General features: G+C 30.7%; 52 protein-coding genes, 2 tRNA genes, 1 pseudogene and 2 riboswitches (1 of these 57 running past the window's edge). Of the genes and pseudogenes, 14 read left to right on the top strand and 41 right to left on the bottom strand.

The window, feature by feature from the left end:
- The 5 genes from CD121_RS06500 to CD121_RS06480 all read right to left on the bottom strand — a co-directional run.
- On the bottom strand, positions 1 to 413 hold the 5' end (the start) of the coding sequence (locus CD121_RS06500; protein ID WP_126567665.1) for a DNA translocase FtsK. Its footprint begins 3514 nt before the window's first position; 413 of the gene's 3927 nt are visible here — the first part of the coding sequence; the start codon lies at positions 411 to 413; its stop codon lies off the left edge, out of view.
- 20 nt (positions 414 to 433) lie between these two features.
- The gene (ytpR, locus tag CD121_RS06495; protein ID WP_017638261.1) at positions 434 to 1033 is read right to left on the bottom strand and encodes a YtpR family tRNA-binding protein; all 600 of its coding nucleotides are present in this window, start codon (positions 1031 to 1033) and stop codon (positions 434 to 436) included.
- Between the two features lie 22 nt (positions 1034 to 1055).
- Positions 1056 to 1916: a DUF1444 domain-containing protein gene (locus tag CD121_RS06490; RefSeq protein ID WP_046466822.1), complete on the bottom strand. Its 861-nt coding sequence runs from the start codon at positions 1914 to 1916 to the stop codon at positions 1056 to 1058.
- A 99-nt stretch (positions 1917 to 2015) separates the two neighbouring features.
- Positions 2016 to 2327, bottom strand: coding sequence for a thioredoxin family protein (locus tag CD121_RS06485; protein ID WP_246456629.1), 312 nt, complete (start codon positions 2325 to 2327; stop codon positions 2016 to 2018).
- 16 nt (positions 2328 to 2343) lie between these two features.
- The gene (locus tag CD121_RS06480; protein ID WP_046466824.1) at positions 2344 to 3420 is read right to left on the bottom strand and encodes a M42 family metallopeptidase; all 1077 of its coding nucleotides are present in this window, start codon (positions 3418 to 3420) and stop codon (positions 2344 to 2346) included.
- An 85-nt stretch (positions 3421 to 3505) separates the two neighbouring features.
- Here CD121_RS06480 and CD121_RS06475 point away from each other — a divergent pair, with 85 nt between their 5' ends.
- Entirely contained in the window at positions 3506 to 3820 is a 315-nt protein-coding gene (locus tag CD121_RS06475) for a PepSY domain-containing protein (protein WP_017638265.1), read from the top strand.
- A gap of 89 nt (positions 3821 to 3909) precedes the next feature.
- On the opposite strand, the gene CD121_RS06470 is transcribed toward CD121_RS06475, so the two are convergent.
- The 10 genes from CD121_RS06470 to CD121_RS06425 all read right to left on the bottom strand — a co-directional run bounded on the left by CD121_RS06470 (position 3910) and on the right by CD121_RS06425 (position 13901).
- The gene (locus CD121_RS06470; RefSeq protein WP_126567663.1) at positions 3910 to 4746 is read right to left on the bottom strand and encodes a YtnP family quorum-quenching lactonase; all 837 of its coding nucleotides are present in this window, start codon (positions 4744 to 4746) and stop codon (positions 3910 to 3912) included.
- A gap of 402 nt (positions 4747 to 5148) precedes the next feature.
- On the bottom strand, positions 5149 to 5925 hold the full coding sequence (locus tag CD121_RS06465) for a class I SAM-dependent methyltransferase (protein WP_126567662.1): 777 nt from the start codon (positions 5923 to 5925) through the stop codon (positions 5149 to 5151).
- Between the two features lie 3 nt (positions 5926 to 5928).
- On the bottom strand, positions 5929 to 6594 hold the full coding sequence (gene scdA, locus CD121_RS06460; RefSeq protein ID WP_126567661.1) for an iron-sulfur cluster repair di-iron protein ScdA: 666 nt from the start codon (positions 6592 to 6594) through the stop codon (positions 5929 to 5931).
- A 247-nt stretch (positions 6595 to 6841) separates the two neighbouring features.
- Complete coding sequence (gene trmB, locus CD121_RS06455) at positions 6842 to 7507, bottom strand: tRNA (guanosine(46)-N7)-methyltransferase TrmB (RefSeq protein WP_126567660.1); 666 nt, start codon at positions 7505 to 7507, stop codon at positions 6842 to 6844.
- A 12-nt stretch (positions 7508 to 7519) separates the two neighbouring features.
- Entirely contained in the window at positions 7520 to 8311 is a 792-nt protein-coding gene (locus tag CD121_RS06450) for a phosphotransferase family protein (protein ID WP_017638270.1), read from the bottom strand.
- A 359-nt stretch (positions 8312 to 8670) separates the two neighbouring features.
- A complete protein-coding gene (dat, locus tag CD121_RS06445) occupies positions 8671 to 9519 on the bottom strand; it encodes a D-amino-acid transaminase (RefSeq protein WP_126567659.1) in 849 nt (282 codons plus the stop codon).
- A gap of 3 nt (positions 9520 to 9522) precedes the next feature.
- Positions 9523 to 10932, bottom strand: a complete 1410-nt coding sequence (gene pepV, locus CD121_RS06440; RefSeq protein ID WP_017638272.1) for a dipeptidase PepV — start codon at positions 10930 to 10932, stop codon at positions 9523 to 9525.
- A gap of 172 nt (positions 10933 to 11104) precedes the next feature.
- Positions 11105 to 11530, bottom strand: coding sequence for a YtxH domain-containing protein (locus tag CD121_RS06435; protein ID WP_017638273.1), 426 nt, complete (start codon positions 11528 to 11530; stop codon positions 11105 to 11107).
- A gap of 20 nt (positions 11531 to 11550) precedes the next feature.
- Complete coding sequence (locus CD121_RS06430) at positions 11551 to 12243, bottom strand: pseudouridine synthase (RefSeq protein ID WP_126567658.1); 693 nt, start codon at positions 12241 to 12243, stop codon at positions 11551 to 11553.
- Complete coding sequence (locus tag CD121_RS06425; protein WP_017638275.1) at positions 12240 to 13901, bottom strand: putative polysaccharide biosynthesis protein; 1662 nt, start codon at positions 13899 to 13901, stop codon at positions 12240 to 12242. Before CD121_RS06425 ends, CD121_RS06430 begins: the two co-directional genes overlap by 4 nt.
- A 320-nt stretch (positions 13902 to 14221) precedes the next feature.
- Between CD121_RS06425 and CD121_RS06420 the strand changes: the two genes are divergently transcribed.
- Complete coding sequence (locus CD121_RS06420; protein WP_070454005.1) at positions 14222 to 15484, top strand: BaiN/RdsA family NAD(P)/FAD-dependent oxidoreductase; 1263 nt, start codon at positions 14222 to 14224, stop codon at positions 15482 to 15484.
- A 90-nt stretch (positions 15485 to 15574) separates the two neighbouring features.
- On the opposite strand, the gene CD121_RS06415 is transcribed toward CD121_RS06420, so the two are convergent.
- The 6 genes and pseudogenes from CD121_RS06415 to CD121_RS06395 all read right to left on the bottom strand — a co-directional run bounded on the left by CD121_RS06415 (position 15575) and on the right by CD121_RS06395 (position 31709).
- Positions 15575 to 20569, bottom strand: a complete 4995-nt coding sequence (locus CD121_RS06415) for a DUF1542 domain-containing protein (protein WP_371683222.1) — start codon at positions 20567 to 20569, stop codon at positions 15575 to 15577.
- A gap of 491 nt (positions 20570 to 21060) precedes the next feature.
- Positions 21061 to 21148 (bottom strand): annotated as a pseudogene (locus CD121_RS12545) (YSIRK-type signal peptide-containing protein); the annotation flags it as partial.
- 246 nt (positions 21149 to 21394) lie between these two features.
- Positions 21395 to 27169, bottom strand: a complete 5775-nt coding sequence (locus CD121_RS06410; protein ID WP_126567656.1) for a SasC/FmtB family protein — start codon at positions 27167 to 27169, stop codon at positions 21395 to 21397.
- A gap of 318 nt (positions 27170 to 27487) precedes the next feature.
- Complete coding sequence (locus CD121_RS06405) at positions 27488 to 27799, bottom strand: rhodanese-like domain-containing protein (protein ID WP_046466833.1); 312 nt, start codon at positions 27797 to 27799, stop codon at positions 27488 to 27490.
- Between the two features lie 24 nt (positions 27800 to 27823).
- Positions 27824 to 30238 carry a leucine--tRNA ligase gene (leuS, locus tag CD121_RS06400; protein ID WP_046466834.1) on the bottom strand — a complete coding sequence of 805 codons (2415 nt, stop codon included), beginning with the start codon at positions 30236 to 30238 and terminating at the stop codon, positions 27824 to 27826.
- A 289-nt stretch (positions 30239 to 30527) separates the two neighbouring features.
- Positions 30528 to 31709, bottom strand: coding sequence for an MDR family MFS transporter (locus CD121_RS06395; RefSeq protein ID WP_117238945.1), 1182 nt, complete (start codon positions 31707 to 31709; stop codon positions 30528 to 30530).
- Positions 31710 to 31814: 105 nt separating this feature from the next.
- Between CD121_RS06395 and mnmL the strand changes: the two genes are divergently transcribed.
- Together mnmL and mnmM are read left to right on the top strand one after the other, a co-directional pair.
- Positions 31815 to 32768 carry a tRNA modification radical SAM protein MnmL/YtqA gene (mnmL, locus tag CD121_RS06390; RefSeq protein ID WP_126567655.1) on the top strand — a complete coding sequence of 318 codons (954 nt, stop codon included), beginning with the start codon at positions 31815 to 31817 and terminating at the stop codon, positions 32766 to 32768.
- On the top strand, positions 32765 to 33334 hold the full coding sequence (mnmM, locus tag CD121_RS06385; RefSeq protein ID WP_070454011.1) for a tRNA 5-(aminomethyl)-2-thiouridylate-methyltransferase MnmM: 570 nt from the start codon (positions 32765 to 32767) through the stop codon (positions 33332 to 33334). The genes mnmL and mnmM overlap by 4 nt, the downstream gene beginning before the upstream one ends.
- Positions 33335 to 33385: 51 nt before the next feature.
- On the opposite strand, the gene CD121_RS06380 is transcribed toward mnmM, so the two are convergent.
- Positions 33386 to 33787: a transcriptional regulator, SarA/Rot family gene (locus tag CD121_RS06380; protein ID WP_017638284.1), complete on the bottom strand. Its 402-nt coding sequence runs from the start codon at positions 33785 to 33787 to the stop codon at positions 33386 to 33388.
- Positions 33788 to 34149: 362 nt separating this feature from the next.
- Positions 34150 to 34977 carry an alpha/beta fold hydrolase gene (locus CD121_RS06375; protein ID WP_126567654.1) on the bottom strand — a complete coding sequence of 276 codons (828 nt, stop codon included), beginning with the start codon at positions 34975 to 34977 and terminating at the stop codon, positions 34150 to 34152.
- 232 nt (positions 34978 to 35209) lie between these two features.
- On the opposite strand from CD121_RS06375, the gene CD121_RS06370 reads away from it, so the two are divergent.
- On the top strand, positions 35210 to 36211 hold the full coding sequence (locus tag CD121_RS06370) for a proline dehydrogenase family protein (RefSeq protein WP_126567653.1): 1002 nt from the start codon (positions 35210 to 35212) through the stop codon (positions 36209 to 36211).
- Between the two features lie 39 nt (positions 36212 to 36250).
- On the opposite strand, the gene ribH is transcribed toward CD121_RS06370, so the two are convergent.
- The 7 genes from ribH to CD121_RS06335 all read right to left on the bottom strand — a co-directional run bounded on the left by ribH (position 36251) and on the right by CD121_RS06335 (position 43327).
- Entirely contained in the window at positions 36251 to 36709 is a 459-nt protein-coding gene (gene ribH, locus CD121_RS06365) for a 6,7-dimethyl-8-ribityllumazine synthase (protein WP_070454014.1), read from the bottom strand.
- 12 nt (positions 36710 to 36721) lie between these two features.
- Complete coding sequence (ribB, locus tag CD121_RS06360) at positions 36722 to 37903, bottom strand: 3,4-dihydroxy-2-butanone-4-phosphate synthase (protein ID WP_126567652.1); 1182 nt, start codon at positions 37901 to 37903, stop codon at positions 36722 to 36724.
- 16 nt (positions 37904 to 37919) lie between these two features.
- Positions 37920 to 38552 carry a riboflavin synthase gene (ribE, locus tag CD121_RS06355; protein WP_070454018.1) on the bottom strand — a complete coding sequence of 211 codons (633 nt, stop codon included), beginning with the start codon at positions 38550 to 38552 and terminating at the stop codon, positions 37920 to 37922.
- A 6-nt stretch (positions 38553 to 38558) separates the two neighbouring features.
- A complete protein-coding gene (gene ribD / locus CD121_RS06350) occupies positions 38559 to 39602 on the bottom strand; it encodes a bifunctional diaminohydroxyphosphoribosylaminopyrimidine deaminase/5-amino-6-(5-phosphoribosylamino)uracil reductase RibD (protein ID WP_017638290.1) in 1044 nt (347 codons plus the stop codon).
- Between the two features lie 158 nt (positions 39603 to 39760).
- Positions 39761 to 39890: riboswitch (FMN riboswitch) on the bottom strand.
- Positions 39891 to 40088: 198 nt separating this feature from the next.
- Positions 40089 to 41588, bottom strand: a complete 1500-nt coding sequence (locus CD121_RS06345) for an FAD/NAD(P)-binding protein (protein WP_017638291.1) — start codon at positions 41586 to 41588, stop codon at positions 40089 to 40091.
- Between the two features lie 371 nt (positions 41589 to 41959).
- Positions 41960 to 42820, bottom strand: coding sequence for a peptidoglycan release complex glucosaminidase SagB (sagB, locus tag CD121_RS06340; RefSeq protein ID WP_017638292.1), 861 nt, complete (start codon positions 42818 to 42820; stop codon positions 41960 to 41962).
- A 282-nt stretch (positions 42821 to 43102) separates the two neighbouring features.
- On the bottom strand, positions 43103 to 43327 hold the full coding sequence (locus tag CD121_RS06335) for a hypothetical protein (RefSeq protein ID WP_029055630.1): 225 nt from the start codon (positions 43325 to 43327) through the stop codon (positions 43103 to 43105).
- Positions 43328 to 43523: 196 nt separating this feature from the next.
- On the opposite strand from CD121_RS06335, the gene CD121_RS06330 reads away from it, so the two are divergent.
- Both CD121_RS06330 and CD121_RS06325 read left to right on the top strand, forming a co-directional pair.
- Positions 43524 to 44012: a sigma-70 family RNA polymerase sigma factor gene (locus CD121_RS06330; protein WP_126567651.1), complete on the top strand. Its 489-nt coding sequence runs from the start codon at positions 43524 to 43526 to the stop codon at positions 44010 to 44012.
- A gap of 4 nt (positions 44013 to 44016) precedes the next feature.
- Positions 44017 to 44463, top strand: coding sequence for a competence protein ComK (locus CD121_RS06325; RefSeq protein WP_017638163.1), 447 nt, complete (start codon positions 44017 to 44019; stop codon positions 44461 to 44463).
- Here CD121_RS06325 and CD121_RS06320 read toward each other — a convergent pair.
- Together CD121_RS06320 and CD121_RS06315 are read right to left on the bottom strand one after the other, a co-directional pair.
- On the bottom strand, positions 44438 to 44893 hold the full coding sequence (locus CD121_RS06320; protein WP_107999784.1) for a hypothetical protein: 456 nt from the start codon (positions 44891 to 44893) through the stop codon (positions 44438 to 44440). The two genes, CD121_RS06325 and CD121_RS06320, sit on opposite strands and share 26 nt — an antisense overlap.
- Before the next feature lie 189 nt (positions 44894 to 45082).
- Positions 45083 to 45796 carry a transaldolase gene (locus CD121_RS06315; RefSeq protein ID WP_017638161.1) on the bottom strand — a complete coding sequence of 238 codons (714 nt, stop codon included), beginning with the start codon at positions 45794 to 45796 and terminating at the stop codon, positions 45083 to 45085.
- Positions 45797 to 46061: 265 nt separating this feature from the next.
- Here CD121_RS06315 and CD121_RS06310 point away from each other — a divergent pair, with 265 nt between their 5' ends.
- From CD121_RS06310 to CD121_RS06300, 3 genes are all read left to right on the top strand, one after another.
- Positions 46062 to 46367 (top strand): hypothetical protein, encoded by a 306-nt coding sequence (locus tag CD121_RS06310; protein WP_017638160.1) that lies wholly within the window; start codon positions 46062 to 46064, stop codon positions 46365 to 46367.
- Between the two features lie 91 nt (positions 46368 to 46458).
- On the top strand, positions 46459 to 46821 hold the full coding sequence (gene crcB, locus CD121_RS06305; RefSeq protein ID WP_117238940.1) for a fluoride efflux transporter CrcB: 363 nt from the start codon (positions 46459 to 46461) through the stop codon (positions 46819 to 46821).
- A complete protein-coding gene (locus CD121_RS06300; RefSeq protein WP_117238939.1) occupies positions 46818 to 47174 on the top strand; it encodes a fluoride efflux transporter FluC in 357 nt (118 codons plus the stop codon). Before crcB ends, CD121_RS06300 begins: the two co-directional genes overlap by 4 nt.
- A 63-nt stretch (positions 47175 to 47237) precedes the next feature.
- Here the strand turns inward: CD121_RS06300 and CD121_RS06295 are convergent, their stop codons facing one another.
- The 3 genes from CD121_RS06295 to metK all read right to left on the bottom strand — a co-directional run bounded on the left by CD121_RS06295 (position 47238) and on the right by metK (position 50423).
- Entirely contained in the window at positions 47238 to 48074 is an 837-nt protein-coding gene (locus CD121_RS06295) for an aldo/keto reductase (RefSeq protein ID WP_029055626.1), read from the bottom strand.
- 119 nt (positions 48075 to 48193) lie between these two features.
- Complete coding sequence (locus CD121_RS06290; RefSeq protein ID WP_017637315.1) at positions 48194 to 49102, bottom strand: nuclease-related domain-containing protein; 909 nt, start codon at positions 49100 to 49102, stop codon at positions 48194 to 48196.
- A 121-nt stretch (positions 49103 to 49223) separates the two neighbouring features.
- On the bottom strand, positions 49224 to 50423 hold the full coding sequence (gene metK / locus CD121_RS06285) for a methionine adenosyltransferase (RefSeq protein ID WP_017637316.1): 1200 nt from the start codon (positions 50421 to 50423) through the stop codon (positions 49224 to 49226).
- A gap of 113 nt (positions 50424 to 50536) precedes the next feature.
- Positions 50537 to 50652, bottom strand: a riboswitch (SAM riboswitch).
- 153 nt (positions 50653 to 50805) lie between these two features.
- On the opposite strand from metK, the gene pckA reads away from it, so the two are divergent.
- Positions 50806 to 52398 (top strand): phosphoenolpyruvate carboxykinase (ATP), encoded by a 1593-nt coding sequence (gene pckA / locus CD121_RS06280; protein WP_126567650.1) that lies wholly within the window; start codon positions 50806 to 50808, stop codon positions 52396 to 52398.
- A gap of 22 nt (positions 52399 to 52420) precedes the next feature.
- Here the strand turns inward: pckA and CD121_RS06275 are convergent, their stop codons facing one another.
- Both CD121_RS06275 and ytkD read right to left on the bottom strand, forming a co-directional pair.
- Positions 52421 to 53212, bottom strand: coding sequence for an alpha/beta hydrolase family protein (locus tag CD121_RS06275; protein WP_126567649.1), 792 nt, complete (start codon positions 53210 to 53212; stop codon positions 52421 to 52423).
- On the bottom strand, positions 53199 to 53666 hold the full coding sequence (gene ytkD / locus CD121_RS06270) for an RNA deprotection pyrophosphohydrolase (RefSeq protein ID WP_126567648.1): 468 nt from the start codon (positions 53664 to 53666) through the stop codon (positions 53199 to 53201). Before ytkD ends, CD121_RS06275 begins: the two co-directional genes overlap by 14 nt.
- Positions 53667 to 53732: 66 nt before the next feature.
- On the opposite strand from ytkD, the gene yidD reads away from it, so the two are divergent.
- Entirely contained in the window at positions 53733 to 53990 is a 258-nt protein-coding gene (gene yidD, locus CD121_RS06265; RefSeq protein ID WP_017637320.1) for a membrane protein insertion efficiency factor YidD, read from the top strand.
- Here the strand turns inward: yidD and menC are convergent.
- Positions 53971 to 54987 (bottom strand): o-succinylbenzoate synthase, encoded by a 1017-nt coding sequence (menC, locus tag CD121_RS06260; RefSeq protein WP_126567647.1) that lies wholly within the window; start codon positions 54985 to 54987, stop codon positions 53971 to 53973. The genes yidD and menC overlap by 20 nt on opposite strands.
- The gene (gene menE, locus CD121_RS06255) at positions 54977 to 56386 is read right to left on the bottom strand and encodes an o-succinylbenzoate--CoA ligase (RefSeq protein ID WP_126567646.1); all 1410 of its coding nucleotides are present in this window, start codon (positions 56384 to 56386) and stop codon (positions 54977 to 54979) included. The genes menC and menE overlap by 11 nt, the downstream gene beginning before the upstream one ends.
- A 452-nt stretch (positions 56387 to 56838) precedes the next feature.
- On the opposite strand from menE, the gene CD121_RS06250 reads away from it, so the two are divergent.
- Both CD121_RS06250 and CD121_RS06245 read left to right on the top strand, forming a co-directional pair.
- The gene (locus CD121_RS06250; RefSeq protein WP_126567645.1) at positions 56839 to 57078 is read left to right on the top strand and encodes a hypothetical protein; all 240 of its coding nucleotides are present in this window, start codon (positions 56839 to 56841) and stop codon (positions 57076 to 57078) included.
- Positions 57062 to 57277 carry a site-specific integrase gene (locus tag CD121_RS06245; RefSeq protein WP_371683221.1) on the top strand — a complete coding sequence of 72 codons (216 nt, stop codon included), beginning with the start codon at positions 57062 to 57064 and terminating at the stop codon, positions 57275 to 57277. The genes CD121_RS06250 and CD121_RS06245 overlap by 17 nt, the downstream gene beginning before the upstream one ends.
- A gap of 172 nt (positions 57278 to 57449) precedes the next feature.
- On the opposite strand, the gene CD121_RS06240 is transcribed toward CD121_RS06245, so the two are convergent.
- Both CD121_RS06240 and CD121_RS06235 read right to left on the bottom strand, forming a co-directional pair.
- A tRNA-Ser gene (locus tag CD121_RS06240) sits at positions 57450 to 57538 on the bottom strand.
- A 56-nt stretch (positions 57539 to 57594) separates the two neighbouring features.
- Positions 57595 to 57666: transfer RNA gene (locus tag CD121_RS06235), tRNA-Glu, on the bottom strand.
- Positions 57667 to 57671 lie beyond the last annotated feature (5 nt).

Raw genomic sequence — 57671 nt, 5'->3', positions numbered from 1 at the left:
TGGCGGTGAGTTGATTTAGTGACATAAGGATTTGTTACTTGTTTTCTTCTAGTTTTATTTGAATTAGATTGTCGAGACGAGTTCACATACTCATCGTCATTGGCATGATTCCTTCTACGACGATGTCTCTTACTTTCTTGAGAAGTTAAAGTTTCATTATCATCATTTTTCACATAAGATTGTTCCCCATCATTCACAGATGTATATTCAGACTCCACATTTTCTGATTCAAAACCATTAATAGGAAATCGGAATTTACCTTTTGGTCGATGATAGATATCATTATTTTGTGGCAGTAATGAGTCATGATTAGAATCATTCGATTGAGTTGCCTGGCGTCTTTTATTTTTATTTCTTAATATATCTTCATTTGAATCATTATCTTCGCCAAATAATTTATCAAACCAGCTCATACTTTCACGACCTTCCTTTGTTATTCAAAAAATGCTTGTCCAATATCATAGCTATCATCTAGCACCATAATACCTTTTTCTTTAGGAGCATTTGGTAAATCTAATTCTTTCATTGAACAAATCATACCGCTAGATGCAACGCCTCTAAGTTCTGCATCTTTGATTACCATACCACTTGGCATTACTGCGCCCACTTTTGCTACAACTACTTTTTGTCCTTGTTCGACATTTGGTGCGCCACAAACAATTTGCAATGTATCATTACCTACATTGACATTAAGTACACTTAATTTATCAGCGTCAGGGTGTTTTTCTTTTGTTTCTACATAACCTACAACAAATTTTGGAGATAAATCAGCATTCAATTCATATGTGAAACCATTATTTTTAATCATTTGTTGTAATTGATTAACGATTTCTTCAGTTAATTTAATGTGTCCATTACCTTCTAATTGTATATGAGTAGATATATTAAAGAAATTATACCCAACTACTTCGTTATCTTCGTTAGTTATTTCTACTACGTCGTTATTCTTTTTATAATTGAATTCGCCTTCTGTAGGGTCGATTTGTAAGAATGCAACATCTCCTACACCATTTGGATTAAAGAATAAATTCATTGTATATATATCTCCTTTATCATTATTTATTTTTATCATTAAATTTTTTACGATTAGCTTCTAATCTTTGTATGACGTTAGGGTCTCTTTTTTGTTTATTGTTTTTCCCTAATATGAATATTGGTTCAAGATGACCTTTGTCGTATCCAAAAGATAAAGAAGTAATAGGGACAAGTCCTTTTGTGAAAAACTCCATAGTTAAATGAGCCATCACATCATAGCCTGTTTTGTTGCGTATATCAGCAATGACTAAAACATCTTGATGAGGCACTGCTACTAACATTTCGCCTTCACATTGATCTTGTATATCATTTAAAAATGATGTATTAAGTATGCGACTTGCATCATAACCATCATTAGAATTAATAAAATAGAATATATTACCTTTCACTTCATCGGTACTATATTTATTGTCAAGCTTTCTTACATTAAAAAGTGACATTTCTTTAATCTGTTGTTCTGTCATTTTCAATGTTTCTAACATACTTGCATCAATAAGTCTATATGACTTTCCTAAATCTAATGCGTAATAGATATTAGTTTCAGCAGTATGATTTTCATAAATGAATGCATGGCCTTCTTTAGTCTTTTTATCAAAACTTGTAGCACGAATCACCGGCATAATTTTAATTTCATCAAGTTGTTCTATACCTTGATCAGCCATTTGAGCAATTGCTTCATCTATATAATATATAATTTCATCTACAATTTTTTCTTCTTTTTCTTCATATTTTGCGACAATAGCGTTTAATTTAATTGTGACACCTTTATGATTGTCTTTTCTATAAATTCTTAATGTTTCGTCTTCACGATTGAATTTATAATTTACATCTAAATGATTCAAACGCTGTTTAATTTTATCTCTCATTTGAAAGACATTCATTCATATCACTCCTATTTCGCACCTTTTAATAGTTTACAATAAATCAAAGGATAGTAACAGAAAAAAACAAGTTTTTAAATATATTTTTCAACTATTCAATTAAATATATTGTGCTAAAAATTGATCTATTTGTTCAATGGATTTTCTTTCTTTACCAATATAACTTCCTAGTAATTCTCCGTCTCTATAAACTAAGAAACTTGGGATACCCATAATACCATTTTCTATACAAATATCTAAAAATTGGTCTCTATCTACTGATACAAATTTAAAAGATTGATATTTCTCTTCTAATTGTGGCAATTCTGGTTCGACTACCTTACAATCGGGGCACCATCCTGCTGTAAATTCAAAAACTGTATTTCCTTGCTTTAATTCTTCAAATTGTTGTTCTGTTTCAAGTTGTATCATGTTTTTCACTCCTATATTACTGATATTGTAATCGTTGTATTTGTTCTTCATTTAAATTCGTAATTGATGCTTTTAATAATTGACGAGCGGCATAATAATCACGGATATCAAAAACAGCATCTGTACTATGAATATAACGTGCACATACTCCTATTACTGCTGTAGGAATACCATCATTTGCTTTATGGATTTCACCGCCATCTGTTCCTCCTGGTGACATATAATATTGATGCGGAATATCATATTGTTTTACTAAATTTAATAAATAATCTCTAAAAGTAGGTCTGAGTATCATCGTACCATCTTTGATACGAATTAATGTCCCCTCCCCTAACGCACCAGATAATTGTTGCTTACCTTTTATATCATTTGCAGGAGAACAGTCTGCTACAAATGCAATATCCGGTTGAATTAATTCTGCTGATGCTTTAGCGCCTCTTAAGCCTACTTCTTCTTGTACATTGGCACCAACATATAAATCAACTTCTAATTCTGTATCTTTCAGTAATTCTAATATTTCAATAGCAATGAGACAACCATATCGATTATCCCACGCTTTTGCACTATATCTATATTCTGATAACTGAGTAAATGGCGTAGCAGGTACAATTGTGTCGCCAATTTCAATACCTTTTTGTCTAACTTCTTCACTCGAACTTGCACCTATATCTAACATTAAATCTTTAATTTGAGGTGCTGCTTCATTACCAGTTCTAAAATGTTTTGGAATATTGGCAACGACACCAATGATTTCTTCGTTTTTTCTATTTTTTACTTTTAATCTTTGTCCCTGCCATATATCATTTGCTACACCGCCTAAATTAGTAAATTGGATCATACCATTATCTGTGATATGCGTAATCATAAATCCAATCTCATCCATATGGGCTGCTATCATTACACGTTTAGCATTAGCTTTAGGTGATTTTTTCACACCATAAAACCCACCCATTTTATTATCTACAAAATGATCTACATAAGGTGTCATTTGTTCTTTCATATATGTTTTAACATCATCTTCAAATCCTGGTGCACCATGTAATTCTGTCAGATGTTCCATGCGTTCTAATGTTTTACTCTCTTCAATAGTCATTTGATGTTTCACTCCTTATAATTTATTATATCATCTTCATTATGGTAAACTAATAATATGAATCATGGAAAAGGGAGATACATTAATGAAATGTTTAAATTGTAAAAATATATTAATTGTAGGTGCTTGTACGGTAGTCATTTTATCAGCTGGCGTAATTGTTTACCTAAATAAGAAAAAATTTTATAATCCCGATAAGTTATTAGAAGAAGTCAAAACATACTTTATGGATGTCAAAGGTTCATATATTGTACAACAACCTCTTAACGATCCTAATATTAATGCTAATAAACCTATTTATCTTGGCGGTATCTCCGCAACTAAAAATGGTAAATTAGTAGATTATGATTTTTATGCTGATGCATATACTGGTGAAGTTTTAAATATTATCGAATTATAAAATTAAAATTTACATAAAAATGATAGGTTATAGTTAGTTCATTATAGTATCACTTTTCTTAATGAACTAAACTATAACCTTTTTTCAACTTAATACTGACGATATGAACGTTTGATAGATGATGTAATTGAATGATCCTTGTGATTATATTTAACTGCGAAATAGTTTTCGTCATGATAATAGAGGAACCAGTAATCATTTAAAACATAATAAGGTATGAGTCTTTCTTTTTCACGAATTGAAGTCATTGGGTAATCATCGTACGCGGTAACCCATAATGGATTTTGGTGTGCTACTGTTGGGAAGATGTCAGCCATATGCACAGCTTTTTCTCCTTCACTTTCAATTGTAACTATAGAGTGACCAAAGCTATGACCACCAGTGTGTATCATTTTAATTCCTGATACCGGTTCAATCTCTTTATCAAATAAAATAATATTGTCCTGATAATCACCTTGATTCTTTTCCCAATACGTCGCTTTACTACGTATATTAGGCGCTAAGAATTCATGCCATTCATCTTGTTGAATATAATGAGTAGCATTTTTGAATCGTGCATTTCCATTTGAATCAGTTAGTCCAGCAGCATGATCATAGTGTAAATGTGTCATTAACACAATATCAATATCATCAAGCGTTAAACCAAAATATTGTAATTCTTCTTTTATAAAGCCTTCTTGAGTTACGCCATAATTTCTTTTTTGTTTGTCAGTTAATTTACCATTACCTACACCTGCATCGATTAAAATATTATATTGAGGATGTTGAATAAGAATTGGATGTGTTGGTGTATGAACTTGATTCTTATCATTCACACTATACTTTCTAGTGCATAATGGTTTAGGTACAACGCCAAATATGGCACCTCCATCAATATGAGTATTACCCCCATTAATATCGTTAATAGTTAATTCTCCTAATTTCATAAAAAGACACCTTCCCACTCATTTACTAAATTTACTCTTATTAACAAATTTAATACAATAACGTATATATAGCAATTAATGTTAAAGTTCTTATTGCGCATTTTAAAGCAATTAAATATATGGAGGACAATAATGCAATATAAACATAATAAGATTATTCTGTTGTTTACGACAATTTTTATTATTATTGAACTCATTCTTATTTATTCAACGTCAATTGTTTCATCAAATTTAGGTTATAACATCATCATCTTGTCCAATTTAATACCATTCATAAGTATGATGTTCTTAAAAAGTAAAAAATAAGACAAGACCCTTTTGATGGGTTTTGTCTTATTTTAAATGATTTCTTTAACCTTACATCTTTATCTATGTTAAGGTTATCAATCGTTTTAATTTTAACTATTTTTTAATAGCATGAACAATATAATTCATATTTGATTTATGTTTGCGCATTGTTTTAAACATAGTTATAAACATATGACGGTTTTCTTTTTTAAATGCATTTTTTAAAATTTTTAAAGTTCCTAGTAAACCCTCATCTCTTAACATGCCAACTGGTAACATCAATGATAATGGTCCTATTTTTGATTCAACTTGTGAAAATCCTGCATCTTTAAATAAACTATACCAAATTTCTGGCGTTAAAGGCGTCACTTTCATATTGATTGCTTTACTCAATTCATTAACTATAACGTCCTCATTATCTCGATTTATAATAGCAATATCGTGTGTAAGTACAATTCCATTAGGTTTAAGTACACGATAATATTCTTTTAATACTTTTTCTTTAACCTTATAAGGTAACATTGTTAGCATTGCTTCGTTTAAAATAATATCGAAACTTTCATCTTCAAAAGGTAAATCCATCGCATTTGCTTGTGTTAGATGAATATAGTCATTTAAATCGTTTTTATCTACGTTTTGTTGGCCAACTTGTAATGCTGCTTTATTTAAGTCAACTGCTTCAATTTGGCATTGGTATTTTTGAGCTAATTCAATAGACGTTGTACACATATTACATGCAACTTCTAAAACACGTTTATCATTTGAAAAACAACCTTTATCAATTAACCAATTGGTAGCTAAAATTCCACCTGGACGTAAACGTTTTTTCCCGAGTTGAGCTAAAAATGTGTGACCTGCAACTTTTTTACCATATATTAAACACCCTTTCATTAATTAAAATTTATTAAATAAGACATGGTTTTCAAGATGAACATGTTCATGTGTTTCACGCTCTAAATTTTCAAGACGATTATATACGAGTCTCCAAGTTTGGCACGCTTCACTAGGTGCTTGATATTGATTAGTTAGTTCTCTCATATCCTCTAATAATTGTCCAGTTTGTGTATGGTCATTAACTAGGCTTTCTATAATTTTCGAAGCATCATCAACGTGTTCCCCTCGTGAAATTTTGATTAATGCTGGAAAGTCGTGATTATCTTCTTCATCCATATGCTCAAGCATTCCATCTCTATATTGACGATATAAATTTTGCAATTCAATTAAAAATGGATGGTTAGGTCCATGTACCTTAGCTACTTTTGTAACGTATGGAGATAGATTTTTAAATTCCTCACGCATCGTTTCATGATAACGAGACTGTATATATTGAATTAATGATGGCACATCAAGATATTTAACATTGATATTACCTTGTGATTCATTAGGTAACTGGTTAATTTCATCTAAGATAGTTTGTAAATCAACTTTTTTATTTTCAACGGCTTGCTCAATTGAAATATTGCCTCCACAACAAAAATCAATACCATATTTTCTGAAAATATCGGAACTTAATGGCATGTCGGTTACGACGTCAGCAACAATTGTATCTTTATTAATCATTTTTATTCCTCCCTTGATCACTTTTAATTATACTAAATAATATTCATTATCAATTACGTTTGTGAAATTATTCACTTATTTGTCGAAAAGATATTACAAAATTTTGAAAGTCAATTTTTTTAAAAAGTTAAAATAATATTAATGAAATTAATCCTAATAACTAAAATAATGTCGCTAGTTTTAATTTAAATCATTAAACTTGGACAAAATAAAACCTGAGACATCAATAAATGTCTCAGGCTTATAATCATATATTATCAGTATTTGGCTGAATATTATTATGAAATTTTGCTTCCATTCGATATATTCTAGAACCCTTATCCGAAAACTTCTGTTCGTATTCGGTAAGGATATTATCCTCATCGTCTTCTTCGTGAAGGTTTAAATTCATCTTTGTAAAATACATTCCGAATTGAGACATACTTTCTAAACTAAAGGCAAAAAGACCTCTATTATCAGTTTTAAAGTGAATTTCACCATCATCAATTAAAATTTGTTTATAAAGCGCTAGATATGTATGATAAGTCAATCTACGTTTAGCATGACGTTTTTTTGGCCAAGGATCAGAAAAGTTTAGATATATTCTAGAAACTTCCCCATCTTTAAAATATTCATTAAGTTCTATCGCATCATTACAAATCATTTTGAGATTTGTTAAGTTTTGCTCTTTTACTTTATCAAGCACTTTATACATAACACTCTTTTCACGTTCCATTGAAATAAAGTTAATCTCTGGATGTTGTGCGGCAAGTGTAGTGATAAATTGTCCCATACCGGAGCCAATTTCTATATAAATAGGTTGCTTCTTATCAAACCATTCTTCTATATGTCCAGCATGTGAACCATCCATATCTACTAAATCTGGATGATCCTTTAAATAATCTTCCGCCCATGGTTTGTAGCGAACTCTCATAATCAAATCTCCTTAAATAAATAAGTTACTATTCATAACTTCATTTAAAAATTCAAGCCATGTATTCATATCTTTAAAACGTTTCTGTTCTTCATACCATTGAACCATACCAATTGATTGAATCACAGTGTACCATTTCATACGTTTATTCAAGTTCAAACTTTCTTGTACGCCGTAAGTTTCGAACCATTTAGACCACTTCTTCTCGGGAACGTAATTGTAAAGCAGCATTCCGATATCAATAGCTGGATCTGCAATCATTGCACCTTCCCAGTCCACTAAAAATAGTTCGTCTCTATCAGATAACAACCAATTATTATGATTAACATCACCATGTACGACAGTAAAGAAACGAGAATCTAAATTTGGTATATGCTCTTCTAAATATGTTAATGCTTTTCTAACAACATGATGTGTTAACACTTCTCTAGATAAAGAGGCATTAATTTTATTAAGCATAATCTCTGGCGTAATAGGTTCCATTTCCATTCTTTTTAACATTGTAAGTAATGGTTTAGAATTGTGGATTTTTTTTAATATTTTGGCTACTCTAGGTTGATGCATTTCGTTCGCACTTAATTCGCGACCGTTTTTCCAATGCTGCGCCGTAACTACTTCGCCGGTTTCTATTCTTTTTGTCCAAACAAGTTTAGGTACAATACCCTCTGCAGATAAAGCTGCAATAAAAGGATTCGTATTTCGTTTTAAAAACAACTTTTGTCCATCTTGTTCAGCCATATAGGCCTCTCCAGAAGCGCCTCCAGCTGAATCTAATGTCCACCCTAACTGATAAAACTGCTCCAACACGTTCACCTCACTTTCAATTAGAAAATGGCTCCAGAAATATGTTTTCAAGAGCCATATATTCTAATTTATATAAACCGTATAGTCGCTCTACACGCTTGTTAAAATTTATTTTACAGTTTTTGTGAGTTGGCTATTTCGTATATTTTTGTCCCTAAAAATACGCTTGAAAATTGCGTCCTCATTTAATATCACTCATAGAAGATTTTATAATTTTTACCATCATATTTCAACTAAAAATGAGAAACTAAAAGACACATTTTACTAGTCCGCTCATTAAATATTTATAAAACTACTTTGAATTAGATTATAACATATTTAGAGTGAGATAGTTGTGGAAATTTTGATAAATATTCAACTTATATACTATGTGTTTCTATATACTGATTGAATCCTTCTTGTAATTGTCGCGTAACAGTGCCTACTTTACCATCTCCGACATCTTCCCCATCAATTTTAACTACTGGCATAACTTCAGCAGACGTACTTGAAATAATAACGTCATCTGCATTTTTTAAGAAATCAACAGTAAACGTTTCTTCAATAAATGGAATATTTTTATCTTCAGAAATCCATTTAATGACTCTTCTCGTAATTCCGTTTAAAATAAAATTATTTATAGGATGTGTATATATTTTTCCATCTTTAATAGCATATACGTTACTTGAAGCCCCTTCTGTTACAGTTTCTCCACGATGTTGAATCGCTTCACTAGCATTGTATTTAACAGCAAATTCTTTAGCTAAAACATTACCTAATAGGTTTAAACTTTTAATATCACAACGTAACCAACGAATATCTTCTGTTGTCATAGTATAAATACCATTTTCTAAATCTTCATAAGGTCTATCATAACTTTTTGTAAATGCCATGATAACCGGTTTTACTGGTGGTGTTGGGAATGAATGTTCACGAGGTGCAACACCACGTGTAGCTTGAATATAAATACCGCCATTTTTAACATCATTTACTTCTAAGAGTTTACGAACTAATTCAATTAATTCATCAACTGTATAAGTAAGATCTAATCCAATTTCGTTAGCACTTCTTAAAAATCTCTCGAAATGTTCTTTTACAGTAAATAGTTTACCTTCGTAAGCACGAATATATTCGTAAATTCCGTCACCAAAAACATATCCTCTATCTTCGTATGATACTTTAGCTTCATCTTGATTTAAAAATTCACCATTAATAAAAACTTTTGTCATAAATTATCCCTCCACACATAATGAGTATAACGCTTCGAGGTAAATACTCGTTGCATTAAATAGTTGTTTTTTCGTGATGTATTCATTTTTCTGATGCATTAAGTCTTCTGAATCATTAAACATTGCCCCAAAAGCGACACCTTTGTCTAGGTTTCTGGCGTATGTGCCTCCACCTATTGTGTATGGCTCTGTCATATCTCCAGTTTGGTTTCTATATGCTGTTACTAATTTTTGAACAAAAGGATCATTTTTATCTACATAGTGTGGTTTTTGAACTTTACCCATTTCTACTCTAAATCCTAATGGTTTAATTTCATTAGTAAAACGTTCTATAGCTTCTTCAAATTCAAAACCTTGCGGATATCTTAAATTTATTCCAAATCGGCCAGCATTTTCATTATCATAATTGATAACACCTATATTAGTAGTAACTTCGCCCATAATATCAGTATGGAATTTCATACCCATTTTTTCACCAAAATGAGAAACATGTAAATATTGATTACTAAAGTTTACAAAGTCTTTAGCACTTTTATTTAAGTTTAATGTAGCTAAAAATTCTAATAGATATAAGCCAGCATTTACACCTAATGAAGGATCCATACCATGAACAGCTTTACCTTCAATAGTTAAAATAAGAATTCCACTGTCAACTGTGCTTTCACCTTGTAATTGATTTGATTCTATAAAATATTCAAAGTTTTGAATAACATCAGTCATGTTTTCTTTAACTAAAACTTTAGCTTCAGCATGATCTGGAACCATGTTATAACGTTGTCCAGAATTAAATGAAATTAATTCATAATCTGGTTCATCTACATCTTCAGCCATTTCATTTTGAACTAAATCAAATGTAGTGATACCTTTCTCACCATGAATAGCAGGAAATTCAGCATCTGGTGCAAATCCTAGTGCAGGCATTTCCTCCGTTTGGAAATAACGGTCTGTACATTTCCAATCTGATTCTTCATCAGTTCCAATAATAATATGAATTCGTTTCTTCCAGTCGACCTTCATATCATTTAAAATCTTAACTGCATAATAAGCTGCTATTGTAGGTCCTTTATCATCTAGTGTACCCCTTGCTATGATTGACTGGTCTGTAACAACTGGGTCAAATGGATTTGAATCCCAACCGTCACCAGCAGGTACTACGTCGACGTGGCAAAGAATACCTAAGAGATCGTCACCGTTACCCGCTTCTATACGTCCGGCAATATGCTCTACGTCATGAGTAGAAAATCCATCTCTTTCAGCCAATTTATACATATAGTCTAATGCTTCTCTAGGTCCAGGTCCTACAGGCGCATCATCACTAGCTTTACTGTCATCTCTTACACTTTCAATCGACAACAAACCTTTTAAATCTTCAATTATTTGGTTTTCGTATTCTTGAACTTTTTCTTTCCACATTCGAATTCGACTTCCTTTTTTATAAGTTATTTACTATTTTACATGAAGTTACAAGGAAACTACAGTAAGACGTCAGAAATATTACGAAATTTTCTAAATTTTTATAACTAAATAAAACCCTATGTACTATCTCTTATTGGAAATAGTACATAGGGTTTCAAGTTAACCAATATTATTTGTTATCATCTAACGCATTTTTATTATTTTTTAAGTCATCTTCTGAAACGACACGTAAATTATTATTTACTGTTGCGCCACCTTCATCATCAAACTTACCTTCGTCTAGGTCGTCTTCTTTTTTATCATCTAAGTTTGTGAATTTAGTTTTTTCTTCTTCTAAGAAAGCTTTAGGGTCATTTTTTAATCTTTCTGCATAACCTTTAGGATCGTTTTTCACGTCTTGAATTGTTTCATTAGCTTTCGTACTTAATTGATTAGCTAAATCTTTAGCATTTGCTTTGTATGATTCTGGATCTTCTTTATATTGATTATACTGTTCTTTTAATTTATCTCTACTTTCTTTACGAGATAATAATACTGCTGCTGCAGCGCCGCCTAAACCTAGAACTACTCTAAATAAATTTGTACCTTTTGCCATAAATTACACCTTCTCTTTCTTTAGTTTAACAATAATTTAAAATCATTTTCTGTTAATAAACGATATTCTCCTAATTCGAGTGTTTCATCTAACTCTAAATTAGCTATTTTAATACGTTTTAATTTTAATACCTCATTTTCTATCTCATGAAACATTCTTTTTACTTGGTGGTATTTACCTTCATATATGGTAACACGTGAGAGCTTGTTTTCAATTATTTCTAATTGAGCTGGCTTCACCTTTCCATCAGAAAGTTCTATACCTTTTTCGAATAATTTAATATCATTTTCCGATATGGAATTTTGAGACACAACTTCATAAGTTTTAGGAACGTGTTTATGAGGACTCATCAAATCATGATTAAATTGCCCATCATTAGTAATAAGCAATAAACCTTCTGTATCTTTATCTAATCTACCGACAGGGAAAATCCCCAAGTGTTGATACTCAGGGATTAAATCAATGACGGTTTTATCTTTGTCATCTTCAGTGACAGAAATGACACCACTTGGTTTATTTAACATAATATAAATTTTATCAATATATTTAATAACTTCCTCATTAACTTTAACTATATCTACTTCAGGATTGATATGGGTTTTTGGTGATTTAGTCACGCTATCATTAACTTTCACATGACCTTTTTTCAAGTTTTGTTTAACTTCGTTACGTGTGCCAATCCCCATATTAGCTAAAAATTTATCAATTCTCATCGTAAGAACCCAACTTTACGTCTAATTTTTTCAGGTATTTCTCCTAAAAATTCATCAGCAAATTTAGTTTTTATTGTAATTCCACCATAAATTGCAGCACCTACGATAACACCAGCAATAATAATAATTAGATATCCTACTTTACTTGGTGCTAAGAATAGCTTACCAATAAAGAAGACAAGTTCTACACCTATCATCATAATGAATGAATACAAGAATATTTTTCCAAAATGAATCCAACTATAGCTGAACTTAAATTTGGCATATTTCTTTAAGATAAAGAAGTTGCAACCAATTGCGAATAATAATGCAATTGACGTACTAAGTACTGCACCTGGTGTACGTAATAACATAATTAGAGGATAGTTTAATATCAACTTAATAGCCACTGCACCCAAGATCACATATACAGTTAACTTCTGTTTATCAATACCTTGTAACATTGAAGCCGTCACACTTAATAATGAAATTAAAATTGCTACTGGAGCATATATGAATAACAATCTACTACCATCAAAGTTAGGGTCATGACCTTGAACAACTGGATCGTAGCCATAGAAAACTGTAAATAATGGTTGAGCTAATGCCATAATTCCTATACTAGCAGGAACAGTAATAAACATAAGCACTCCAATAGATGTTCTTATCTGTCTATGCATTTCATGCAATCGACCTTCTTCGTATGTCTTAGTAATATAAGGTATTAAACTTACTGCAAAACCAGCACTTAAAGATGTAGGAATCATTACTATTTTATTTGTTGACATATTCAACATATTAAAGAAAATATCTTGTAATTGTGAAGATACGCCTACAATAGATAAAGCTCCGTTATGAGTAAATTGATCGACTAAATTAAATAACGGGAAGTTTAAACTCACAATTACAAATGGAATACTATATTTTATAATTTCTTTATACATATTTCCGTAAGATACATTTATATCTGTGTTATCTGATAAAACCATTTTATCAATATGTTTCTTACGTTTTCTCCAGTAATACCATAATGTGAAAATACCTGTTATCGCACCAATAGCTGCTGCAAACGTAGCTATACCATTAGCCATTAATACAGTGCCATTAAAGACATTTAACACTAAATAACTTCCAACTAAAATGAATATTACACGTGCAATTTGTTCTGTAACTTCTGATACTGCTGTTGGTCCCATAGATTTATAACCTTGGAATATACCTCTCCAAGTTGCTAGTACTGGTATAAATATAACAACCATACTTATAATTCTAATAATCCATGTAATATCAGCAACTGACCAACCATTTTTATCTGATGCATTACGTGATAGTGTTAATTCTGAAATATATGGTGCTAGGAAGTATAATAGTAAAAATCCTAGAATACCAGTTATACTCATCACTATAAAACTTGATTTATAAAACTTCTGACTTACTTTGTATGCACCTAAAGCATTGTATTTAGCAACATATTTTGAAGCTGCTAACGGTACGCCAGCTGTTGCTACAGCTATTGCAATATTATATGGCGCATAGGCATAAGTAAACGGTGCCATATTTTCTTGTCCACCAATTAAATGGTTAAACGGAATAATAAATAGAACACCTAGAACTTTCGTAATTAATATACTAAATGTAATTAAGAAGGTCCCACGAACCATTTCTTTACTTTCGCTCATTAACTATCTTCCTATCTTTAAAAGTTTATTAAAGTTATTTAACTTCATATCTTATTCATTATCATTAGCTTACATTAATATAAAATATATCACAAAAACTATTTGTGTTAATTGATTTTATCATATTTTTATTAGTAAACACGCTTTTGATAAAATAAAAAGCAATCTCAAATCTTAGCTAGTCGATTTTTATGTATGATACTTCAAGTTTCCTATTATAATTCTCATTTTATTCATTGTCATCTAATTATACAACTTCTATAGCATATATTTTTCTATTCAGATACAATAGTGATGAATATTTATTGGAGGCAGTTAAAATGTATCAAACAATCATCATCGGTGGTGGCCCCAGCGGACTAATGGCTGCTGTTGCCGCTAGCTCTAGTAGTAACCAAGTTCTCTTGTTAGAAAAAAAGAAAGGACTTGGTAGAAAATTAAAAATTTCAGGTGGTGGTCGTTGCAATGTAACCAATCGCTTACCTTATGAAGAAATTATTAAAAACATTCCTGGAAATGGAAAATTTTTATATAGTCCCTTCTCTGTTTTTGATAATGAATCTATTATTCATTTTTTTGAGAGTCGTGGCGTAAAACTCAAAGAAGAAGATCATGGGCGCATGTTCCCTGTATCAAATAAAGCGCAAGACGTCGTTGATACTTTAGTTGATACGATTAATAAACAAAATGTTACAGTTAAGGAAGAAACCACTGTTCTTAATGTATCACAAGATAATGAGGGTATTTTTTCAGTTGAAACTGCACAACAAACTTATAAATCTAAAAGTTTAATTATAGCAACTGGTGGTACGAGTGTACCCCAAACAGGTTCGACTGGTGACGGATATACTTTTGCAAAATCGCTAGGCCATTCTATTACAGAATTGTTCCCTACCGAAGTACCTATCACTTCTCCTGAACGTTTTATTAAAGATAAAACATTGAAAGGACTAAGTCTCAAAGATGTAGAATTATCCGTATTAAAAAAGAATGGCAAAAAAAGAATTAGTCATCAAATGGATATGATTTTTACACATTTTGGTGTCAGTGGACCAGCTGCATTAAGATGTAGTCAATTTGTTTATAAAGAACAAAAAAATCAAAAGAAACAAGATATAAAAATGGCACTTGATGTCTTTCCAACTATGAACGAAGATGAACTTTCACAACATATTAGAAAATTATTAAAAGATGAACCTGATAAATATATTAAAAACAGTCTACATGGGTTAATTGAAGAAAGATATTTGTTATTTATTTTAGAACAAGCTGAAATTGATAATGAAACAACATCACATCATCTTTCAAATCAACAATTAAATACAATAGTTAAGTTATTAAAAGGATTTTCATTTAATGTTAATGGAACTTTACCAATTGATAAGGCGTTCGTAACTGGTGGCGGTGTTTCTTTAAAAGAGATAGAACCTAAGACTATGATGTCGAAATTGTCTAAAGGCCTTTTCTTATGTGGTGAAGTGTTAGATATCCACGGTTATACTGGTGGATATAATATTACAAGTGCATTAGTTACTGGTCACGTAGCAGGTTTAAATGCTGGAAAATATGATAATTTATTATAAATATTTGTATATAAAAACAGAGTTTAGGATTAATACCTAAACTCTGTTTTATTTATGATTTTATTGGATCAAACTTACAGTTTAACTATTTTATTCTGATTTATCTTTCTTTTGACTTAGTCGTCTGCTAACTATAGCAGCACCAGCCGCAAAGGCAATTCCTGCCACTGGTATGTGACTATCGTTTTGTCCAGTTTCTGGTAATTGTTTAGCTTCTGATGTTGAGTTATTGTCGTTCTCTTCACTTTGTTCAACTGTTGATGAAGTAACTTGTTCATCGATGTTTTCTCCATTTTTTATAGGAGTATTATCTTCATCAGTTTTGCTTCCAGTGACTGTTGTTTGTTGAGTTGGAACATCATTATCATTATCTTTGTCTTTTTGAGGTGTTTTTACCGGTTCTTGGTTTGGATCTTTTTGAGGTGTTTTTTGAGTTACTTTTGGAACAATCGCTTCAATTTGTTTGATTGTTTCTTCTTTAACTTTTAACACATCTTCATTTGATTGGGCTTGATCTACTTGTTCACCAATTTTAGAAGTAAGCTGGCCTAATTGACTCAATGCTTTATCTTTTTGTTCTTGATTTGCTTGTGAATTATTAATCTTTTCTTTTTGTTCTGCAATCTTATCATCTAATGCTTTGATTGTTTCTTCTTTAATTATAGCTTTAACATTCACTGATCCTAATTTTAATTGAGCATTTTCAACCACTTCGTTAATGTCATTACTATTATTGGCATTTTTTATTGATGCTAATGATTCATCTTCAATTGCTTTCACTCTATTAATTGCGTCTTCTTTTTCGTCAGTAGTAGCTTTTGTTGAACTTTGAATTAATGCAACTTGGTTATTAACAAATTTCGTTACTTCTGATATAGCTCTAGGTTTAACAACTGTATCCACTTTGATAGCTTTAATTTGATCTATAAAGTTTGATTTTGCATTCGCTACTTCTTCATTAGTATTTTGTACATTTAATACAGCTAAACCTTTTTCTAAAATATTATTCAAATTTTCTTTAGCAGCTAATTTTTCACTTTCTACTGCATCTTCATTTGAATCAATTGTTTCTTTAACTTTATCCGCTTCTTCTCTTAATGCTTTTGCTGCATTAGAAATTTGTTCAACATTAATGACAACTTGATTTAAATCATTCATAGCATTCGCTTTGATTTGAGCTACATCAATGTCAGATGCTGCATTTTCAATTTCATTGTTAGCGTTATTAACAATAGTATCTACTTTTTGTGCAGCTTCTTCAGATTCATCAAGTGTAGCGCCTAATGTTTGTCCAAATGTTTCTTTTAATTGATCAGCAAGTTGATTAATAGATTCAATCGCATTTGGTTTAGTTACAACTTCTGGAGTGACCTGATCAATTTCTGCTTTACCGTTTGACACTGCATCATCAACTTGTTGATTTGTATCAGCGTTATTAATGTTAATAAATGCAATATTTGCTTGTTCTCTAGCACTATTTATAGCATTATCTTTTTCTTGAGAAGTTGCTTTGTTATTTTCATTAATAGAATTTTCTTTAGCTGATAAAGCATCACGAATTTCTGTAATGGCATCTGACTTTTTAGTAAATGTGAATTCAAAACTATTAATATCACTTAAAGCTTGGTCTTTGGCAGTTGTTAATTGTTGTACATTTGTAGCTTGGTTAATCGCTGTGTCATCTTGAGCTTTTATGTTATTTAAATTATTCAATGTAGCTGTAATTTCTTCTTGTGTACCATTCACAGCATCTTGTATTTCATTAACTTTATCATTGTAAACATCATTAACTTCTTTTAATGCATCTCGTCTTAATCCACCTATTGGTTGAACATTTTGTAATGCATTAATTCCATTAGCTTTAGCTTCATCAACTTGTTGATTAGTTTGTGCTTGGTTCACTTGTTCTTTAGCTTTAGATAAAATAGCTTGTACTGTTTGTTTAGCATCATCAATATCTTCTTGACTATTATTTTGAGATTTATCTAACTCAGCTTGTTTTAAATCTGCCGCATCTGTTAATTCTTCATTAGCATTTTCTTTCTTAACAATTGATGGTGTAAATTGATTGATTTCTGTTATTGCATTTGTTTTAGCTTGATCTACATCATTGTTAGTGTTTGCTTGATTAATATTATTGATAACTTTAGAAGCTAATTGATCTAATTTATCACCAGCTAATTGCTTTTCTTCAGCAGTAGCATTGGCATTTTGATAAATTGTATCTTTTTGTTGATTCAAGATGTTTAAAGCTTCTTTTTTAGCATTATCTTTGACTGTAGTTTCTGGTTGAATGGCTTGAATGGTTTCATCGTTAGTTTTAACTGCATTATTAACGTCTACAATACTTTGAGCGTTAGTAACATCAGTTAAACCTTGTTGTAATGCATTATCAACTTTTGTATTTGCTGCTTGTTTTTCTTCTTCAGTAGATAAAGGACTATTAGCAATTTCTTGCTTTTTAGCATTAGCTTGATTTTGTAAATCTTGTTTTACAGCAGTTTTAACACCTGTATCTGCAGTTATTTGATTGATATTGTCGATACCTTCATTCTTTTTAGTTTCAACATCTATAGCACTATCTACATCAGTAACAGATTGTTTCGCATTATTAAGAGCTCGATCGATTAATTGATTTGCCGCATCTTTTTCTTCAGTAGTTGCATCTTGATTTTGACCTAATAATGCTTTTTGATTTGTAGCAGCTTGATCTAATGCAGCTTTAGCATCACCTTTAGTCTGTGTTGCTGGAAGTGTGTTACTAATAGCTGTTATACCATTTTGTTCAGCTGTAGCCACTTGTGCATTTGTAGTAGCCGCATTAACTTCATTATTGGCGTTTGTAACTACTTGATTTAACTCTTGTAAAGCAATCGCTTTTTCCTCTGAAGTAGCATTTGGTTCGTTGTTTATAATATATGTTTGTTGTTCCTGTTTAGTTTGAATATTTGATAAAGCTGTCGTTTTAGCATTACTTTGTGGTACTACTAAATCTATATCTTGAATGGCTTGATTTTTAACTTGCGCTACCTGTGCATCAGTAGTAGCTTGGTTAATTTGTTCATTTGCTTTTGTAACAATTGCATCAACATTATTTGAAGCTTCTTGTTTTTCTTCATCAGTTGCATGAACATCATTAGGGAAAGTTTGTTTACGTTGATCAGCTACTTGGCTGATTGCGTCTCTCGCATCTTGTTTTACATTCACAAATGCTCTAACTTGGTTGATGTTAGTAATCGCATCATTTTTAGCATTATCAACGGATTGTTTACTCAAAGCTTGGTAAACATTATTAGTACCTTGACCTACTGCTCTATCTACTGAATCAACAGTATCATCACGTTCTTCTTTAGTCATATCAGGATTTTGAGTTAGTTCTACTTTGCGTTGTTCACCTAAATTTTCTATTTCAGCTATAGCATTATTTTTGTATTCTTGTGATGGTAAAATTGAAGCTATTTTAGCTATTTCTTCATTTTTAACATTTTCTACATCCGCATTTGACTGTGCTGCATCTATAGCTTGGTCAGCTTGAGTTTTAGCTGTTTGTAAGGCTTGAAGTGCTTCATTAATTTCTTCAGTAGTTGTACCTCGAGTTGCTTGTATAACCGTTTCTTGTTCAGTAACTTTTTGAGCAATTTCTGCTTTTGCAGCAGGTTTGACTTGAGCATCTTGTTGTATTTGGTTAATCTCTGTTTGGTTAGTTGCAACAGCATTATCTACATCATTATTAGTAGCTGCTTGGTCAATATCATTATTGGCTTTTGCAACTGCTTGATCTATCTTAGCGTTAGCTGCATCATGTTCTTCAGTAGTTGAATTAGTATCTTGATTGATAAGTTGCTTGTGATTATCTGCATCTTGAGCAATAGTTGTTTTTGCTTGTTGCTTTTTAACAGTTGCAGGTTCAATATTATTGAGTTCATTTAAACCATTTGTTACAGCAGTTGACACTTCATCATTAGTTGTAGCTTGATTGATATTATTATCAATTTCAGCTTTTTTCGGATCTAATTGATTAATTGCGTCAGCTTTTTCTTCTGTTGTTGATTGATTTGAATTATTAATCGCTTGTTTTTTATCACTTAGTGCTTGATTAATTTGGTCTCTTGCAGCTGGTTTCTTTGCAACAACAGTGCTAGCATTTTGTAAGGCTTGTACAGTATTATTTTTCACATTATTTACTTCGTCTTTTGTATTAGCAGCTGCAATGTCAGTATGTGCCTCATTGGCTAAACTATCTACTAAATTATTAGCTTCTTTTTTTTCTTCTGTCGTAGCATCTGCATAGTTATTATTATTATGTTCTTTTTGTTGTTGTGCTGCTTGATTAACTTCGTCATTCGCCGAATCTTTTACGGCCGTTTCTGGCGTAATTGCATTAATTTGATTTATACCTAATTCTTTAGCTTGATTAACTTCTTGATTTGAAGAAGAATGATTAATGTTATAAGTTGTAACCCCTGCTAATCCATTTACTTTTTCTTTTGCCTTCGCTTTTTCTTCTGTTGTAGCACCACTATTTCCATCAATAGTACTATTATGTTCAGTTGCAGCTTGATTAACTTCAGAAATAGCAGTTGGTTTCACAGTTGTAGTAGGTTCAACTTTTCCAATTGATGTAACATTTTGATTTTGAATATTATTTATTTCATCTTGTGTATTAGCACCATTGATGTTTTTTAAGGCCTGGTGTTCAACATTATGAACTTGGTTTACTGCTTCTGCTTTTTCTTCATTTGTAGCATTTTGGTTATTATTAATATTTAAGATTTGATCAGCTACCTTTTGAACAATCGCATTACGTGCAGCTTCTTTAGCATGTGTTTGTACAGTAATATTATCAATAGCAGTTAAACCATTATTTTTTGCTGTAGTAACATCGTTTTCAGATGCAGCTTGTTGAATATTATTATTAGCATTAAATTGTTGGTGCTCAACGTCTGTTAATGCAACTTGCTTTTCCTCTTGTGTGGCTTCTGCAGTAGTATTAATTGATTGGTTTTTCTCAGTAGCTTTTTGATTAATTTCATTAGTAGCGACTTGTTTAGCATTATTTAATGTTTGATTTTGAGCATTATCCACTTGGTTATTAGCTACTACATTATTATCGTTTGTACTATCTCCCACGTCACGTTTACTTCTTTTCTTAGGAGACTGATTTGTTTCTACTGTTGCGACAGGTTTGTTTAAACCTTCCGTTGGTACTTTACTATTTTGATTATCATTATTTAATTCAGTTGGTAATTTTGGTGTTTGTAAGTCATCTAACGAAACAGCAGGTTGTACAACTTCTACGGCTGGGGTATTAACTTCATCATTTGTAGTAGTATTATCTTGATTACTAACGCCTTCCCCACTATTCACAACAGGATTATTAATATTTTCAGTTGTTGCGTCTTGGTTATTATTCTCAGTAGTAGCTTGATTAACGTTAGGGTCAACTACTTGATTTGTGTCACTGAATTGGCTGTCTACATTATTAGTTTGCTCTTGATTAACGACAGCGTTATCGACTTGGTTATTAGCAACCCCATTCTCTACTTCTGATGCTTCAGCACTATTAGTATTTACGCCTAAAAATGCTACTGTAGCAATTAATGCTGAGAAAATACCAACATTAAATTTTCGAATACTAAACTTTTGTTGTTTAAATAAATTCATAATGATTGTCCTCCTAGGTGTAATTTCATGATGTAAAACATTAGAATTATATTTAGATTTCAAATAGGTTGCACACCTTTGTAATATGCACAACCTATTAAATTTAATAATTATTTTATCATCAACCTAATTATAAATCTAGTATAAAAATATACTTATTTAATAAGAATTAAATATTTATAGCATGAAGAATTAGGTATGTTTTATCTATCTTTATCAAAATTAATTGATGAAGTATCAAACTTTTTATTTTTTATAATCTCTTAGTTTTAAACTTCTTAAATATAACCAAATTCCAAAAGTAAATGTGAATCCAGCTAAAGGTAAATGATTTTGACTTAAGCCAGTTTCTGGTAATTCACTATTTAATTTAGAACCAGATGATGAAATCTGTTTTTCTATATAATTCTTACAATTAGTCATTGATCTAACCGTATCTATTTTGATATTAGATTTAAGTGGCGATATTTTAATTCCTTTTAATTTTTCTATCGTTTCAATAACAATTTGGCTAACTTCATCATTTGTTTTTGCTTGTTTGATTCTTATATCTGCTTCTTCTAATATTGACGCGATTTTTCTCATAGCATTATTTACAGCATTGGAATCAACATTTTTTAAAAGTTTAATTTGATTTTTAACTTCATCAGCTACTTGATTGATATCTTTATTTGCTTGAGGTTTAACTTCTATATTAGGTTTAATTGATTCAATGATCTTAGCTGCATCTATATAAACTTGATCCACTTCACTGTTTGACAATGCATTATTAATAAGTTCTTTAGCCTTTTCTAATTCTTTTAGCACTTTAGTAATAGCCAATTCTTTCTCTTCTTTTGTCGCTTCATTTATTTGGTTAATTAATTGTTCTTGATTATTCGCAACTTGTGAAAGAAGTTCATTTGCTTCTGGTTTTTTAACCACTTTAACTTGAACATCATTAATAGCTTGAACCCCTTGTTCTTTTGTTTTATTTACTTGTTGTGTCGTTATATCTTGGTTAATTTGACTTAATGCTTGTTCTAAAATTTTCTCGATTTCTGAAATTGCTGCTTCAATTTCATTGGTAGTGGCGTTTAACGTCTCTTTTATATTTTTAATCTTATTTTGACTAGTTTCATTTAATAATTGTCTTGCATTAGTTTTAACTGCAGTAGATGGCAATATTTGTTGGATCTTATTGATAGCTTCATCTTTTGCTACTTCTACTTGATTATTATTTCTTAGATTGTTGATGTCATTGATTGCCTGATTTGCCAAACGATTAACTTCATCATTAGCTTCATCTTTTTCTTCTTGCGTTGCATCTTGAACTTTTCTAATAACTTCATCTTGATTATTGATGGCTTGGTTAATTTGAGTTCTTGCTTCTTCTTTAACTACAATTTTAGGCAAAATAATAGAAATTGCAGATTCTCCATTATTTTGTGCCAGATTAACTTGACTATTCATTGTCGCAGTATTGATTTGGTTAATAATATTTTCAACAGTAGCTTTAAGTTTTTCTAAAGCATTATTTTTTTCTTCATTTGTAGCATCTTCACTATGATTAATTAATTCCGTTTGCTTTTCAGCAAATTCTTGTATTTTAATTCTTGCATCTTGTTTTACAGTTGGTTGAAAAACAGACTGCTCAATACTTACTAATCCATTATCTTTAGTATTTGCTACTTCTTGATTTGTAGTGTCTTTTGTAATTTGTTGATTCAAATCATTTAATAACGTATTCATTTTAGTCATAAATTGATTTTTTTCTTCTTGTGTAGCTTCTTGATTTTCAAGTACTGGTTTCTCTTTATCTTGAATGGCTTTAGATATAGTTTGTCTTGCATTAGTCTTAATAGCAGTAGATGGCGATATTTGTTGTATACTTTGTATGCCATTATTATATGCCGTTTCCACCTCTTGATTTGTATGAGCTTGATCTATATTTTTAATTGATTGTTCTTTGGCTTGATTCACCAATTCTTGTGCCTCATTTTTCTCTTCAACCGTGGATTCATCACTATTTTGAATGAGCTGATTTTGTTTATTAGATTGATTTTCTATATTATTTCTTGCATTAGTTTTCACTGTTGTCTCAGGTAATGTATTATGAATCATTTCAATTGATTGCTGAGTAGCATCTGTTACTTGTTGATTTGTTTGCGCCTGATTAATAGCATTATTTGCTTGATTGAATATTTGATTTAATTTTTGTAATGCTGTATTAATTTCTTCAACAGTTGCATCAGGTGTTGCATTAATCACTTGTTGTTGTGCATTTTTTGCAGACTCTAACGAATGTCTCGCATCTGGTTTCACCACTACATCAACTTGAACAGCATCTATGTTTTGAATAGCTTGTTCTTTGGCTTGATCTACATCGTTGTTAGTTTGTGCTTGATTTATAGCTTCTAGAGCCTGTTTCTTTTGCTCGTCTAGTAATTGAATTGCAGCTGCTTTCTCGTCAGTCGTTGCATCGGGTGTTTGATTAATTTGAGATAATTTATCATTATAATGTTGATTAATTTCATTACGAGCATCAGGTTTTTTAACGATTTGCTCTTGTATATTGTTAATCGCTGCCGTTCCATTTTGTTGTTCTTCATCTACTTGAGCGTTAGTGTCTGCTTGATCAATATGATTAAGTGCATCTGCTAGTTGTGTATCTACTTCATTAATTGCGGCTTCTTTTTCTTCAGTAGTTGCATTAATATTTTGATTTATGTCTTGTTTTTTATCAGTAGCTAATTGGTTTAATATCGCTATTGCTTCTTGCTTTTTAGTAACATGTGGTTGAATATTTCCTAAATCATTAATTGCTGCATCTCTTAAAGCTTCAACCATAGGTGTAGTACTTGATGTATTAATATCATTTATTACTCTATTTAATAGTGTGTTTACTTGTGCAATAGCTTCATCTCTTTCTTCCTTAGTAGCACCTGGTGTGGCGTTAATATTATTAATTACTTCTGTTGCTTTTTCATTAACTGCCGTTCTAGCATCTGATTTTACCTTTGTGGCTGGTTGAATACTTTGAATATTTTGTATAGACGTATCTTTTGCATTTTCAACTTCTTGATTAGTATCCGCGTTTTCTATATTTTGAATACCTTGATTAAGTTCTGTATCAAGTATTTGTTGTGCTGCTTGTTGTTCTTCTATAGTTGCATCGTTATTATTTGCAATTATATTAAGTTGTTCTTGTGCTTTTAAATTCAATAAATTTTTAGCATTTGTTTTTACTTGTGTTTCTGGTTGAATGCTTTGAATTGTATTTATAGAATTATTTTTAGCTTGGTCAACTTCATCATTTGTATTTGCATTCGTAATATTTGTATTAGCTTCTGTTAAAGCTTGGTCAACTGCTTGAATTGCAGCTTGTCTTTCTTCTAACGTTGCATCTGTATTGGCGTTAATTTCATCCTTCTTTTGTTGTGCTACATTAGCAACTGCATCACGAGCATTTTGTTTAACTATGGTAACTGGATTAATGATATTAATTGCATTTACACCATTATCTTTAGCTTGATCTACGTCGCTATTTGATACACTATTATCAATTTCACCTATAGCTTGATTAGTTGTTTGATTAAGTTCATTAAGTGCAGCCTCTTTTTCTTCTTGAGTAGCTTCATTATTTTGATTAATTTCTTGACGTTTCGCTGTTGCTGCTTGGTTAATTTCAGCTTTTGCGTTGGCTTTATAAATATCAGCTGGTCTATCTGTATTAATCTTATTAATTGCATTATTTTTAGCTGCTTCTACCTGTGCGTTGTTTTGAGCATTATCAATATTAGCTAAAGCAGTAGTTACATCATTATCTAATTCTTCTAGTGCCGCTTCTTTTTCTTCAGTCGTAGCAACTGTATCTTGATTAATCAATGCTCTTTGTTCAGTAGCTTTATCGTTTACAGCCTGTCTTGCACTAGGTTTTGCTATAGGTGTTCCTGTATCTCCATTTAATATATTTAAACCTGCATTTTTTTCATTTGTCACACCATCATCAGTTGTTTGATCATCAATATTATTGATAGCATTATCTCTATCTTGTTCAATTTTATTAATTGCCGCTTCTTTTTCTTCATCTGTTAGTTCATTATCCTGATTAACAGTATCTGTCATATCATCGGCTTTGTTATTAACTGCTCGAGCCGCTTCTACTCTACTAATTAAAGTATGTTGCAATTGATAAGTTAATTGATCAATGTCTGCTTGAGAGATTCTCTGATTGATTGGAACATTATTTCTAGATTCATCTAAGATGGTTTGAGCTCTTGCTTTTAACGTATTATATTCATCTACAGAAGCAATGGTATAATTCGAAGCTATGACTTTAGTATCTACAGCTCGTTGTAATTCATCTTTATTCATAACAATATCTATATTATAAGGTTCTAAATTGACATCACTCGGTGTTGGAGGCGTATCGAAATATTCTTCAGCAAAAGTTTTATATACTAAATTATCTTGGAAAGTAACTTGTCTTGGTGTTGGAACATTATTAACACGTAATTTATAGTTAATGTTCAAATTTTTATTAGGCATTAATGATGCGTTATTTGAATTTGTTTCATCTCCATTACTTTTTATAGTGATTGTACGAGTTGTTGGGTCATATGTAGTAATCATCGGATTTAACATATTTCCTGAACCATTACCAAATGGCAATTCTGTAGTAAGTGATTGGTCGACATATTCTATACCTTCTGGTAAATGAATAGTATAAACAAATTCGTTCGTATTCATTGAGGCTGCAAAATCACCATCGTTTTTCAATGAAGTTGAAACATTGAATTCTCTATTATTTACTGCCTTTGTTTCTATATTTCTATTTTCAACATATATATGCGAACCAGAAAATAGACCTACATTATCTATAAAATCATAATATTTATAGCCATCTTTGAGTTGATAAACACCTGCAATATCAGTGATAGCATCGTTATTAGGTATAAATTGAATTTTTAAATGTGTAACATTATCAGGTACTTTAAATAATCTCGATTGAGCTCTTGTTGATACTGTTTTTTCTCCAATTATATTATCGTCATCAGCATTTCTAATAACAATATTTACAGCACCTTGCCTATTTTTAGTTAACATTGTAGAAAAATCAAAGACTAATTCAGAATTTGGATTGACTGTTAAAGTCTTCTCAATTCCATTAAAATCTCCATGATCATTAGGATCAGCACCATTGGCTCTACCTAAAACAATGACATTGTTTTGAGCTTGGTAATTTTTTTCGTCACTTGAATTAAACATACCAGACCTAACCAAAGTATGACTTATAACACCAACTTTACCTCCGTTTATAAGATTAAATCCGGGTAATTGTTCAACAATAGTAACTGTAGGGTTATTTCTACTTTTACTTGGAGTGACCCCAATATCATCAAAAGTTAATACCTCGTTGATTGCGTTAGGACCAGTATTATTTATTTTTGGATCAATCACAGTGGTTGAATTAACTGTACCACCTGCATTATTATCAACAACTGCACGTCGACTTCTTTTCTTAGGTCTATCTTCTTTAGGCCTTGATTCTGTTACTAATTTAGGTTGATTTTGTTGAGTTTCTCCATTCACTAAATTTTCAGGTAATACAATATCATTATTTATGCTATCGAGTTGAAGTTTTGTTGAATTGTTTGTGCTAGGGTCAAAATTATTATTTGTTGATGATTCAGTCGACTGTTCTTTACTTAAATCAGGATTTGTTTCAGAGATAGATTCATTTCCTAGCAAGTCATTTGCATTGCGTTGATTATCATTAACTTGATTGTCTATCGTACCATCTGATGTATTAGCGACATTATTATTTGTCACATTATTTTGATTAGCAGTTGTTAATTCATTAGTATTTGTTTCACCTGTAAGTGCAGTATTAGGCGTATCACTATTGGTATTTAATTCATTTTCTTCTGCTAATGCTTGATGAGTTTGACTTAAAAAAAGTGTAGTACCAATAATTGTTGAAAAAATACCTATGTTAAACTTTCTAATACTGAATTTCCGTTTCCTAAATAAATTCATTAATTGTTCCTCCTAGTTGTATCGTCTTTGTTGTTTATAATTAATGAGCGTTTATGATACATATGTATTAAATGAATCAATTTGCTATTTTAACCAATATAATGAATTAATATTCACTTTGATTTTATCATCAATTTTATTCAAATTCTAGTATACATAAATTAAATATTATAGTACACGTTTTAATTTATTTTTAACATATTTGTCATGTAAATATTTCAACGTTATCAAATAAGATTTCATAAAAAAAGAGTTAGATTTGAATACCTTAATATAAAAGGCATTCAAAATCTAACTCTTAAAAATCACTTTCCAATATTAAATGTTTTTAATTTCTAATCCTTCTGTTCCCCATTCATTCATGCCACCTTCTACATTAACAGCATGAATATCATTATTTTCTAAATATTCAACAACTCTAGCACTGCGTGCGCCAGCTGCACAAATTATATAATAAGTTTGATTTGAATCGAATTCTTTTAAGTTATCAGGAATTTCATTCATAGGAATAGTCTTTGCACCAGGAATAATCCCCATTGCAGTTTCATTATCATTACGTACATCTACAATATTAATTGGATTTGAATCCAATATTTTTTCTTTCAACTCATCAATTGTAATTGATTCCATTATTAAAACTCCTTTTAAAATATTCTATTTAGCAACAATGTTGACTAATTTTTGTGGTACAGCAATTATTTTTTTAATTTCTTTACCTTCAATACTCATTTTAACATTATCATTTGCTAATGCTAAATCTTGCATTTCTTCTTTAGATAAGTCTTTAGGAATTTCAATTTTTGCTCTTAATTTTCCATTAACTTGGACCACGATTTCTACTTCATCATCGACTAGTAGCGATTCATTATAAGTTGGCCAAGGTTGATAAGTAATAGTATCAGTATGACCTAATCTTGACCATAGCTCTTCTCCAATATGAGGGGCTATTGGTGCTAACATAGTTACAAATCCTTCAATATAAGGTTTGTAAATTTCTTCTGCTTTGTAACAATCATTGATAAATACCATTAATTGACTAATAGCAGTGTTGAAACCTAGGCTATCAAAATCTTCTGTTACTTTTTTAACAGTTTGGTTATATGATTTATCTAAAGATTTATTATTAGTGTCAACAATTTTGTCAGATAAAGTACCGTCTTCTTTAACAATTAAACGCCATACTCTATCTAGGAAGCGACGTGAACCATCTAGTCCTTTATCACTCCATGCTATAGCTGCATCTAATGGTCCCATAAACATTTCATATAAACGTAATGTATCAGCACCATGAGAATTCACTATATCATCAGGGTTAATAACATTTCCTTTAGATTTACTCATTTTTTCATTACCTTCACCTAAAATCATTCCTTGGTTATATAATTTTTGGAATGGTTCTTTTGTAGGTACAACACCTAAATCGTAAAGTACTTTATGCCAGAATCTTGCATATAATAAATGCAATACTGCATGTTCTACGCCACCAATATATAAATCTACTGGTAACCAATGTTTTAATTTTTCAGGATCAGCAATCATTTTCTCATTTTTAGGGTCTATATATCGTAAATAGTACCAACAACTACCTGCCCACTGAGGCATAGTATTCGTTTCACGACGACCTTTCATTCCAGTCTGTTCATCAACAACATTTACAAACTCATCTATATTAGCTAATGGAGATTCACCAGTACCTGATGGTTTGATTTCGTCAGTTTCTGGAAGTAATAATGGCAGTTCTTCTTCAGGTACTGTAGACATAGAACCGTCTTCCCAATGGATAATTGGTATTGGTTCACCCCAATAACGTTGTCTACTAAATAACCAATCACGTAATTTATAATTAACTTTCTTTTCTCCTGCATGATGATTTTCTAATAATTCAATAGCCTTAGAAATTGCTTCTTCATTATATAATCCATTAAGTTCACCGGAGTTAACATGTGGACCATTGCCAGTGTAAGCTTCAGTTTGAACATCTCCACCTTCAATCACTTCAATGATAGGTAATTCGAATTTCTCAGCAAATTCATGATCACGTTCGTCATGACCTGGTACTGCCATAACTGCACCTGTGCCATACGTAGATAGAACATAATCTGCAATCCAAATTGGTAGTTGATCACCAGAAATAGGATTGATTGCATAAGCGCCTGTAAACACACCTGTCTTTCCTTTAGCTAAATCTGTACGTTCTAAATCAGATTTTTTTGAAGCTTCTTTTTGATAAGCTTTGATTTCTTCTTCTTTATCATCACTAGTAATTTTATTAACTAGTTCATGCTCTGGACTTAATACTAAAAATGAAGTTCCGTAAATTGTATCTGGTCTAGTTGTAAAAACTTCAATTTTTTCATTAATACCTTTAACATCAAATGAAACTTTAGCGCCTTCTGAACGTCCAATCCAGTTACGTTGCATATCTTTAATTGATTCAGGCCAATCTAAATCCTCTAAATCTTCTAATAAACGATCCGCATATTCTGTAATTTTTAGTACCCATTGTTTCATAGGCTTTCTATAAACTGGATGACCTCCTCGTTCAGATACACCATCCACAACTTCTTCATTTGATAAAACAGTACCTAAAGCTGGGCACCAGTTTACAGCTACTTCATCAACGTAAGCTAAACCTTTGTTATACAATTGTATAAATATCCATTGTGTCCATTTATAATATTCTGGGTCAGTAGTATTTACTTCTCTATCCCAATCATAACTAAAACCTAATTCTTGTATTTGACGTTTAAATGTTTGAATGTTTTGTTGAGTGAATTCGCGAGGATCATTACCTGTGTCTAATGCATATTGTTCAGCAGGTAATCCGAATGCATCCCATCCCATCGGATGAAGCACATTATATCCTTGCATTCGTTTATAGCGTGAAATAATATCAGTTGCAGTATAACCTTCAGGATGACCTACATGTAGACCTGCACCTGATGGATAAGGAAACATATCTAATGCATAAAATTTCTTTTGACCTAAATTATCCTGTGTTTTAAACGTTTTATTCTCTTCCCAATATTGTTGCCATTTCTTCTCAATTTCGTTGTGATTGTAATTCAATACGTTTCCTCCTATTCAATAAAAAGACACCTCTCACTAATGATAAAGGGACGACCTAAGCCGCGTTACCACCCTTTTTCGCATTTTCAGCGCACTTCATTCAATAGTAAGAGATGTCATAATTAAATTCGTTATATTTTATAATGTTATTTTAGTCCTTAACACTAGTTCTCACCACACTAGTTCTCTGTAGAAAAGCGTCTAATAACATGTTATTACAAATTAATAGTATGTGATTATGCGTTCGATTGCAAGAGGTTACTATTAATTTTTAATTAATGTAGATATATTAATAATCCAGATATTTTTTGGCTGCTTTACTTTTAGTAAATAAACTTAAAATAATAATTGAAATACCAAGTAATAAAATGATTGTTAAAAACATTATTCTCATATTAAACATATCTACTAACACCCCACCAAATAATGGTCCAAGTGCTTTACCAACTGTAGAAGCTGAATTGACTATACCTTGATATTGTCCCACTTTGCCTTCTGGAGCTAATTGATTAGCTATCGTTGGAACAGCCGGCCATACAAACATTTCACCAAACGTTAAAATAACCATACCTATAACAAATATAGAAAATTGATGCGCAAAACTAGTAACTAAAAATGAACACATAAAAATAATAATACCAACAAACATTTGTTTTTTTAAATTACCTTTTAAAAGAACGATTACTGGTCTAATTAATGGTTGTGCAACTAAAATCATAATACCGTTTATTGTCCATAACACACTATATTGCGACATAGAAATATGGATAGATTGTGTGAATGACGCTATAGTTGTTTCCCATTGAATATAACCAATCCAACAAATAGCAAAGACAATACAAACTAAAATTAATGAAACAAATCGGCTAACGTTCTCTTGACTTTTCAAATCAATATTATCTTGTCGCTTAAGTTTAGCATTTATTTCTAAATTAAATTGTGTGATTGCAACTAATGCAAATAGAACATACATAATTAAATTTGCCATAAAAATATAATTAAAACTAAATTCAGCAACAAATCCACCTAACGCTGCACCTAATGCTACGCCGATATTTTGAGCTAAATATATTGCGTTAAAGGTTTGTCTACCACCATTAGGCCAAACAGCTCCGGCCATGGCATAAATAGCGGGTATAATCATTCCGCCACCGAACCCAAGCAACACAAGCCATACAGCGTACCAAGGCCAACCATGGAATAAATTTAATAACGTCGTACTAAATAAACATGTAAATGTACCAATAAGTATTGTTTTATAACCACCAAGTTTATCAAATAATACACCGCCAAGTAGGTTGCCTACAACCATACCTAAAGAATTAATTAATAAAACTACACCAGCAATTGTTAAACTTTTATTAAGTTCTTCTTTCATGTAAATCGTATTTAATGGCCACAAAAAGCTGGCGCCCGTAATATTTAGAGCCATCCCAATTACAAGCCACCATACTGATTTTGGTATATTCATTTATTGAGTCCCCTCTTTATATTTTTCTCAATCTATAATAGACACTATAACATTAAAGTATGTTAAAATCTTTACTTAGATACAAAATAGAAAGGAAAATGTCTTATGGGTAATTACTTCCCGTATGCTTTTGAAGATAAAAGATATCATACTTGGAACTATCATTTGAAAAATAAATTTGGTCGCAAAATTTTCAAAGTAGCTTTAGACGGTGGATTTGACTGTCCCAATAGAGATGGCACTGTAGCGCATGGTGGTTGCACATTCTGTTCTGCTGCAGGTAGTGGCGACTTTGCAGGAAATCGTGCTGACCCAATTGAAGTTCAATTCCAACAAATTAAAGAACGTATGCATGAAAAATGGAGCGAAGGTCAATATATCGCCTATTTCCAAGCATTTACAAATACACATGCACCTGTAGAAGTATTAAAAGAAAAATATGAGCCAGTATTAAAAGAAGAAGGTGTTGTTGGTTTATCAATTGCAACACGTCCAGATTGTTTACCAGATGATGTTGTAGAATATTTAGCTGAATTAAACGAGAGAACTTATTTATGGGTAGAGTTTGGATTACAAACTGTTCATCAATCCACTTCTGATTTAATAAACCGTGCACATGATATGCAAACGTATTATGAAGGTGTAGCTAAGCTACGTAAACACAATATCAATGTTTGTACGCATATCATTAATGGTTTACCAGGGGAAGATTATGAAATGATGATGGAAACTGCTCGAGAAGTTGCACAAATGGATGTTCAAGGTATCAAAATTCATTTACTCCACCTATTAAAAGGTACACCAATGGTGAAACAATATGAAAAAGGTATGTTAGAGTTTATGTCACAAGATGATTATACTAATCTCGTATGTGATCAACTTGAAATTTTACCTCCAGAAATGATTATTCATCGAATTACCGGTGATGGCCCTATTGATTTAATGGTAGGTCCAATGTGGAGTGTTAATAAATGGGAAGTTTTAAATGAAATTGATAATGAACTAGCACGTCGTGATTCTTATCAAGGTAAAAAATTTGTGCAAAAGGTGAATTCATGAAATTAGAACGTATATTACCTTTTTCTAAAAGTTTAATTCAAAGCCATATCACTGAATCAAGTGTTGTTATAGATGCTACTTGTGGCAACGGTAATGATACCTTATTCCTTGCACAAAATGTACCTAACGGCTTTGTTTATGGTTTTGATATTCAACAATTAGCAATCACAAATACAGAGCAGAAAGTAGCTACATTTTCTAATGTAAAATTAATTAAAGATAGTCATAACAATGTAAAACAATATATTAAGGCTGAACATATTGGTAAAATTGATGCAGCTATATTTAATCTTGGCTATTTACCTAAAGGTGACAAATCGATAGTCACTACACCTAATACAACTATTAGTGCTATTAATAATATTTTTGATATTTTAAGTAACGAAGGTATTATTATTTTAGTGATATACCATGGACATGATGAAGGTAAGATTGAACGTGATGCCTTAATGGATTATTTAGTACAAATAGATCAAAATCAAGCGCACGTTTTACAATATCAGTTCATTAATCAAAGAAACAATGCGCCTTTTATATGTGCATTAGAAAAACGTGCTAACGTTTAATATAGTAAAAGGATCCGAAGTTACTTCGGACCCTTTTTTACTATTCAGATGTTAAACTGATAAAATTGAATTTAAACTTGTCTGCATATGTTCTGATTTGCCTGTAATCGTCTTAGCAATAAAATCTAGCAATCCATCTTTTTGTTTAGCAAGTTTCTCGTTGAAATGAATAATTACTGTACGTTCATCATCTTGTGGACGCTCTTTATAAATCCATTCTGAATTCACTAAATTGTTATAAGTTCTTGTTCGTTTATAAGGCTTAATTTCAACAAACTCATCCATTTCTTTTAACGTCATTGAACCTTTTTCCCATAGGTTTAATAAAATTAAAATTTCTTCTTTTGACATGTCATATTCTCGTTGAATTGTTTCAAAAATAGAGCTAACATCTGATAATAGTTTGTCTAATTGCAAAATACCGTAAACTCTTTCATTTTCCCTTTGATTCATAGTAAACTCTCCCAAATTACAAGTATAAATTAATATTTCCTATAGTAACCGATCCCCGAAATGACGCTATCGGTTAATCAAAAAATATGCTTTATAGCTTGTACAAATTTAACTGAATGCTTAATAAATGAAATGATTAACTGAGACATATGCATATGTTATAAATAAAAATATAATTTTGTAAAATTAGAAACACTTTAATACACATAGCCTCTTTACATATTAAAATTATATTTTTTATCCAAACAAAATATATCAATACTACAATAAAATTGCAACTACAAATTAAAAAACATTTTACGTATTTTTGCCTATCAACCTTATAAAAAAGTGAATTAATATCCTACTATTTAAGTAGGTGTTTATATATCTTCTATCTCTTCTTCCTCAACGATGAAGCCCATTGTGTTAACACTATTATTTAAAAATGTAAGTACATAACGCATGACTTGATCACGTTCTGGTTCATTATGTATTTCATGATACAGACCATTCCATACTTTATAATATAATTCATTATTAGCAAGCTTATCTTTTAGTTCTTTTGTGGCAGAAATATCAGAAATAATATCTTCTGTACCAAACATAATTAATGTCGGTAGTGATTTAATATCTTTAATGTGTTCCATTGTTTCTTTCATTGTTTCACTGACTAAGTTATACCAATGATATGTCACTTTTTTTAACATTAAAGCATCATTTTCAGTTTCTTCAATGACCTCATCATTACGAGTTAAATCTTGTGCTGTGATACCAATTTTAAAACGAGTATCTTTAGATGCTTTACCAACATTAGAAAGCAATTTATTCTTTCTACCCTTGCCTGATTGATTAAATTCTAATAGTGGTGAAATTAACATTAGACCTTCAATAGGTAATTCAACACGTTCAAGTAAATTTAATAATATTAATCCACCTAAACCAACTCCAAGTACAAATGTTGGAATTTTATACTCGTTGGCTATCTTAATCCACTCTAGAACATTTTCATGATATTCATTAAAATCTTCAATTTGACCTTTATTTGCTCGAGATGTCTGTCCTTGTCCAGGTAAATCACCCATAATAACATGATAACCATTTCTTCTTAACATCGTAATGACATAAGCATATCGACCTGTATGTTCTAATATATTATGAGCAATGACAACAACGCCTTTCGCGTCATTTTCAGTTTCCCACTTCCACATTCTATAATTGCTCCTTTATCAATAGTCTTTAGTATCATAATTATAGCAAAACATAACAATTGAATGCCATTTTAAATAATCAACTTATTTATTTGGTATCAAACCATTTACTTTTGATGTAATTTTGCAATAAATTTTATTAATTTCTTTATGTAAACGCTTTCTTGAATAAATGTTTCATGATACACTATTTTTAAACAATGATTGTTATTGGGTTATGGAGGTATGTACGATGGGAGTTTTTAAAAATATATTTATAGCTTTGTCTAATAACAAATATTTAAATGACGCAGCTAAGCAAGTCGGTCCTAGAATGGGTGCTAATAAAGTTGTTGCTGGGAACACAATTCCACAATTGATAGAAACAATTGAATATTTAAATGAAAATAAAATTTCAGTTACTGTGGATAATTTAGGGGAATTTGTTACGACTGAGAAAGAAAGTCAAAAAGCTAAAGAAGAAATCCTTGAAATAATGGAAGCTATAAATCAATATAATGTTGATGCACATATGTCTGTTAAATTAAGTTTGTTAGGAAGTAATTTCGATTTAGATCTTGCATACCAAAATTTAAGAGAAATTTTACTAAAAGCTAACGAATATGACAATATGCATATTAATATTGATACTGAAAAATATGATAGTCTTCAACAAATTGTAGAAGTATTAGATAAATTAAAAGGTGAATTTAAAAATGTAGGAACAGTTATTCAAGGTTATTTATACGATGCCGAAAAACTGATAGATAAATACCCTAATTTACGATTAAGATTAGTAAAAGGTGCATATAAAGAAGATGAAACAATAGCGTACCAAACTAAAGAAGACATCGATGCTAACTATATTAAAATTATCGAAAAACGTCTTTTAAACGCAAAAAATTTTACATCAGTTGCTACTCATGATCATGAAATCATTAGCCATGTAAAACAATTTATGAAAGAAAATCATATTGAAAAAAATCAAATGGAATTCCAAATGTTATACGGTTTCCGTTCTGACCTAGCCCAATCAATTGCAAATGAAGGCTATCATTTCACTGTTTATGTTCCTTATGGTGATGATTGGTTTGCTTACTTTATGAGAAGATTAGCTGAAAGACCTCAAAACTTATCATTAGCTGTAAAAGAATTCGCAACGCCAGAAACGCTTAAAAAAGCAGGATTATTTTCAGCAATTGTACTAGGATCTGCATCTATTTTAGGCTTAATTTCAAAATATATTCGTAAATAAGAAAACAAAACTCGGTTGAAAACAACCGAGTTTTTATAATTAAAATTGTTTTATTAAATTAGCCATTTCAATTGCGCTTACTGCCGCTTCTGCACCTTTATTACCTGCTTTAGTTCCTGCACGTTCAACAGCTTGTTCAATACTTTCAGTTGTTAATATACCAAATATGACTGGTACATCTGTTACTTCATTTGCTTTGGAAACGCCTTTTGCTACTTCATTACAAACATAGTCATAGTGTGATGTTGCACCTCTAATTACACATCCTAATGTAACAACCGCATCATAATCACCTTTTTGAGCTAGTTTTCTTGCCACCATAGGGATTTCAAATGCACCTGGTACATAGGCAACATCAATATTACTTTCATCAACATCATGTCTAATAAATGTATCTTTTGCACCTTCTAATAATCTACCAGTGATAAAATCATTAAATCTACTAACTACGATAGCTACTTTTAAATCTTTACCTATTAATTTACCTTCAAAATTCATTTTAATATCCTCCTAAATTAAATGTCCCATTTTTTCTTTTTTAGTTGTCATATAATCATGATTATATTTAGTTTCTGGTACTATAAGTTCTATACGTTTTTGAATATTAATACCGTATTCTGTTAAGCCTTCAAATTTCTTAGGATTATTACTTAACAAATTTACTTTTTCAACGTTAAAGTATTTAAGAATTTGTGCAGCAATATTATAATCTCGTAAATCATCATCAAATCCTAAAGCTAAGTTAGCAGTTACAGTATCATAGCCTTTTTCTATTAATTCATATGCTCGTAATTTGTTCATTAAGCCTATACCTCGACCCTCTTGAGGTAAATAAATAATCATTCCACCATGTTGTTCAATATATTCCATTGAAGCTTCAAGCTGTGCTCCACAGTCACATCTTTGACTATGGAAAATATCTCCAGTAAGACACGCTGAATGGATACGAACATTTTCATGAGGACGAACCTCTCCTTTAGTCACTACAACAATTTCTTCATCACTAAAGTCAGTCGTAAAACCATACATATCAAAAGTACCAAAGTCTGTCGGCATTTTAACTTTTGCATTTAAATTCACATGTGATTCATTAATACGTCGATACTCTATTAAACTTTCTATAGTTATCATTACCAAACCATGTTTTTCTTTAAAAGCTTGAAGATCTTCGCCTTTTGCCATTGTTCCATCTTCATTCATAATTTCACAAATAACACCAGCAGGTTTAGCACCTGTCATTTTTGCTAGATCTACTGCCGCTTCTGTATGGCCATTTCTTTCAAGTACACCGTTGTCTTTAGCAATTAGTGGGAACAAATGACCAGGTCGATTAAAGTCTTCAGCTATAGATGCATCATTAATTAAAGCTCTCGCAGTTAATGTTCTTTCATGAGCACTAATACCTGTTGTTGTATCAATATGATCAACACTTACAGTAAAATTAGTCCCGAATACATCTGAATTGTTTGTCTCCATTGGATTTAAAGATAACTTATCACTGATACTTGAACCAATTGGTGAACAAATTAAACCTCTTGCTTCTTTAGCCATAAAATTAATAGTTTCATCTTTCATCCATTCAGTAATTGCAATAAGGTCTCCTTCATTTTCCCTATCTTCGTCATCAACTACAATTATACTGTAACCTTTTTTTAAAGCGTCTAATGCATGTTCAATTTTGTCGAATTCCATATTTTATTTCCTCCCCCTAAAAACCAAATGCTTTTAGTTTTTCTTCAGTCAAATTAGATTTATTTTGCTTAAATATATTTTCTACATATTTAAAGAGCACATCTGATTCTAGATGAACTTTATCTCCTACCTTTTTATTCGATAAAATAGTAGATCGTCTTGTTTCAGGAATCAGATGAATATCAAAAGCATCTGAATGGAGATCAAAAATAGTTAAACTTGTTCCATCGACAGTTATAGATCCTTGTTTAACCATTTGATTAAGTAATGACTTGGATGCTTGAATTTTAATAATCATAGAATTAGCAGATTCATTAATTTTTATTATTGTGCCTAAGTCATCAACATGACCTAAAACAAAATGGCCACCAAAACGTCCATTTCCACTCATAGCACGTTCTAAGTTCACTTCGGTATGACGCTGTACGTCAGCAAGATAGGTTTTATTTTCTGTACCTCTAATCACTTGTACTGAAAACGATTGTTCATCAAAATCTATAACAGTCAAACATGCACCGTTTACACTAATTGAATCGCCAACATGCACATCTTCTAATATTTTGTCTGCAGCAATAACTAAAGTTCTAACTGATTGCTGAGTACGAACTTGTTGAACAGTACCAACTTCTTCAATGATGCCTGTAAACACCTGCAATCACTTCTTTCGCAAGATTAATTTAATATTTTGATTAATTAACGTGGAATTAACAATTTCAAATTGTGTAGTGTCTGGTAGTGCTATCGTTTTATCAGTTTTGAAAAATTGATATTTACCAGAACCACCTATTATTTTCGGGGCAAAATAAAGTACTAGGTGATCTAGATGATCAGATTGGAGAAATTCTGAAGTAATTTCGGGACCTGCTTCGACTAACAATTTCCCGATACCTTTTTGATATAAGTCTTTCAAAATTGACTCAATATCACATTGATTCATATATATTATAGTTATATTATTTTTTTCTGTTGTTAACGTTTTATTCTCTGTGTAAATCCAAATTGGAGATGAGTCATCATTGAAAAGTTGTTGTTGAAAATCCAACTTACCACTTTTACTTAAAATGACACGAACAGGATGTTTACCATCTTCAATCCGAGTAGTATATAAAGGATCGTCTGCTTCAATCGTTTTTCTTCCTGTTAATACTGCATCGTGGTTATGACGTAATTGATAGACATCCTTTTTAACATCTTTGTTAGTAATCCATTTACTTTCACCATTATCTGTAGCCTGTTTCCCATCTAAGCTTGCTGAGACTTTAACTGTTAATTCTGGTATCTCATTACGTTTAGCAGTAAAGAAATCTTGATATAGTTGTGCGGCTACAGCGTTATATTGAAATTCAACTTCAATACCTGCATTTTGTAATATGTCATCACCTTGTGATATTAATGTTGTATCTTTAACAGCATAAATCACTTTTTGAATTCCTGCTTCTATAATTTTATTTACACAAGGAGGAGTAGAGCCATGATGTGTACATGGTTCTAATGATACATATATTGTTGCACCTTTTGCTTCTGATTTCGCCATGTCTAAGGCTTGAACTTCAGCGTGTTTATCGCCTTTACGCAAATGTGCACCAATACCTACAATTCTGCCATTTTTGACTACTACAGAACCTACAGGTGGATTTACACCAGTTTGACCATCAACCATTTGTGCAAGTTGGATGGCATAATTCATAAAATTACTCAATATATCACCTCTAAAATTAAAAAACCTTATACCATTGAAAATTATTGTTTCAAGGCATAAGGCAATTTATATATCTTTATAAAAGCATATTTATACTTAACATAAACATACTTCATTAAACACATACTTATACAAATATATGTTAGTGTCGATAATCGTCATTCTTTCTCCCATCCAGACTTTAACTGTCGGCTCTAGATTCTCACTAGATCAGCCACTAACAAATGTTAGCAGGTCGCAGGCTTTATCACTGCCGGTTGGGAATTACACCCTGCCCCGAAAGAATTGAATATGAAATTGTTAAAGGTTAATTGAGTATCGTAATCTCAATGACTACAATTCAAATTCTACTACACCTATTTCAAAAAAACAATTACTATACATTGTACTTAATTAAAGAGATAGATTTAATTTTAATTATCAAATTTTATTTTTAACTATAATCAAATACCAGATAAGTATTTAATTTTATTAGATATTTAAGGATTAATGATTCTCTTTATCAAGGTTATCCAAATCTTGTTGTGTTTCATATAATCTATCAACAGCGTTGGCTACTTGATTCACAATCATTTTGACACCGTTTCTAAGTTTATTAACCCCATTAGTCATTTGACCTATAGCAATAACATTCGTTAGTGTACCAAATCTAGGGCTAATCACTTGGTTTGTCTCTGGTATGATTTGAATACCGCCCATTGGATGTGCCTGAACAATTTGTCTATTTTCAAGATTTAGTATTAATTGATCATCTTCATCCAGTTCATTTAAATGAGTTTTAGAACCAGTAGCGTTAATAACCACATCAAAATCTTCAATATCTTTTTCCTCTTCATATTGTAAATGGAATAATCCATCGTCGTGATAAATGTTTCTTAAATTTTTACGAATAATTAATGCTTCGTTTTCTAATAAATCTATAAGTAAACGGGCAGTTCTAGGAGGCATAGGATTGGAATTAAGTTGAATTATTTTTGTATAACGACGATTAAATTCTTGTTGATCTTCAATACTTAAACTATTCCAAATCCAATTTAAATTCTCTTTTAACAGTTCAACGATACTTTGAAATATGCCAATTTCCTTTTCATGTTCCAAATCAAATTGTAAATCTTTAATGTGGTCTCCAGTTCTTCTATTAACTAGTTTTTCAAAATTAATGCCATAATCTTTGCATTCTTTTAAAAATAAATCAACTGCTGTATCTAAAGGCACATTGCCATAATTTTGAGCTTGTATATCATTGAATCGTTGTTTAGTTAAATGAGTAAATTCTATATCAACCATTTTACCTCTTACACTAGGTAAATTTGCTGAACGACTTGTCATTAGTATAGGCAATTTAGGATGGTGAGCAGAAACATATCTGATGACATCTAAACTTGCCAGTCCAGTTCCTATAATTGCAATACTATCATTTTCACTAACATCATCGAGAGAATGATATGTAGGATAAGGTGTCGGTTTAAACCCATCTATCCCTTTTAGTCGATATGGATCATGATATGCAAAAGTGCCAAAAGTTAAGAATAAATAATCATATTCTCTCCATTCTTTCATATCATCTGACGTACAAACATAATATTTTAGATTCGTTTCATCAACTTTAGAACTTGTAAAAACTTCATGAACTTTATTGTTAATGATTGTAATATTTTCATATTGATTATTAAATTGAGACAAGTATGATTTCATATAATGTCCAAATACAAATCTCGGTAGATATGTAGGATTATCGAATACAAATTCATTTTGATCTTGATACCATTTCCAAAATTCTTCTTCATCGTCTAAATTCAAGCTCATCTTTTTAGAAGGTAAATTGATTAATAATTCACTACTATCATTTTGGAATGGAACTCCTTGTCCCATATTTATACGGTCATCATAGACATCTACTTTTAATTTTTCAAAATGTTCATGTTTTACAAGTTGTCGTAAAACACTAACACCTGCAGTGCCCATACCAATTATAGCTACACGCATTATGACATCATCCTTTTTTCATTTCTATATCTCTAATTTGATTACAACAACATATATATTTCAGAGATTTTATAACTGTTGTTATTGATTTCACATTATTTCTTATATATCCTAATCAGGCAAAGTTTAATCTTCTATCATCTGTGATAAAATTTCTTTATGAGGTGATTGATATGAAATTAGTGGCAAAAATCATAGTTCTGACAGTTATTATATTTGCTTGGATAACAAGAAACAACAAAGCCAAATAATCAGCACATAAAAAACACCTGCGCCAATTAAATGCCGCAGGTTAAATTACATATCCTTTTTTATTTAAAATTCAAACTTGATTTTATTCTTATTAGAAAATTAAACATTCAAATAGATTATTATTTATTATCTTTTAAATGACTTTTATCATCTTTATACACATAAAGTTTGAAGTATTTACCTTCTGTTTTCATGTCTTTATAAAAATCAGCAATGATACTGGCATTACTTTCAGCCCATTTAATATCTGTAGCATATTGATGTTCACCTGGATTTTTAGGATTCCATCTCATGCTATATAATGTGTCTTGATCTTCGTGTTTTAAGAAATGATTATGAATGAAATCTGCACCACCATAAATTGCTTTTTGCGGTGTATCCCAACCATGTTTCTTCGCATATTCTGCACCTGTTTTTACAGGGTCACTATCTAATGCGCCAACACCATAGAAGTTATAGTATTTCTTACCATCAATTTCTACACCTTTAGACAATTCACTTTTAGCAGAACCTGTTTCTAATAAAGCATGTGAAATTAAGTAAACTTCATTTACATGTTTTTCTTTAGCTGCTTTTGTAAAATCATCAGTGTGTTTTAATAAAGTTGGTCTATCAATTAACATTCTTTTAATTCTTTTTTCATCAATACCTTGATATTTAGATAAATCTAAAAATTGATACTTTTGTTTGTCATTGTCAATAAATTGACTACTATCCATAGCTGTTTTAATTTCAGTTGATGATGCATCTCTCCACGCATCATTATTTTTATTAGATACTTGTTGACTCGTATAGTTGTCTATTTGTTTCTTCGCAGCTTTATCTAATGTTACATCTAATTTCTCAACTTTTTGTTGTTCTTTAACATGTTTAAAGAATATTTGGTCAGAAACCATTGAGAAAAAGATAATAGCACCTACTGCAAATATGATAAGCAATCCTAAAATTGCAACTATAGATCCCTTTTTGTGCTTCGTCATATTCACACCTCTTAGGTCAATGTTGTTATACTTTTCATTTGTATTACGATAATAAAGTTTAACATTATTAATTATGAATCACAATTTAATATATACTTTGTTACAAATTCATAAATAAAAAGTAATAAAATTGAAACTTTTGAGTATAAAAAAAGAGAAATAGACATGATTTTGTATCCATTAAATAGATTGATTAACACTTCAATCAACTGTATTGAATATGTTAACTATTGTCATTTAGCAATATCTATTCAATTAAATTGTCTAAATCTCATCCCATTTTTATTTATTATGATTTTTATAATCCATCATTATGAAACTTGCAGCTTGTGATCTATTCTTATAAAAATATTGATTTAAGTCTATTGTTCCTTCAATACTTCCTTCTCTATACTTCATTTCATTAGTGAAATTGTTAATCATCACAAAGTCTGAACGATCTTTAATTCTATCTAAATCATCATTACGGGCGAAAAAATGTTCTAAATTTAAGTGTGCGTAATCCATTTGTACCTCCTATTAAATTTTGCTCTATATTAATAATACGACATGTTTTTGGTTGTTTTTGAATACATATTTATTTACTATGACTTCTATTTAACACCTATTTTAATAATTTAGCAAATGAAAATTTTCCCAATCTATTTTAAATTCAATGTATCCGGAAATATACACTTTTATGTACATAAAACTGGAGTAAATCTTGGAATTTAATATTATTTATCAAAAGTATAACAAAATCATACATTATTTGTTAACTAGGTATCAAATCACTTATAATTATGACGAGTTTTATCAATTACTATTAATTCAAATGTGGCACTTATCGAATAACTATAAACCCTCAAAATCCAACAAATTTTCCTCTTATCTATTCATCAGATTAAACTACTATCTTATTGATATATTCAGAAAAGAAAGTAACAAAATTAAAACTAGTGATATCGATGATTATATTTCAAGTGAAATAGAACCATATCAACACATCAATAATGAATCACTACTAATACAAGATATTCATTATTTATTAAACTCAAAAGAAAAGGAATGGCTATTACTAAAATTATCTGGATATAAACAATATGAAATTGCAGAAAGAATGCATCTATCTTTAACAACTATTAAAAAAATTAAGAAGTCAGTGCAATCTAAAATCTCAAAACATTTACATTATACTCTTAAAAAGGAATGAAACAATGAATCATTTAACTACTACTAACTTACTATATATACAAACAGAAATAAGCGATAAGCTATCCACTAAATGGCAATATAAGCAATATGACATTTCTCTCCCTATTTCAATCAACAATACGTTAGACTACATGTTAGAATTACATCAAAAAACGTTACCTCTTCAAAAGAAAATCGCCAAACGCTTACTTCATATAAACAAAAAAATTCCTATTTATGTATGTGATCAACTCATTTTATTTCCTCTAAAACATCGTCGTTCTCCCATTCAATATTACATAAACGCTTATCATATTACTGGTATACAAACCAAAAATAATGGCACTTTAATTATGTTTTCAAATGCTACTCATCTTTTAGTAGATGAACCTTATCATGCTATATTAAAAAAATGGCAAGAAAGTTTACTTCTTTGCCATTTAATTACACAGTCGTATTCTTCTTATTAAATTTATATTCTAATAATTTTTTAGTAAAAAATGCAGTTACTTTCTTAATTAAGAATATCGCTATTAACATTAATATAATAGCGCCTATAATGATGAGTACAACAGTCACAGTTGATAAGTTAACCTGGGGATGAATGAAATAATTTACCGCTGTTAAACTTGTTATAAGGCCAAATAAAAAGGCACCTAATAAAATGACATATGTAAATACAATTCCAATCAATAATATAAATAAACTAGCTGAACTAATATGTTTTTGGCTATACACATGATCTTTTAAAAACTGATTTGAAAACCTTATTGGTTTATTCAACGTGTCACTATCACTATGATTAACTTTACTAATTTCATCATTTAATTGAGCTTTCTCTTTGTTATTTAAGAACCATAACTGCTTTTTTACTCTAGCACTAAACGAATTTTTATCCATAGCTAGAATTGCACCTCATATCTATTTGATTATCTTTACATCATAGATGAAATTTCTAATTCAATCAATTCAAATATTCAAATTATATTAATAAAAAGCCAACCTTGTGTACACTATAGACAATCAATTCTAATAGTGCCACTAGCTTGGCTTTTAAATTTAATCCGATAAAGACACTAATTAAAGCAATTATAAAATTGATAATCCTGAACTTTGGATATCTTTAGCAAAACCTTTAACAGTATCAATTGATAGTTCTTCAACGTCTCTACCTAAATTATTGTTAACTTTTTTAACTACATCGGCTGGACAAGTAATGATGTCAGCACCAATTTCGTCTGCTTGAATAACATTAAATAATTCGCGGCAACTTGCCCATAATAATTTAACACCTTTTTTACTATGAGTTATCTCTACTGATTCTTTCATTAATGGTAATGGATCTACACCAGTATCTGCAATACGTCCTGCAAATACTGACACATATGTTGGTACTCCTTCTGTGACAGCTTCAGTAATTTCTTTAACTTGTTCAATTGTATAAACTGCAGTGACATTTAAACGTACTTGTTTTGCAGATAATTCTTTGATTAATGGAATTGTTGAAGTACCGTTAGTAGTAACAATTGGAATCTTAACAAAAACATTGTCACCATATTGTTTAAGAATTTCCGCTTCTTTAGCCATTGTCTCTAAGTCATCTGCGAACACTTCAAATGAAATAGAAGCGTCAGGAATTTCTCGAACAGCCTCTTCCGCAAATGCTTTATAATCTGTTACGCCTGCTTTGGCCATTAAACTAGGATTCGTTGTAAATCCATCAACCTGTTTATTTTTATAAGCAGCTTTCATTTCTTCGATATCTGCTCCATCCGCAAATACTTCTACATTTAGTTTTCTCACTATGTATTCCTCCTTCAATTTCAATACTAAATTTGGATTTCCAATGTATTGAATATCAAATTCATATATGATTTATCTTTGGTTTTTATTTTCGTTAACAAATCATTTATAAATAATTTATATCATGCTTTTGAAATGTAAGCGAATTATTTGCCTATATAAAAGCATTTTTGTATTTTACATTTTATTTTCTATACATTTATACTATTCTCATATCCTAAAAAGTGGTAGTATATTGTAATGATATCCATCGAGGAGGTTACGCATGTCAAAATCTAAACTCTACTTTTATATAACTTTATTATTATTAGCGATAAGCTTTTTCTTTAATACAAATAATCCATTTTTAAATAATGTGTTGGGTTCTTTCGTCAAATTAATTATTGCATGTAGTGTCATTAATGTCATTGTTCTAATCATTTCAATCATTTTTGCGGACAAATCCATTAAACATTCACGAGACAAACAAGGTTGGATTAGAATTGGTAGTAAACTATTACCATTTATTATTCTTATTGTGATTATTATTCATATTGTGTCGTCATTAAATACTTACGGATTCCTTTCTTAAAATTTATTGACGTATACTTTATTTGTTAGAGCCATTTCAGATTGAAGTGGTTCTTTTATTTAAGTAAATGTTTTTTAAAGGAGTTATTACTTTGCAATATTTATACATTTTTGTAGGTGGTGCGTTTGGTGCTTTATTAAGATATTTGTTATCATTTTTTAACCATGGCCACCCATTACCAATTGGTACATTAACTGCTAATATCACCGGTGCTTTTTTAATGGGATTCTTCACAGCACTATCGATTAAATTATTTCAAACACATCCTCTATTTAAAAAAGCTATAACAACAGGTTTTATGGGAGCTTTAACTACATTTTCTACTTTTCAATTTGAATTAGTTCAAATGTACAATCAACAAAACTGGATGTTATTTATTATTTATGCAGTGATTAGTTATATTCTTTGTATTTTATTATGTTTATTAGGTAAGAAATTAGGTGAACGTTTATGATTACTACAATTTTGTTAGTCATGTTAGGTGGAGGTATTGGAGCAATTCTACGTGCTAGTATTTCTAACTACTTCAATCAGTTTCAATCTGTGTTGCCAATAGGTACGCTTATAGTTAATATTGTAGGTTGTATATTCATTGGTGCCCTATCTGGTTTATCATTACATATACAATGGATAAACCCTTTTTTAATCACAGGTATATTAGGAGGTTTAACTACATTTTCTACCCTCTCTAATGAACTCGTCGGAATGTTATCACCTAAATTCAAACCTACATTATTTATTGTATATTCTACTATTCAATTCATAGGATCATTCTTAAGCTGTTATTTAGCTTATCACCTTATTTAAAAAATAGAAGAAGATACTTTTAAAGCCACGTCCTCTTTATGAGAAACGTGGCTTTAATTGAATTTATTGTCCGTTAAATTCTGCAGGATCAGGACCAATTCTTCTATCTTCATTTAATTGGTCAAGACGATTCATTTGATCTTCGTTAAGTTTGAAGTTTAGAATATCTAAATTTTCATCTATACGATGTGGTGTTACTGATTTAGGGATAACTACTACATCATGTTGATAATTCCAACGAATAATCACTTGTGCAGGTGATTGATCAATTTCTTTTGCAATAGCATTAACAGTGTCATCATCTAAAATTTGTGCGTTCATTAATGGTGACCATGATTCCATAACAATATTTTGAACTTCCATATATTGTCTTAATGAACTTTGTGTTAAATATGGATGAAATTCAACTTGATTGATGACAGGCTTTATTGATACTTGTGCTAGTAGTGCTTCAAAATGGTCTACATTAAAATTGCTTACACCGATATTTTTAACACGGTCTTGTTTATATAAATCTTCCAACCCTTGCCATGTATCTATCATTAGTGCTTCGTTAGTACCTGGCCAGTGCATTAAATATAAATCCAGATAATCTAAGCCTAATCTTTTTAAGCTACCTTCATACGCATCCTCTACATTAGTTCTACCAAAATCTTCTAACCATAATTTTGAAGTAATAAATAAGTCTTCTCGTTTTAGACCTGTAGTTTCTAATCCTTCTTTAATACCTTGTCCTACTTTTTCTTCATTACCGTAAACTTTTGCTGTATCAATGCTTCTATAACCATTCTCTATAGCATGTTTAACAGCCTTAGTACAATCATCATTATTTTCGACTCTAAACGTACCTAGTCCTACTCTTGGCATTTCATGACCATTATAAAATTTAATTTTATCCATGGATTTTCACTCCTTACATATAAAAATATTTATACATTATCTATACCCGTATCCGATGATTAAAATTCAATATTATAAAAAAGCTAGTAAAGTGTCATACACCCTACTAGCTAAAATAATTAGTTAAATGATTCAATTTTATCCATAATATCTTGTAAATCATCGACGTTATATTGAATACGTCCATGGAATACAAATTTATTAAAGAATTCGTTAAGTTGTTCAGGTCCAACTAATACTTTTACATTACTATTCTGAGCATAATTTGAAATCGTTACATCATCTTCATTTTTAGGATTAAAGTATAAAATAGAAGTTGGTGTGTATTTAGTATTCAATTTATTTTGTAAATCTCCAGCTAATTGTTGTATTTGCTGAATTTTATCTGAATAGTTAACAAATGATAATGATTTTTGATCATCATTTTGATCTAATACCAATGTTTGTGGCGTAGATTTATCTAAATCTAGCGTATTAAATACTTGTTCCATAGTTGGTAACTCTGAAAATTGTGCGCCACTAATACCATTATAAACATGACCTTTTAATAATTGAGAATCAATGATGTATAAACCAGTTCGTGTTAATACGAGGTGACTAATTCTTTCAATATTATTAAATTCATTAGTTGGCAAGAAAATATTTGCCATTATATGCATATCTTCTGGGCGAATACGCTTTTCATTAACAAGACGTTCACGAATACCAATTAATCTCATGTCTGTAACATATTCACTATGATTTTTAGAGAATAATTTTAATGCATCAATTTCTCTTTCTTTACTACTTACTGTAGCTTCATAATCTTCTTTTTGTTTAGTGACTGTCTTTTTGTTTTCTATACGTTCTTTTTCTAATGTTTCCTCATGAGATGCTTTTAAGTTTTGTTCTTTTTGTTGATATTCTTCTTCAGTTTGTTTCTTTATCTTTTTCTTTTTATTTAACGTGATTAAAAATAAAACAAAAAAGATAATTGCAATCACTACTGCAACGATTAATCCTATTCCAATGGGTGAAGATAAACTCATCACATCAACGCTCCTTTTAAATTATCAATACAATCAATTATAAATCATAACTATGTTATTTTCGACATTTCGTTATAATTTAATTGATTATATTTTACCTATCCCAAATATTTTAATTATTTTAGGCTTGGTTTATTGAATCTTTCAAAACGTTGACTTTATCTAATTTTTCCCAAGGTAATAAAACATCAGTACGTCCGAAATGACCGTACGCAGCAGTTTGTTTATAAATAGGTTGTTTCAACTCTAACATTTTAATAATTCCTGCAGGTCTTAAGTCAAAGTTCTCTCTAACTGCTTCTACTAATTCTGTTTCACTGACTTTACCTGTACCAAATGTATCAATTGAGATTGACACAGGTTCAGCTACACCAATAGCGTATGCAAGTTGTACTTCACATTGTTCAGCTAATTCAGCTGCAACAATATTTTTAGCAACGTATCTTGCTGCGTATGCGGCAGAACGGTCTACTTTAGTTGGATCTTTACCACTGAAGCATCCTCCACCATGTCTAGCATATCCACCATAAGTGTCAACGATAATTTTACGACCTGTTAATCCTGCATCACCTTGAGGTCCACCAATTACAAATCTTCCTGTTGGATTGATATAGAATTTTGTTTGATCATCTAGTAAATTTTCTGGAACAGTAGGATAAATGACATGTTCTTTAATGTCATTTTGAATATCTTCTAATGTTTTATCTTCAGCATGTTGTGTTGAAACAACAATTGTATCAATACGTTTTGGTTTGTCATTTTCATCATATTCAACTGTTACTTGAACTTTACCATCTGGACGTAAATAATCTAGTATTTTATCTTTACGAACATCTGATAAACGTTTAGCTAGCTGGTGTGATAAGAAAATTGGTAAAGGCATATACGTATCTGTTTCGTTAGTTGCATAACCAAACATTAAACCTTGATCTCCTGCACCTGTTGCTTCAATTTCTTCTTCAGTAATATCATCGCGATATTCTAATGCTTTATCTACACCTTGTGCAATATCTGGTGATTGTTCATCAATTGCTGTTAATACAGCCATTGTTTGTGAATCATAACCATATTTTGCACGTGTGTAACCAATTTCTTTAATTGTTTCTCTTACTACTTTAGGGATATCAACATAAGTTGTTGTTGAAATTTCACCAGAAATTAAAGCCATACCTGTAGTTACTGTTGTTTCACATGCTACACGCGCATTAGGGTCATCTTTAAGAATTTCGTCTAAAATGGCATCGGAAACTTGATCGGCTATTTTATCCGGGTGTCCTTCAGTTACTGATTCTGACGTGAATAATCGTTTATTGTTAGTCATGTTTTGCTCCTTTTAAAAATTTATTACGATAATTCTCTTTTATTTGAGCTAAATAAAAGAGCCTTCTGCTAACTAGTATCTAGATAGAGAGAAGGCTCTTATACGTCCATTCGCTCTTATCGTTCAGACAATATAGGTCTGCAAACGGTTTGGCACCTTTCTTTTCTATACAAAAAAGAGGTTGCTGGGTTTCATTGGGTCCATGTCCCTCCACCACTCAGGATAAGAGAATCCGTTAAAATTAATACTACATAATTAGCGAATTAATGTCAATTTTAGAATTAAGTTATTTTAATGAAAATTTACGGTGGATTAATTAACTTAATATGTTATACTATTGAAATGTAAAGGCTTACATTACAACTATCTGGAGGGATTAAGTATGTCGATCGATACATACTCTGAAACTATTAAAATCAAACAATTATTAGAAAAACCATCTACACAGTTTCAATTATCTACAACTCAACTTTACAATAAAATCTTAGATAATAATGAAGGTGAACTTACTGAGTTGGGCGCTATTAATGCAAGTACCGGTAAATACACTGGGCGTTCACCTAAAGATAAGTTTATCGTTACAGAACCTTCATATAGAGATAATGTTGATTGGGGAGACGTTAATCAGCCGATAGATGAAGAAACATTTTTAAAACTTTATAACAAAGTATTAAATTATTTAGGTAAGAAAGATGAACTATACGTATTTAATGGTTACGCTGGAAGTGACAAAGATTCACGCTTAAAACTAACTGTAATTAATGAATTAGCTTGGCATAATCTTTTTGCACATAATATGTTTATACGTCCTGAATCAAAAGAAGAAGCTAAATCAATCAAATCAGACTTTACCATTGTATCAGCACCTCATTTTAAAGCTGACCCAGAAGTCGATGGTACAAAAACAGAAACTTTTGTTATCGTTTCATTCAAACATAAAGTCATTTTAATTGGTGGTACTGAATATGCTGGCGAAATGAAAAAAGGTATATTCTCAGTTATGAACTATTTATTACCAATGCAAGATATTATGAGTATGCATTGCTCAGCAAATGTTGGTAATAAAGGTGACGTAGCATTATTCTTTGGTTTATCAGGTACTGGTAAAACAACATTATCAGCTGATCCTGATAGAAAATTAATTGGAGATGACGAACACGGCTGGAATAAAAATGGTGTGTTCAATATCGAAGGAGGTTGCTACGCTAAAGCAATCAACCTTTCAAAAGAAAAAGAACCACAAATTTTCGATGCAATTAAATATGGTACTATTTTAGAAAATACAGTTGTCAAAAATGATGGCACGGTTGATTTTGATGATAATAAATTCACTGAAAACACAAGAGCGGCATACCCTATTCACCATATAGATAATATTGTATTACCTTCCAAAGCAGCTCATCCTAATACAATTATCTTTTTAACAGCGGATGCTTTTGGTGTCATTCCTCCAATTTCAAAATTAACTAAAGACCAAGCAATGTATCACTTCTTAAGTGGATTCACATCTAAATTAGCTGGTACAGAACGTGGCGTTACTGAACCTGAACCATCATTCTCTACTTGCTTTGGTGCACCATTCTTACCATTACATCCTACAGTTTATGCTGATTTATTAGGTGAATTAATTGATAAGCATGATGTTGATGTTTACCTTGTTAACACAGGATGGACAGGTGGTAAATATGGCGTTGGTAGAAGAATAAGTTTACATTATACACGTCAAATGGTTAACCAAGCTATTTCAGGTAAATTAAAAAATGCAGAATATACTAAAGATGCTTCATTTGGATTAAATATTCCAGTGGAAGTAGAAGATGTTCCTAAAACTATCTTAAATCCAATTAATGCATGGAGTGACCCTGAAAAATATAAAGCACAAGCTAATGACTTAATTCAACGTTTTGAAGAAAACTTCAAAAAATTCGGCTCTGAAGTAGAACATATTTCAGATAAAGGTGCATTTAATAAATAAGAGTTAAAGCGCAACAGAAACATCATTCTGTTGCGCTTTCGTTATCTTTATCATTTTCAATTTGATTCATCCATTGATGAATATATTCAAGTGTTTCTTTCAAAGCAAACGGGCGTGGTACATGTCCTTCTTTCATTTGATAAAAAGTATCAAAGTATGCTCCAATCTCATTTAAGCGTCGTTCTAAATAATAAGCTTGATGTATACCAACTTGCTTATCATTTCCACCATGAACGATAAGTATTGGCGGGCTTTGTGGCGTAATGTTATGTATTGCCTCTCTATCAGTATAATTTTGAGCATCTTTAATAGGATGTCCAACCATTCGTCTTAACATCCCTCTCAAATCAACACGTTCCTCATACATTAAATGAACATCAGATACTCCACCCCATATTATATAACTATTTACAGGTAAATCTTGAAAAGTTAATAATCCTTGTAAACCACCACGTGAAAAACCAATCATATGTACAAAAGCTTTTGGATATTTTGAATGCAGTAGACGAATAAGTTCTGTGACATCATTTAAATCTCCACGATAAAATTCATCTTTGCCTTCACTACCATTGTTCCCTCTATAATATGGACCTACAACTAGAGTTTCTTCATTAGCAAATTGCATGAGCCTTGCAGCTCTGACACGCCCTACTTGTCCTTTACCACCTCGCAAATAGATAACAATGCGTTTTACTTTTTTAAATGGAGTCATCATTAAAGCTTTGACATTAAGATGATCAACTTGATAGGTTATTTCATCAAAATGATGTGTCCTCATCTCTATTGGCATTTTTTTAACTTTAATAAAATCCAAGTGCCTTCACCCTTTCATAACAATGCAAGATAGCATCATCTTTAAGTAAAAAGCTTTTTTTATTATCAGGAATTGATTCAACTGATTGAAATAAACATGGACCATCTGTTTCTAGATAGTCAGATTGTTGTTTTAGCGTATCAACTTGTATAAAATATACATCTTTCACAAAATCTATATTACTATTTGTTTCAACTTTATATTGTGCTATATATTTGATATCTATTGCATGTGCACCAGTTTCTTCATACAATTCTCTCCGTATAGCATCAATACTAGTTTCATTGCGTTCTCTTTTTCCACCAGGGAATTCAATACCTCTAATTTTATGACGAGTAAACAATAATTGATGTTGATATACTGGAATAGCAAGTACATGATTACCCGTAGGAACATCTTTATTTGTTTTATATGTTAGGTGTACCTCTCTTTGGTCTTTATCTAAAAACTTCATGTACATCACATCCCTTTATAATATGTTAAAATACCTATATTCTAAAATTTGCTCGGAGGCATTATTATGAAAAAATTATTTCTTGCCTTAATACATTTTTATCAACGTTTTATCTCACCATTAACGCCACCAACGTGTCGATTCTATCCAACATGTTCAGAATATACACGAGAAGCGATACAATATCATGGTGCATTCAAAGGATTATACTTAGGTATACGTCGAATATTAAAATGTCATCCTTTACACAAAGGTGGATACGATCCAGTGCCACTTGCAAAAAACAAATCAAAATCACATCATGCTAAACACAATCATCATTAATACATTCTAATTTTGTACGATTAACTACAGGGGGAATGAATTCTATCACTCCCTCTTTTAATATACCTTCATTTTCTAAAAAATCATTTTCAAAATAATAACCCGCTGGTGTCACATCTCCAGGATAGTCCCCATGTTGAGCTAACATTGCGGTAAAATATCGGCTTAACCCATATTCATACATACCACCAATCACAACTTTCACCCCTTCTTTGTGAAGGGTTTGTATTGCATCTAATACTCGATCAATACCACCAAGTCTGAATGGTTTCAATATAACTACCTCTATTGGATATTCAGATATAATATTTTTGATTTCTTGAGTGGAAGTGGCCTTTTCATCAAGAGCAATAGGTGGATAAGGTTGTCCATTAATGCGTTTGATATCATCTAATGATTGAAATGGTTCTTCAATATAAAGAATATCATGGTCTATATTTTCTTTAATAGATTGATATTGTGTCAGATTAAGAGATTCATTGGCATCTATAGCTAAATCAAAACTAAAACTAAGTGATTGTAAATTATCGATGTCTGAAATTAATTGATTTGAATACTTTAATTTAATTCGCTTAGGTTGTGTTTGAGCCAAACGATTTAATTGTATTTCAGTCATACCGTTTACAGTTGCACCATACGGAACTTTAAATGATTCAAGTTTATAATATTTTTGATAGATAGCCATCATAATTGTACATCTTGCTGCTGGATAATCATTTAAAAGTTCGAGTGATGATTGCCATTCTTTAAAAGTTGCTATTTCTTTATTCTTTATACGATCATACCATTGTTTAATGTTTTCTTTTACGGAATCAATAGTTTCATTATCATACCATTGAGTTTGAAATGCATTACATTCTCCAAAATATGCATCCCCGTGATTATCAATGAATTCAATGACTAATGTTTTTCTTGTTTCTAATTTTACTTTAGGCGTTACAATTGGTGATTTAAAAGGCTGATTATATAAGTAAAAATTTAATTGATTAATAATCATTTTTAGCTTCCTTTTGTATCATTTTATTTCTTTGGAGTTTACCTGTAGAAGTATATGGCAATTCTTCAACTTGATAAAATGCCTTTGGTACTTTGTACTTTGCTAAATGATCCAACATATATTGTTTTAATTCGATTTCATTAAGTTTTGTATCGGCAATATAATATAATATAGGTACTTGTCCCCACGTATCATCTGATTGACCAATACAAACAGCATCTTCAATGTTTGGATAATATTTAGCTATAGATTCAATTTGATAAGGATATATATTTTCGCCACCACTGATAATTAAATCCTTACGTCGATCATAAATCATAACAAAACCATCTTCATCTATTTCAGCTATATCCCCTGTTTTGAAAAAGCCATCTTCAAATGTATCTGTTAAATTAACAGGATATAAATAGCCATTCATTACGTTGTTTCCTTTAATTAATAATTCACCATGTCCATTTTGATTAGGCTGCTTAATTTTCACTTCTACATTATCACTAGGCACCCCTACAGTATCATAACGTTGTGCTAACATATCTGGCGTTGCTGTTAAAAATTGTGAACACGTTTCAGTCATACCAAATGAATTATAAATAGGTAGTTTATAGTTTAAAGCTTGTTGAATTAAATTTGCTGATAGCTTTGCACCACCCAATAAGATTTTTTCTAATTGATATGGACTCTGTAATCCAGCATCCATTAACCATTTTAAAGTTTGTGGCACAAGGGAAACATGCGTAATATTTTCATTTTGAATAATTTGAAGCATTGTATCAGTATTATACTTTTCTAAAATACGTACTGTAAATCCTTCTATAACACTTCTTAAAATGACACTCAGACCTGATATATGATATATCGGTAATACAGATAACCAAATCGTCTGCTGATTATAACCTAAACTTTCCTTACAACCTATTGCACTTGCGAGATGATTTTCAAAAGTTTGAGGGACAGCTTTTTGAGGACCAGTAGTGCCAGATGTAAACATGATAGAAGCAATGTTTTCTAATTGAAATACATTAGAAATTATATTTTGAGGAGATAAATTTTGAATATCCTCAAGCGTATATATATCAAATTGATCCATTTCGAGTGTAGTTGTCGTTACTATTGTGCTCACTTGTATAGAATTCATTTGAGCAATAATTTCATTCTTTGTTAATCGTGTATTTATCATAGCAATTTCGATATTGGCGAGCCAACATGCATGTATCAATACTAAAGATTCAATACGATTATTTATATGTAACCCTATTCTCGTTTGATTAAGGTTTTGTAGTTGCTGTGCTAAATGAAATGCATCATCATATAATTCCTTAAATGTCATTTGATGTGCGCCATCTGTAACAGCTATTTTATCTTTATTTTTTACTGATTGATCTTTTAACCAGAAGTTCACAAGTCATTCCTCCAATTATCATTACAAAGATAATTATAACGATTTTAACGCATTCTATCAGTGATTAAAGCTTGAATTTAGAAATTTGAATTTAATAATAAGATATATCACTCTTTGTTAACACATTTGAATTCATAACTGTCTAATTTCGCAGAGAAATGTTACGTTTATGAAAATAAATTTATAAAATAAGAATAAATAATCTATGATAATTAAAAATGATTTATATTAAAAGTAGCTTACATAGGAGGTGAATAGTAATGGAAAATATCACAGCTATCATCAAAAAAGCAGTAGAATTTTTCAAAGGTTTATTTGAAAATAAATAAACTACATTTATTCATCTAAGGACATAACAATGTAAGACCTATATAAATTAATCCTAGAATTTACCTTTGGGTATGATTCTAGGATTTTCTTTATAAAAAACTAAATTAAAGAAGTGTTTTTTAATGAAATTCAATAATTGGAATATTATAATTAATGGTTTAAATTCTAGACATGAAATCATAAGTAATAATGAAACTTTTGTTATTTTGGAGAGAAACCAACACGCTGAATTAGTTTTAAAATCAGATAGTGACATCATTAAAGTAAAATCTATTGGCTATAGCAATGAACTATCGATTGATACTAATACGAAAGAAATCATAGTAAATATAGCTGATTTACTAGATGATGATGAAGAGTAATATTAAATTAGATTTAAATTTTTTCAAACTTACAGATACAATTGCATCTATGTTATTAACAAAAGGATTTAGTGTTCAATATGTAAGTAAAAGATTAGGGCATGCTAACTTTGGAATATCATGGCGTGTGTATAGCCACTTATTAGAAGAATTAAAAAGTGCTGAAGATTTAAAGTTAGATAATGTTATAAACTTTTAATTGGACAACATACCGGACAACCTTTCAAATTCTTTTATAATATTGTCCACATATTAACCAAAATTTTCAAAACAGATTGTTACAAATTTTCACTAAAATAAAAAAGAACGTTGATTTAACAACGTTCCCCTATTTCAAGCTCATCAGATTTTCACTGATTTTTACGTATGTACGGAGAGTGAGGGATTCGAACCCTCGAGACGCTTGTGGCGCCTACACACTTTCCAGGCGTGCTCCTTCGGCCAACTCGGACAACTCTCCATAATATATAATATGATAAATAAAAAAACAGAAGCGATATTTCACTTCTGTTTGTATGACTCCTACGGGACTCGAACCCGTGTTACCGCCGTGAAAGGGCGGTGTCTTAACCGCTTGACCAAGGAGCCATGGC

Source organism: Staphylococcus pasteuri (assembly GCF_003970495.1).
Classification (GTDB): Bacteria; Bacillota; Bacilli; order Staphylococcales; family Staphylococcaceae; genus Staphylococcus; species Staphylococcus pasteuri.
Note: the sequence above shows the minus strand (reverse complement) of the source record. Positions and strands in the feature narration are given on the sequence as shown.

Excerpts from the sequence above, each read along its gene's own strand:
- CD121_RS06335 (WP_029055630.1), bottom strand. The coding sequence starts at position 43,327 with ATGGATTACGCACACTTAAATTTAGAACATTTTTTCGCCCGTAATGAT.
- CD121_RS06380 (WP_017638284.1), bottom strand. The coding sequence starts at position 33,787 with ATGAATCAAAGGGAAAATGAAAGAGTTTACGGTATTTTGCAATTAGAC.
- trmB (WP_126567660.1), bottom strand. The coding sequence starts at position 7,507 with ATGAGAGTTCGCTACAAACCATGGGCGGAAGATTATTTAAAGGATCAT.
- CD121_RS06245 (WP_371683221.1), top strand. The coding sequence starts at position 57,062 with ATGATGATGAAGAGTAATATTAAATTAGATTTAAATTTTTTCAAACTT.
- CD121_RS06425 (WP_017638275.1), bottom strand. The coding sequence starts at position 13,901 with ATGAGCGAAAGTAAAGAAATGGTTCGTGGGACCTTCTTAATTACATTT.
- CD121_RS06430 (WP_126567658.1), bottom strand. The coding sequence starts at position 12,243 with ATGAGAATTGATAAATTTTTAGCTAATATGGGGATTGGCACACGTAAC.
- scdA (WP_126567661.1), bottom strand. The coding sequence starts at position 6,594 with ATGATTAATAAAGATACAATTGTTGCTGACGTCGTAACCGACATGCCA.
- pepV (WP_017638272.1), bottom strand. The coding sequence starts at position 10,932 with ATGTGGAAAGAAAAAGTTCAAGAATACGAAAACCAAATAATTGAAGAT.
- CD121_RS06290 (WP_017637315.1), bottom strand. The coding sequence starts at position 49,102 with ATGAGTTTATCTTCACCCATTGGAATAGGATTAATCGTTGCAGTAGTG.
- CD121_RS06320 (WP_107999784.1), bottom strand. The coding sequence starts at position 44,893 with ATGGATAAAAATTCGTTTAGTGCTAGAGTAAAAAAGCAGTTATGGTTC.
- CD121_RS06375 (WP_126567654.1), bottom strand. The coding sequence starts at position 34,977 with ATGTGGAAGTGGGAAACTGAAAATGACGCGAAAGGCGTTGTTGTCATT.
- CD121_RS06470 (WP_126567663.1), bottom strand. The coding sequence starts at position 4,746 with ATGAAATTAGGAGAATTAACTATTAACGATATTAATGGGGGTAATACT.
- CD121_RS06295 (WP_029055626.1), bottom strand. The coding sequence starts at position 48,074 with ATGGATAAAATTAAATTTTATAATGGTCATGAAATGCCAAGAGTAGGA.
- CD121_RS06420 (WP_070454005.1), top strand. The coding sequence starts at position 14,222 with ATGTATCAAACAATCATCATCGGTGGTGGCCCCAGCGGACTAATGGCT.
- CD121_RS06300 (WP_117238939.1), top strand. The coding sequence starts at position 46,818 with ATGATTACTACAATTTTGTTAGTCATGTTAGGTGGAGGTATTGGAGCA.
- CD121_RS06485 (WP_246456629.1), bottom strand. The coding sequence starts at position 2,327 with ATGATACAACTTGAAACAGAACAACAATTTGAAGAATTAAAGCAAGGA.
- CD121_RS06395 (WP_117238945.1), bottom strand. The coding sequence starts at position 31,709 with ATGAATATACCAAAATCAGTATGGTGGCTTGTAATTGGGATGGCTCTA.
- menC (WP_126567647.1), bottom strand. The coding sequence starts at position 54,987 with ATGATTATTAATCAATTAAATTTTTACTTATATAATCAGCCTTTTAAA.
- ytkD (WP_126567648.1), bottom strand. The coding sequence starts at position 53,666 with ATGAAGTTTTTAGATAAAGACCAAAGAGAGGTACACCTAACATATAAA.
- mnmM (WP_070454011.1), top strand. The coding sequence starts at position 32,765 with ATGAAATTAGAACGTATATTACCTTTTTCTAAAAGTTTAATTCAAAGC.
- CD121_RS06465 (WP_126567662.1), bottom strand. The coding sequence starts at position 5,925 with ATGAAAGGGTGTTTAATATATGGTAAAAAAGTTGCAGGTCACACATTT.
- CD121_RS06435 (WP_017638273.1), bottom strand. The coding sequence starts at position 11,530 with ATGGCAAAAGGTACAAATTTATTTAGAGTAGTTCTAGGTTTAGGCGGC.
- CD121_RS06480 (WP_046466824.1), bottom strand. The coding sequence starts at position 3,420 with ATGACTATTGAAGAGAGTAAAACATTAGAACGCATGGAACATCTGACA.
- yidD (WP_017637320.1), top strand. The coding sequence starts at position 53,733 with ATGAAAAAATTATTTCTTGCCTTAATACATTTTTATCAACGTTTTATC.
- CD121_RS06405 (WP_046466833.1), bottom strand. The coding sequence starts at position 27,799 with ATGGAATCAATTACAATTGATGAGTTGAAAGAAAAAATATTGGATTCA.
- metK (WP_017637316.1), bottom strand. The coding sequence starts at position 50,423 with ATGACTAACAATAAACGATTATTCACGTCAGAATCAGTAACTGAAGGA.
- ribB (WP_126567652.1), bottom strand. The coding sequence starts at position 37,903 with ATGGAATTCGACAAAATTGAACATGCATTAGACGCTTTAAAAAAAGGT.
- pckA (WP_126567650.1), top strand. The coding sequence starts at position 50,806 with ATGTCGATCGATACATACTCTGAAACTATTAAAATCAAACAATTATTA.
- mnmL (WP_126567655.1), top strand. The coding sequence starts at position 31,815 with ATGGGTAATTACTTCCCGTATGCTTTTGAAGATAAAAGATATCATACT.
- CD121_RS06345 (WP_017638291.1), bottom strand. The coding sequence starts at position 41,588 with ATGCGTGTAGCTATAATTGGTATGGGCACTGCAGGTGTTAGTGTTTTA.
- CD121_RS06475 (WP_017638265.1), top strand. The coding sequence starts at position 3,506 with ATGAAATGTTTAAATTGTAAAAATATATTAATTGTAGGTGCTTGTACG.
- CD121_RS06410 (WP_126567656.1), bottom strand. The coding sequence starts at position 27,169 with ATGAATTTATTTAGGAAACGGAAATTCAGTATTAGAAAGTTTAACATA.
- CD121_RS06490 (WP_046466822.1), bottom strand. The coding sequence starts at position 1,916 with ATGAATGTCTTTCAAATGAGAGATAAAATTAAACAGCGTTTGAATCAT.
- ribH (WP_070454014.1), bottom strand. The coding sequence starts at position 36,709 with ATGAATTTTGAAGGTAAATTAATAGGTAAAGATTTAAAAGTAGCTATC.
- sagB (WP_017638292.1), bottom strand. The coding sequence starts at position 42,820 with ATGACGAAGCACAAAAAGGGATCTATAGTTGCAATTTTAGGATTGCTT.
- CD121_RS06325 (WP_017638163.1), top strand. The coding sequence starts at position 44,017 with ATGAATCATTTAACTACTACTAACTTACTATATATACAAACAGAAATA.
- CD121_RS06250 (WP_126567645.1), top strand. The coding sequence starts at position 56,839 with ATGAAATTCAATAATTGGAATATTATAATTAATGGTTTAAATTCTAGA.
- CD121_RS06370 (WP_126567653.1), top strand. The coding sequence starts at position 35,210 with ATGGGAGTTTTTAAAAATATATTTATAGCTTTGTCTAATAACAAATAT.
- CD121_RS06310 (WP_017638160.1), top strand. The coding sequence starts at position 46,062 with ATGTCAAAATCTAAACTCTACTTTTATATAACTTTATTATTATTAGCG.
- dat (WP_126567659.1), bottom strand. The coding sequence starts at position 9,519 with ATGACAAAAGTTTTTATTAATGGTGAATTTTTAAATCAAGATGAAGCT.
- ytpR (WP_017638261.1), bottom strand. The coding sequence starts at position 1,033 with ATGAATTTATTCTTTAATCCAAATGGTGTAGGAGATGTTGCATTCTTA.